The organism is Pseudomonas sp. No.117 (genome assembly GCF_054558395.1).
In genome coordinates this window covers 54,539-110,995 of sequence record NZ_BAAJNP010000009.1, presented here as the reverse complement: position 1 = coordinate 110,995, position 56,457 = coordinate 54,539, and the positions used below count along the sequence as shown (strand labels likewise).

Below are 56,457 nucleotides of genomic sequence, written 5' to 3'. Positions count from 1 at the left end.
GAAGTGCGCGGCGCCCTTGATGGCCAGGTTGTCGGACTCGGTGGCACCGGAGGTCCAGACGATCTCGCGTGGGTCGGCGTTGACCAGCTCGGCCACCTGACGACGGGCGTTTTCCACGGCTTCCTCGGCTTTCCAGCCGAACAGGTGGGAGCGCGATGCGGGGTTGCCAAAGTTGCCATCCACCAGCAGGCACTCGCTCATCTTCTGAGCGACGCGCGGATCGACGGGCGTGGTGGCGGAATAGTCTAGGTAGATCGGCAATTTCATCGGTTACTCCTAATCAGACGGGCGTCTCTGCTCAGTCGATGGTGGACGCTTCGATTTTTTCGACCGCCAGGGGCGATTGCTTGCTGGCACAGACCTTGTTGTCCTGACGCTTGGCAACCTGCTGGATCTCGTTGCGGGCGACCAGATCGGCCAGGGTGATGCCACTGAGAAAGGTATGGATCTGATCGCTCAGATCGCACCAGAGATGGTGGGTCAGGCAGGTATCACCCTGGTGACAGCCGCCGCTGCCCTGGCAACGGGTGGCGTCCACGGATTCGTTAACGGCATCTATCACCTGGGCCACATGGATACCACCCATGTCTCGCGCCAGCTGATAGCCGCCGCCGGGGCCGCGCACGCTGTTAACCAGCGAGCCACGACGCAGCCGGGCGAACAGCTGTTCCAGGTAGGACAGCGAGATGCCCTGCCGCTCGGAAATATCGGCCAGCGACACCGGGCCCCGCTGGGCATGCAGCGCCAGGTCGAGCATGGCGGTTACGGCATAGCGGCCTTTGGTGGTCAGTCTCATGACGAACTCGGGCGGGTTGCAGCGGATGACCCTGATTATCGGATTCCCGACAAAAAAGGTCAACTTTAAAACCGAGCAAATCACTCAGGCATTATCTATCGGGGGGATAGTCCGCGGATGGGATTCGCCGCGGGCGGCCTTCTGGGTTTCGGTGAGGATGCCGCGCAGGATGTTCATCTCCAGCTTGCTGATGCCGGCGCGGCCGTAGAGGCGGCGGAGGCGACTCATCAGATGGCGCGGCTTGGCCGGATCGAGGAAGCCGATTTCCACCAGGGTCTCCTCCAGGTGCTGGTAGTAGAGCTCCAGCTCCTCCACCGTCACCGGCTGGGTGTTGAGCATGGCGGTGGCCTCGACCTTGTTCATCTTGGTCGGCTGGTTCTGGGCGGCGAGCCAGGCCATGCGCACCTCGTACACCAGCACCTGGACCGCGGCGGCGAGGTTGAGCGAACCGAAGGCGGGATCCGAGGGGATGTGCACGTGGTAGTGGCAGCGCTGCAGCTCTTCGTTGGTGAGGCCGGCGTATTCGCGGCCGAACACCAGGGCCACTTCGCCGCCCTGCTCCACCTGGGCCAGCGAGGTGGTGGCGCACTCGCGCGGATCGAGCAGCGGCCAGGGGATGCGCCGGTCGCGGGCGCTGGTGCCCAGCACCAGGCTGCAGCCGGTCAGGGCTTCTTCCAGGGTATCGACGACGATGGCGGCCTCAAGCACGTCGTTGGCACCGGAGGCGCGAGCATTGGCCTCCCCGCTGGGGAAGTCCTCGGGCTCGACCAGGTAGAGGCGCGACAGGCCCATGTTCTTCATGGCCCGGGCGGCACCGCCGATGTTGCCGGGATGGCTGGTATTGACCAGAACGACGCGGATGTTATTCAGCACGTGGCTATCCTCGAGCGGACGCGGGAAATCGGCGCCGTATACTACGCCCACCCGCGCCCGCTTGCCACGAATACCCCTTCCAGCGCCGCGAAGTCTGCTATCATTGCCGGCTTTCCTTATACAACCCAGGTGATCTATCCATGCAGCCCATGCTGAACATCGCCCTGCGCGCGGCCCGCAGCGCCGGTGAACTGATTTTCCGTTCGATTGAGCGCCTGGACGTGATCGCCGTCGACGAGAAAGGCGCCAACGACTTCGTTTCCGAAGTGGATCGCGCCGCCGAGCAGACCATCCTCGCCACCCTGCGCAAGGCCTATCCGACCCACGGCTTCTATGGTGAGGAATCCGGGTACCTGGCCGGTGAAGGCGAAGGCGCCGATTACGTCTGGATCGTCGATCCGCTGGACGGCACCACCAACTTCGTCCGCGGAGTCCCGCACTTCTCCGTGAGCATCGCCTGCAAGTACAAGGGCCGCCTGGAGCACGCCGTGGTCCTGGACCCGGTGCGCCAGGAAGAATTCACCGCCAGCCGTGGCCGCGGTGCCGCCCTCAACGGCCGGCGCATCCGCGTCACCAATCGGCGCAGCCTGGAAGGCGCCCTGCTGGGTACCGGCTTCCCCTTCCGCGCCAACGATGTCGACCACCTGGACAACTACCTGGGCATGTTCCGCAGTCTGATCGGCCAGACCGCCGGCATCCGCCGCGCCGGCTCCGCCGCCCTGGATCTGGCCTATGTCGCCGCTGGTCGTTTCGACGCCTTCTGGGAAATGGGCCTGTCGGAGTGGGACATGGCCGCCGGCGCCCTGCTGGTGCAGGAAGCCGGTGGTCTGATCGGCGACTTCAACGGTGGCCACGACTTCCTTGAGAAGGGCCACATCGTCGCCGGCAACCCCAAGTGCTTCCGTGGCCTGCTGACCCAGATCCAGCCGCACCTGCCGGCCTCGCTCAAGCGCTGAGTCTGCCTGGCTTACGCAAAAGCCCCTGCCGGCCATGCCGACAGGGGCTTTTGCTTGCCTGCCGCAAAGAAATTCAGCGGCAGGTCGGCAGGGATCACTTGACCACTTTCAGACTCGGCCGCGCCGGTGCCGGCTTGGGCGCCTCGGGCTTGCTGCCACCGGTATCGGGACCCTGGTCATCCGGCGGGCTGGGCTCGCTGTCGAAGACCATGCCCTGCCCGTTCTCCCGGGCATAGATGGCGAGGATGGCGCCCACCGGGACATAGAGGTTGTAGGCCACGCCACCGAAGCGGCCGTTGAAGCTGACGGCTTCGTTGTCCATGTGCAGGTCGCGCACGGCGCTGGGCGAGGCGTTCAGCACGATCTGGCCATCGTTGGCATAGCCCGGCGGCACGCGCACCTCGGCATAGTCGGCATTGACCAGCAGGTGGGGCGTACAGTCGTTGTCCACGATCCACTCATAGAGTGCGCGGACCAGATAGGGGCGACTGGAATTCATGGGGTTCTCCTCTAGCGCATCTCACGCTCGGTGACCGAAAGACTGGATCGGAAACTGTCGCGCGCGAACATACGATCCATGTAGTCCTGCAGCGGCTTGGCCGCCCGGGGCAATTCGATGCCCAGGCGCGGCAGTCGCCACAGGAGGGGGAGCAGGCAACAGTCCACCAGGGAAAAGTCGTCGCTCAGGAAAAAGGCTTTCTCGGCGAAGATCGGCGCCACCCCGGTCAGGCTTTCCCGCAACTCCTTGCGCGCGGTGGCCAGGTCGGTACCGGGCGCCGCCTGCAGGATGGCGTCCGCCAGGGTGCACCAGTCACGCCCGATGCGGTGCATCAGCAGCCGTGACTGGCCACGGGTGACCGGATAGGCGGGCAACAACGGCGGGTGCGGATAACGCTCCTCCAGGTACTCCATGAGCACCTCGGTGCCATAGAGCACCAGGTCGCGATCCATCAGCGTCGGCACGGTGCCATAGGGATTGTGCTCGGCCAGCTGCCGGGGGCACTCGCCACGGCGCACGGCGACCAGCTCGCACTCGACGTTCTTTTCCGCCAGGATCAGACGGATCCGGTGGCTGTAGTGATCCTCGGGATCATGGAAACAGGTCAGGCGGGTTATGGCGCCCATGGGTCCCTCCCCCAGCGGGGGCGAAGCTGCAAAGGGGGGATTATCTCGCACCTTGCCGCTTTCGACCTAGTCTCATCGCTCATCGTCGGGCAATCGTCGCCAGAATTCACGCTTGAGCCAGCAGGCGAGCACGGCGAACAGGCCCAGGTAGCCCAGCACCCAGGGCGCGAGGCGGCGGGCCAGGCTGCGCTCGGGCGCAGCCGAGTAGCCCAGGTAGGCGACCAGGTCGTCGACGGTACGGGCGAATTGTTCGGGCGTCTGGGCACCACTGCCCGGCTCTAGCCGCAACACGCAGCGATCCGCGCCGCAGTCGCGCGACTGCCGACCGCGCAGGGCGGCGAGGACGTCCGGCATGCGGGTACCGGGTGCCGCGAGGTTGTCGACGCCCAGGGGACGACCCGGCGCCACATAGAATTCCTGCAGGAAGGCGCGCAGCCAGGCCTCGCCGCGTACCGCGGCGATGAGGCTGAGGTCGGGCGGCACGCTGCCGAAGGCACGCCGGGCGTCGTCGGGCTTGAGCAGACTGAGCATGGGCGCGTTGGCGGTACGACCAGGCGCCCAACTGGCGAGGTCCAGGTGCAGATCCCTGGCGACCCGTTCGAAGCGCTGGTACTCCTGGCCATGGCAGGCCAGGCAGTAGCGGCCGAAGGTGATGGCGCCCGCCCGCGGATCGCCCGGCTCGGCAGCGGCAGCCAGACCGGTGCCGAGCAGCAGCAGGCCCAGTAGCAGAGCGCGCCTCACGGCCCGGGCTCCGGCAGCGGCCGCGGCTGGCCCAGCCTGCTGTACCAGGGCATGCCCAGCAGGCTGGCGAAGTAGACGCCCGCGGCGAGCCGCGCCAGCCACAGGCGTGCGTCGGTGAGCGCCACCACCCCCAGCACCCCGAGGGCGGCGAAGGCCAGGCAAGCGGCATAGAGGCCGAGCCGTGCCGGCCAGGCCTTGTGACGTACCGAACGGGCGGCGCTGCGATCCAGCCAGGGCAGCACGAACAGCAGCGCCAGAGCCAGGGCCGCCAGCCCCAGGCCGCCCGCCTTGCTCGGCACCGCGCGCAACAGGGCATAGAAGGGCGCCAGGTACCAGGGCGGGGCGATGTGCGCGGGGGTGACCAGGGGGTTGGCGGCCTGCTGGTTGGCCGGCTCCAGCACCAGGCCGCCCAGGTCCGGCGCCAGCAGCACTACGGCGAGGAAGACCAGCAGGAAGATGGCCAGCCCGCAGAGGTCCTTGAGGGTCAGGTAGGGGTGGAAAGGCACCCCGGCGGCACCGCTGACATCGCGATCGTCGCCTTCGGGATTGTTCGAGCCGGTCTGGCGCAGGGCGACGACGTGCAAGGTCACCAGCAGCATAATCACCAGGGGCAAGCCCACCACGTGCAGGGCCTGGAAGCGGCGCAGGGTCGCATCGGACAGCACAACGCCACCGCGCAGCAGATCGGCCAGGATCGGGCCCACCACGGGCAGCGCCTCGACCGCGCTCAGGGATACCTGGGCGCCCCAGTAGGAGAGCTGGCCCCAGGGCAGCAGATAGCCGAAGAAGGCCTGGGCCAGCAGCAGCAGATAGAGCAGCACGCCAAAGCTCCAGACCAGCTCGCGCGGGGCCCGATAGGAGCCGTACAGCAGGCCGCGCAGCATGTGCAGATAGAGACAGACGAACAGCGCCGAGGCGCCCACGGCATGCAGGTAGCGGATCAGCCAGCCGAAGGGCACCTCGCGCATGAACAGCTGCACCGAGGCGAAGGCGCCCTTCACGCTGGGCTCGTAGCCCAGCAGCAGCCAAAGGCCGGACAGTACCTGCAGCGCCAGGATGAAGACCAGCAGCGAGCCGAACAGATAGAAGACGTTGAGGTTGCGTGGTACCCGGTACTCGCTGACGTGCCGCCGCCAGAAGGCGCGCAGTGGCAGCCGTCGTTCGAGCCAGTCGTGCCGGTCGTTCTTCATGCGACCCCCTCGCCATCGCTGCCGATGATCAGTAGGTTCTCGCCCTGAAAATGATGGGGCGGCACGGCAAGGTTGAGCGGTGCCGGCTGGTCGCGATAGACCCGTCCGGCGAGATCGAAGTGGGAGCCATGGCAGGGGCAAAGATAGCCCCTGTCCGCCGCGGCGGCCGTGGCCAGGGAGGGGATGCACCCCAGGTGGGTGCAGATGGCGGTGACCACGAAGAGGTCCGGCCGCCGCGAGCGCAACCGTGGATCGACATAGGGCGGCTGGCTGGACTCCCGGGAATCCGGATCGGCGAGTTCGGCGGCGTCGGCCAGCAGCCGGGCCTGGTCCGCCGCGCTGCGGCGCAGCACGCAGACCGGCTGGCCGCGCCACTGTACGGTGAGCTGCTCGCCTTCGCGCAAGGCGGAGATATCGACCTGCACCGGCTCCGCTGCGACTTCCGCCGAGCGACTGGGCCGCAGGGCACAGACGAAGGGCACGCTACCGGCCGCCAGGCCCAGACCGCCCACGGCGGAGGTGGTGGCGATCAGCAGGCGGCGGCGCTGGGCATCGGGCGCATCGTCGGTCACGTCAGGCTTCCCGGCTCCATTTCCAGCGTCACGCCGAAGCGCTCCCGCACCGAGGTGCGGATGCGTTCCGCCAGTGCCAGGACATCGCGACTGCGGGCGCCGCCGAAGTTGACCAGCACCAGCGCCTGGGCGGCATGCACCCCCACGGCGCCGTCTCGATGGCCGCGCCAACCGGCCTGGTCGATCAGCCAGCCAGCGGCCAGCTTGACCGAGCCATCGACCTGGGGATAGGTCGGCAGGGCCGGATAATCGTCCTTGAGTGCGGCAGCCGCGGCCGCCGTCACCACCGGATTCTTGAAGAAGCTGCCGGCGTTGCCCAGCACCGCCGGGTCGGGCAGTTTGCTGCGACGGATGGCGCAGATCGCCGCGCTGACCGCCCCGGGTGTCACCTGCTCGACGCCCGCCTCGGCCAGGGCCTGGCGTACCGGACCATAGTCCAGTACCAGTTGCGGCTGGCGACTGAGATGGAAGCGTACGCGCAGCACGATCCAGCGGCCGGCCTCGGCCTTGAAGCGGCTCTCGCGATAGGCGAAGGCGCAGTCCTCAGGCGCCAGCTCATGGATTTCGCCGCTGTGGCGGTCGAGCGCCGTGACCCGGGCGCACCTGTCCCTCACCTCGACGCCATAGGCACCGATGTTCTGGATCGGCGAGGCGCCCACGGTGCCCGGAATCAGGCTGAGATTTTCCAGGCCGTACCAGCCGTTGGCCAGGGTGGTCATGACGAAGGGATGCCAGGGTTCGCCGGCTTCGGCTTCCACCAGCAGGGCATCGCCCTCCTCCGCCAGCAGGCGGATGCCGCGCGAGGTCAGGCGCAGCACCAGGCCCTCGACCCGCTCGGGCAGGACCAGGTTGCTGCCACCACCGAGCACCCGCAGCGGTACGCCCAGGTCACGGGCCAGCGCCAGGGCCTCCCGGACCTCGGTATCGCTGGCGGCTTCCAGGTAGCGGTCGGCCTCGGCGACCAGGCCGAAGGTGTTGAGTCCCTGCAAGGGGACCCGTTGCTGGACGTCAGCGACCATGACGGGCAGCCACCTCGGCGACCAGGCCATCGCAGGCGCTTTCGAGCAGGTCGAGGACCCGTTCGAAGCCGGCTGCGCCGCCGTAATAGGGATCGGGCACCTCGTCCACCGCCAGGCCCTGGCGCGCCAGGAAGAGTTCGGGCACCGCGCCCTTGGCGTCCGCCGGCCGCAACTGCTCCAGCCAGGCGAGGTTGTCGTGGTCCATGGCCAGGATCAGGTCGAAGCGCTGGAAGTCTTCAACGGTGACCTGGCGGGCGCGCAGGCTGGTGAGGTCATAGCCGCGCCCGGCGGCGGCCTGGATGGCGCGGGTATCCGGCGCCTTGCCGACATGCCAATCGCCGGTGCCGGCCGAATCCAGCACTACCGCCGCGGCCAGGCCGGCGGCGTCCAGCTTGGCCCTGAGGATGCCTTCGGCGGTCGGTGAACGACAGATGTTGCCCATGCAGACGAAGAGGATGCGCAGGGTCATCTAGGCTCCCAGCAGGCGCCGCACGCGCTCGAGATCTTCCGCGGTATCCACCCCGGCCTGGGGCGCTTCCAGGGCATCGGCGACATGGATGCGGACGCCGTGCCAGAGCGCGCGCAACTGTTCCAGGGCTTCGGTCTCTTCCAGGGCACAGGGGCCCCAGCTGACGAAATCGGCGAGGAAGCCAGCGCGATAGGCGTAGATGCCAATGTGGCGACGATAGGGAAAGCCCGGGGGCAGCTGCGCGCGATCATTGGCGAAGGCGTTGCGCGCCCAGGGCAGCGGCGCGCGGCTGAAGGTCAGCGCCAGGCCGTTCACGTCGGTGCTCACCTTGACCACGTTGGGATTGAACAGGCTGTCGACCTCGTGGATGGGCTCGGCCAGGGTGGCCACGCCGGCCTCGGGGTGAGCGGCGAGATTGTTCGCCACCTGGTCGATCACCGCCGGCGGAATCAGCGGCTCGTCGCCCTGGACATTGACCACCCGGGCGTCGTCGGCCAGCCCCAGCAGCTCGGCCACCTCGGCCAGCCGATCGGTGCCCGAGGCATGATCGGCGCGGGTCAGCAGCACCTGGGCGCCGAAGCCTTCGCAGGCGCGCAGGATGTCGTCGTGGTCGGTCGCCACCACCACCCGCTCGGCGCCACTGCGCCGGGCCTGCTCCCAGACGTGCTGGATCATCGGCTTGCCGGCGATGTCGAGCAGCGGCTTGTTGGGCAGCCGGGTACTGGCGAGCCGGGCCGGGATGACGACGGTGAAGGCGGTGCTCATTTGTCCAGGCGCTCGTCCGTGGTGATGACGCGCGCCTCGCTTTCCAGCATCACCGGGATGCCGTCGCGGATCGGGAAGGCCAGGCCGGCGGCCTTGCTGATGAGCTCGGTCTTGTCGTCGCTCAGGATCAGCGGGCTCTTGGTCAGGGGGCAGGCGAGGATGTCGAGCAGCTTGAGGTCCATGGGCGATAGTTCCGTCAGAGAGAGTGTTCGGGCAGGAGGCGGTCGAGGCGCCCATCCAGCCAGGCGACGAAGGCGGCCGAGGGCTGGGCGTCCACCGCCAGGTACCACCAGTCGGCGGCGGCGAAGGGCCGGCACTTGACCGCGTCCTTCTCGGTCATCACCAGCGGCAGCTCGGGCGTGAAGGCCAGGTCCGCGGCGCTGTAGGCGGCATGATCGGCGAAGGCATGGGGCAACGGCTGCCAGTGTAGTCCTTCGAGGGTGGCGAAGAAACGCCCGGGGTTGCCGATGCCGGCCAGGGCATGCAGGCGCTGCCCGGGCGGGAAGAAATCCAGCGGGCGCCGCTCGCCGCTGCGCAAATTGACCAGGGCGCTGGGTTGCAGGACCAGGCCGTAGCCCGCGGCGGGATCTTGTACGGCACCGTTGTGGATCACGGCGTCCACCTCGGCCAGGCGCTCCAGGGGTTCACGCAGGGGCCCGGCCGGCAGGCAGCGACCGTTGCCGAAGCCCCGCGCGGCATCGACCATCACCAGCTCCAGGTCGCGCGCCAGGCGATAGTGCTGCAGGCCGTCGTCGCTGAGGATGACATCGAGCGCTTCCTCGGCGAGCAGCTGCTCGACGGCGCGACCCCGGTCGGGATCTATCACCAGGGGGATGCCGGTGCGCTGCACGATGAGCAGGGGCTCGTCCCCGGCACAGGCCGCGCTGTCGGTCGCCTGCACCCGCCAGGGCAGGCGTGGCGGCTGGGCGCCATAGCCGCGGCTGACCACGCCGACCCTGAGGCCACGGGTGCGCAGGTGGCCGATCAGCCAGAGGATTATGGGTGTCTTGCCGGTGCCGCCGACGGTGAGATTGCCCACCACGATGACCGGGACCGGCGCGCGATGGATGCTGCCCTGCCCGGCCAGGAAGCGTTGGCGCTTGCGCCGGGCGACCCGGCGATAGAGGGCTTCCAGCGGCGCCAGCAGGCCCAGGGCGGGATGGCCCTGGTACCAGGCGCGGACCAGGCGATCGCTCAGGCTCACGGGCGTTTCGCCTGGGCCTCGAGGGTGGTGATGCGCAGCTGGCTGAAGCCCAGCTTGCCGGCGGCGTCCATGGCCATGACCACCGACTGGTGGGTGGCGCGGCCATCGGCGGTGATCACCAGCGGCAGGCTATTGTCGCCGCCGGACTCGCGCTGCAGGGCAGTGGTCAGTCCGGTCAGGTCGTTGCGCGCCAGGGTCTGGCCGTTCAGCGCCATCTGGCCTTCAGCGGTGATGCTGATTTCTAGGGTTTTGCCCTGGTTGGCCGCGGCGGCGGCGCTGTCGGCCTCGGGCAGCTCGATCTTCAGCTGGCTGGGCCGGCTGAAGGTGGCGGTCACCACGAAGAACAGCAGCAGGACGAAGATGACGTCGATGAAGGACGCCAGGTTGATATAGACCTCTTCGCGAGCGGCGCCCCCGGCGCGGCGACGGAATTTCACGCGGCGGCTCCTTCGCGGACGTCCACCTCGCGATCACCATGGAGGATGTCGACCAGCTTGACCGCTTCCTGCTCCATGCCGACCACCAGCTCGTCCACCCGGCGCAGCAGGTAGCGATGGAAGAACACGGCGGGAATCGCTACCAGCAGGCCGGCGGCGGTGGTCACCAGGGCCTTGGAGATACCGCCGGCGAGGATGGGCGCATTGGCCATGCCGTCGCTCATGAAGGCACTGAAGATATCGATCATGCCGAACACCGTGCCGAGCAGCCCCATCAGCGGGGCCAGGGCGGCGATGCTGCCGAGGGTGTTGAGATAGCGTTCGAGATCGTGCACCACGCGGCTGCCGGCTTCCTCGATGGCCTCCTTCATGATGTCGCGGCCATGGCGGGAATTGGTCAGGCCCGCCGCGAGGATGTCGCCCAGCGGCGAGCCGGCGCGCAACTCACGCAAGCGTTCGGCGTTGAGCTGCTTGTCCTGGATCCAGCGCCAGACCTGGGCGAGCAGGTTGGGCGGCGCGACCCGGCTGCGCCTCAGGGTCCACAGCCGCTCGGCGATGATGGCCGTGGCCAGGATGGAACTGAGGATGATCGGCAGCATCATCCAGCCGCCCGCTTTGACCATTTCGAACACGAGACCGTTACCCCCGCCGCAAAATGCGGCCACTCTAGCACGAACGCCGGAGGGCCGGTCCAAGGGCTCATGAGCGAGAGCAGGCGAAAGCGCCGGGGAAGCGGATCGGGCCCGCGCGCGGGTTTACGCAGGGTCGATGGGCCGTCCGACCGGGCCGCCCAGCGACACAGGGGCGTTGCACCGCCGTCTGGCCGACGCGCAGCAGCCGTTGACCAGGCTCTCAGGGCGTCGCCGGGGGCGTCCGCCACCAGCGACGCTCCTGGCGCTGCCCACGCGGTGCCTGCCAACGCCCGAGGGTCCACGTCAGGGCGCCAAGCTCGGCGGTGTCATAGGGCAATACGCCGCGCTCGCGATAGCGTTCCAGGACCTGCGGATGAGGATGGCCGTAGCGGTTGTGGCGGCCGCGCGAGATCAACACGCCGCGGGGCGCCACGGCGGCGATGAAGGCCGCACTGGAGCCGCTGCGACTGCCATGGTGCGGGGCGCTGAGCCATTCCGCTGCAAGCGGCAGGCCGCTGGCCACCAGTTCGCCTTCGCGGCGCTCGTCGATGTCGCCGGTCAGCAACAGGCGCTCGCCGCTGGCCTCGACCCTCAGCACGCAGGAGGCGGCATTGGAGTCCGCGTTGGCGCGCCACCAGGTGGTGAAGCTGACCTCGTTCCAGATCCAGCTGGCGCCGTCCTCACAGTCCCGCGCCTGCAAGCGCGGCTCGAGACGCCCGGCCTCGCCGCTGAGCACCCGCCCCGGGGGCAAGCCCTGGGCCACGGCCGGCGCGCCGCCGGCGTGGTCGGCATCGGCATGGCTGAGCAGCAACACATCCAGACTGTCCAGGCCGGCGCCGCGCAGATTGGGCAAGACCACGCGGGCCCCGCTGTCGTAGCTGCCCAGCCGTGGCCCGGCGTCGTAGAGCAGGGCATGATCCCGGGTGCGCACCAGCACCGCCAGGCCCTGCCCCACGTCCAGCACGGTGATTCGCGCCTGGCCCGTCGCCGGTAGCGGGATTGGCGGAAACAGCGCCGGCAGCATGAGCAGCACGCCAAAGCCGCGCAGCGGCAAACCCGCCGGCAAGAGGGCGAGCAAGGCACCCAGGCCGGCCAGCCCGAGTGCCCAGGCGGGAGCGAGCGCCGGCTGCCAGGCCGTGGCCAGCTGCGCCAGCCACTCCAGCAGCCAGAGCAGGATGTGCAGGAGACCGCCTGCCAGCAGCAGCGCGGGATCGCCCAGTGGCGACCACACCACGGACAGCGCCGTCCCCACCAGCGCCAGGGGCACGATGAAGATATCCATCAGGGGTACAGCGACCACATTGGCCAGAGGGCCGCTCAGGCTGAGCGGCAGGCCCAGCGCCAGCAACAGCGGCGCCAGGCCCAGGGTCATGCACCCCTGGGCGCGTCCCAGGCTGATCCACCAGGGCAGGCGTCCCAGGCGCCCGGCGAAACTCCACAGCAACACCAGCACGGCGCCGAAGGACAGCCAGAAGCCCGACAGGAGCACCACCAGTGGATTGGCCGCCAGCACCAGCACCAGGGCTGCCAGGAGTGCGTCGCCGAGGCGTACCTGCTGGCGACCGAGTTGCCAGAGCAGCCCGAGGGTGACCATGACGCAGGCGCGTTGGACCGGCACCTCGAAGCCGGCCAGCAGGCCGTAGCCCAGGGCGGTGGCGATGGTCAGCACCGCCGCGGACAGCCGCCAGGGTAGGCGCCGCGGCCAGTAGCCACGGCGCGCCAGGCTGACCACCCCGGCATAGACACCGAGGGCGATCAGGCCGATGTGCTGACCGGAAATCACCATCAGGTGTACGGTGCCGGTGTCTTGGAACAGCTGCCATTGGGCATCGGTGATGCCCGAGGCATCACCTACCACCAGGGCCGCGAGCAAACCGCCCTGCCCGGCCGGATCGCGGGTGTGCAGGTATTGCCGAATGCCGTCGCGCCAGGTCGCCAGGCCACTGGCAGCGCTGAGTCGCTGGCCGTCCTTGACGCTGCCGGTGGCGCCGATGCCCTGGGCCAGCAGCCAGGCTTCGCGATCCTGCCCCAAGGCATTGCTCAAGCTGGCCGGACTGCGCAACTCCACGGCCAGTCGCCAGCGCTCGCCGGCCAGGGGCCGGGGTCCGCCGTGCCAGTTGAGGCGTATCCGCGCCGGTAGCCGCAGCTCACGACGGCTGCTCGGCTGGCTCAGCATGAAGCCGACCGAGTCGGCCTCCACCGCCGGCAGGCCACTGACCTGGCCTTCGATCCAGAGCACCCGCTGCTCGAGTGCCGGATCCAGGCGATCATCCAGGGCCCAGTGGGCATTGAGCACTGCCCAGGCCAGGCCGAGGCCGAAGGCGCCCAGGACCACCAGCCGCGTCCCCAGCAGCACGGTGGCTACCGCGACGAGGGCGGCCAGCGCGGGGAACGCGGGCAGAGCCGGCAAGGCGCGCAGGACCAGCACACCCAGGGCGAACGCGAGCAGAGCGGCGCGCATCAGGACTCCATCCGTGGAGAACCAGCAAGGCTTCAGATGCGCGGATTAGAGCAGTTCGGCGGCCGGAGGGCCAGGGGCGTACAGCCACCTGGCCCGGCGCGGTGATCAGTCGTAGCGCAGGGCTTCGGCCGGCGAGGTGCGCGAGGCGCGCCAGGCGGGATAGAGGGTGGCCAGGAAGCTCATGCTCAGGGCCGCCACGGCGATCAGCACCACGTCTTCCAGCTCCAGCCGCGACGGCAGGTTGCTGATGAAGTACATGTCGCCGCCGAACAGCTTGTGGCCGAGCAACCGCTCCAGTGCCGCGATCCACTGGCTGACGTTGAGCGCCGCTATGACGCCCAGGATGCCGCCGATGAGGGTGCCGACCAGACCGATCACCGTGCCCTGGACCATGAACACCGCCATGATCTGGCCGGGCGTGGCGCCCAGGGTACGCAGGATGGCGATGTCCGCCTTCTTGTCGGCCACCACCATGATCAGGGTGGCGATGATGTTGAAGGCGGCCACCGCCACGATCAGCAGCAGCAGCAGGCCGATCATGGTCTTTTCCATCTGCATGGCCTGGAACAGGCTGCCCTGGGTGCTGGTCCAGTCACGGGCCTGGTAGCCGTCGCCCAGGGCCTTGGCCACGTCACGGGAGATGCGCGGCGCCTGGAACAGGTCGTCCAGCGCCAGGCGGATGCTCTCCACCTGGCCCGGCTGCCAGCCCTTGAGCGGCGCGGCGTCGGCCACGTTGACCAGGGCCAGGGAGGCATCCAGCTCGGCCCCGACCTTGAAGGTGCCGACCACGGTGAAGCGGCGCAGGCGCGGGGTGATGCTGCCGGTGGCACCCACCTCGGGGATGATCACCGTGACCTGGCTGCCCACCTCGAGCTGGAAGCGCCGGGCGGCGATCTCACCCAGCACGATGCCGAATTCGCCGGGCTTGAGGGCGTCGAGGCTGCCCTGGGTCATCCGCTCGCCGACGATGGAGACGCGTTTCTCCTGGCTCGGATCTATGCCGTCCACCAGCAGCGGCTGCATGCGACCGCGCACCGAGAGCATGCCCTGCAGCTGGGTATAGGGCACCGCCGCCAGCACATGGGGCTGCTGTTCGGCCTTGGCCGCCAGCGGGCGCCAGTCGTCCAGCGGCTGAGCCGCGCTGATGAAGGCATGGGGCACCATGCCGAGGATGCGGCCGCGCATTTCTTCCTGGAAGCCGTTCATCACCGACAGCACCAGGATCATGGCCAGCACGCCCAGGGCCAGGCCGAACATGGAGACCAGCGAGAAGAAGGAGATGAAGGACCTGCGCCGCTTGGCGCGGGTGTATCTCAGGCCGATGAACAGCGAAAGCGGTCTGAACATGACGACCTCAGCCCTGCCGCGCCGGCGTGGCGTCGACCAGATGGCCTTCGTCCAGGCGCAGCATCCGGTCCATCTGGCCGGCCAGCGCCTGGTCGTGGGTCACCACCAGGAAGGCCGTGCGCAGCGAGGTGGACAGCTCCAGCATCAGGTCCTGGATGCCGTGGGCGGTGTGCTGGTCGAGATTGCCGGTGGGCTCGTCGAGCAATACCAGCTTGGGCTGGTTGACCAGGGCGCGGGCGATGGCCACGCGCTGGCGTTCACCACCGGACAGCTCGGCCGGCTTGTGCCCCAGGCGATGACCGAGGCCGACCCGCTCCAGCAGCTTGGCGGACCGTTCGCGGGCCTCGCCGATGGAGGCCTTGCCGATCAGCAGCGGCATGCAGACGTTTTCCAGGGCGCTGAATTCGGGCAGCAGGTGGTGGAACTGGTAGACGAAGCCCATGGCGCGGTTGCGCAACAGACCGCGGGCCTTCTCGTTCAGCGCCGACAGCTCCTCGCCGTCGAGCCAGACGCTGCCGCTGCTGGGGGTATCCAGGCCGCCGAGCAGGTTCAGCAGGGTGGTCTTGCCGGACCCCGAGCTGCCGACGATGGAGACGCGCTCGCCCGGCTGCAGGGTCAGCTGGACGTTGCTCAGCACCTCGACGGTCTGGGGGCCTTCCTCGTAGCGCTTGCCCAGGTCCTGGCAACGCAAAACGGCTCGATCATTCATAACGCAGGGCCTCGGCGGGTTGGGTACGGGCGGCGCTCCAGGAGGGATAGAGCGTGGCCAGGAAGCTCAGGGCGAAGGACGCGCCGCAGACCAGCAGGACGTCGTGCAGCTGCAGCTGCGCCGGCAGGTAGTCGATGAAATACACCTCGGCATTGAGGAACTGGTGGCCGGTCACCTGCTGCACCCAGGCCAGGGCAGCGCTGACGTTGAGCGCGGCGAGCACCCCCAGCACGCAGCCGATGGCGGTGCCGATGACGCCGATGAAGGTCCCCTGGACCATGAACACCGCCATGATCTGCCGCGGCGTGGCGCCCAGGGTACGCAGGATGGCGATGTCGGATTTCTTGTCGGTCACCACCATCACCAGGGTGGAGACGATGTTGAAGGCGGCCACGGCGACGATCAGCAGGAGCAGCAGGCCGATCATGGTCTTTTCCATGCCGATGGCCTGGTAGAGGTTGCCGTGGGTGCGAGTCCAGTCACGGGCGTACCAGTCGTTGCCGGGCAGTTGGCGGGCGATGTTCCAGGACACATCCGGCGCCTGGAACAGGTCGTGCAGCTTCAGGCGCACGCCCTGTACCGCTTCCGCCGGCCAGCGCTGCAGCCGCGCGGCGTCCTCGATGTCGATCAGGCCCACCGAGCCATCCAGCTCGCCGGCGCCGACGCTGAAGATGCCCACCACGGTGAATCTCTTCATGCGCGGGAACATGCCCGCCGGGGTCACGGCCACTTCGGGGGCGATGTAGGTGACCTTGTCGCCGACCTTGACGCCCAGTTTCTCGGCGGCCAGCGAGCCGATGATGATGCCGAACTCGCCCGGTTTGAGGTCGTCGAGCTTACCCTGGCGCATGAAGCTGGCGATGATCGAGACCTTGGGCTCCTCGGCCGGCGCTATGGCGTTGAGCAGCACCGTCTGCACCGCCTTGCCATTGGCCAGCATGCCCTGCAACTGGGTGAAGGGCGCCACCGCGGCCACCTGGCTGTTCTGCAGCGCCCGTTCGCGCACGCTGCGCCAGTCGAGCACGGGCTGGTAGGACTCCACCGTCGCGTGGGGAATCATGCCGAGGACGCGGTCGCGCATCTCGCGGTCGAAGCCGTTCATGACCGACAGCACCACGATCATGACGACGACGCCGAGGGCCAGGCCGATCATGGAGGTGAGCGAGATGAAGGAGACGAAATGATTGCGGCGCTTGGCGCGGACGTAACGCAGGCCAAGGTAGATCGGCAGGGGTCTGAACATAGGCTCGCTTGCACGGCGGAAAGACGTAGGCGCCCGGCGGGTTGGACGGCGACACCGTGCCGGCTCGCCGGCTACACTCGGGGCCATCACCCACGGAGCGGCCCGACATGACCACCCCAGACGCGCGTGAACGGCGGGAATACTATCGCATCACCGACCGTATCGCACTGCAAATCAGCCCTGCCGACGGGGTCCCCGGCGAGACCGCGCCGCTGTTCGCACTCCTGAGTGAACTGCATCAGCTGGAATTCGAATCCCGTCACCTGCTGCGCAACCTGGACGAGCGCGACCGCGCCGTCACCGCCTGCCTGCGGCTGGTGCACAAGCGCCTCGACCTGCTCGGCCAGGCCTTCACCTGGAACCTCCTGCACGACAGCGGCGCCACCCGCGACGTGGTGCTGTCCGAGGGCGGCCTGGCCTTCGTCGACGCCGAACCCTATGCCCTGGGCACCCGGCTCGACCTGCGCATGGCCCTGCCGCCCCAGGGCCTGGGCCTGCAGGTGCTGGCCGAGGTGACCGGTTGCCAGGCGGTAGCCGGCGGTTACGAAATCGGCACCAGCTTCATCGCGCTGGAAGACGCCCAGCGCCAGTTGCTGGCCCGCCATGTCCTGCGCCAGCAGGCCCGGGTCCGCCGCGCCGACCGCGGAGACGAGGCGTGAATCGCACCTGGCTGGCGCTCCTGCTGCTGGGCGCCGCCCTCCCCGGCGGCGCCGAGACCCTGCAGATTGCACTCGGCCAGCAGGGCGATCCCGGCACCCCTCTGCCGGCACGCGGTGACAGTCGTAGCCAGGTGCTGGAGCGCTTCGGCCTGCCCGACCAAGAGCACGCCCCCGTCGGCCGGCCGCCCATTCGCCGCTGGGACTATCGCGAGTTCAGTGTCTACTTCGAAAACGACCGGGTGCTGGATGCGGTCCGCGAACCGCGGCGCCCGGTCCCCTCACCCTAGCGCCAAGGAGCCTTCATGACCCTTATTTACGGACACCGCGGCGCCCGCGGCGAAGCCCCGGAAAACACCCTGGCCGGCTTCGAGCTGTGCCTGGAGCTGGGCGTCAGGCGCTGCGAGCTGGATCTGCACCTCTCCCGGGACGGCGAGCTGGTGGTGATCCATGATCCGACCCTGAAACGCACCACCGGCCGTGGCGGCAAGGTCAGCGAGAAGCTCGTCGCCGACCTGGTGGCCCTGGATGCCCGCCAGGGCGGACCGGTCTGGCAACGTCCCAGCCCCATCCCGACCCTGCGCGAGCTGTTCGAGCAATGCCACTTCGAGCACTGGCAACTGGAAGTGAAGAGCGCCTCGCGGGTGCGCGCGGCGCAGACCGTCAAGGCCATCGCTCAGCTGGTTGCGGAGTTCGGCCTGCAGGACAGGGTGACTGTGACCAGCTCCTCGCGCGAGGTCCTGCGCGCCCTGCAGCGCGATACGCCACACCTGGCGCGCGGCCTGGTGGCGGAATACGCCTGGCTGGATCCGCTCAAGGTCGCGGCCCACTACGGGTGCCACCTGCTGGCGCTGAACTGGACGCTGTGTACCCCGGAACGCCTGCTCAAGGCCCAGCGCCAGGGCCTGCATGTCTCGGTCTGGACGGTGAACGACGCCAGCCTGATGCGCCGCCTGGCTGATTTCGGTGCAGACAGCCTGATCACCGATTTTCCGAGCCTGGCGCGGCGAACGTTGGGGTAGCAGCTGGCGCGGGTCGAAGCCTGGGGCGTGTTGGGCTTCGCTGCGCTCAACCCAACCTACGAGCTGCCTGGGCTGACGGTGCTGCTCGACTAGCCCCCTCTCCCCATGGGAGAGGGTTGGGGTGAGGGTGCTCCCCGTAGCGAACTTGCAGTGGAAAAGGCGCCGCCGTTTTCCACGCTACGGTTCTGGATCGGCTCCCCTCGCGGCCATGGCGATCCGCCGATGCGGCCGCTCCGACGGTGACGTCCGTGCCGGTAGGAGCGGCCCATGGCCGCGATAGCCGGTAAGTTGAGCTTTCGTAGGTTGGGCTGAGGCAGCTCCACCGTCGAAGTCCAACAGCCCATCTCGAACGTGGCACTGTTGGGCTTCGCTACGCTCAGCCCAACCTACCTATCATCGCGGCCATGGCGGTCCGCCGACGCGGTCGCTCCTACGCAGTCTTGATCACAGATGATCGCGGCCATGGGCCGCTCCTACGGATCCTGTAGGAGCGGCCCATGGCCACGATGTGAGCCGACTCAGAACAACCGATTCAAGCCATCGAAGGCCGCCACCCGGTAGGCCTCGGCCATGGTCGGGTAGTTGAAGGTGGTATTGACGAAGTAGCGGATGCTGTTCGCCTCGCCCTGCTGGTTCATGATCGCCTGGCCGATGTGCAGGATCTCCGAGGCCTGGTCGCCGAAGCAGTGCACGCCGAGCACCTGCAGCGTCTCGCGGTGGAAGAGGATCTTCAGCATGCCCACCGGTTCGCCGGAGATCTGTGCCCGCGCCATGCTCTTGAAGAAGGCCTTGCCCACCTCGTAGGGCACCTTTTCCTGGGTCAGCTCGCGCTCGGTCTTGCCCAGCGAACTGATCTCCGGAATGGTGTAGATGCCGGTGGGAATGTCGTTGACCACCCGCCCGTTGTTGTCGTGCAGGATGTTATCCGAGGCCGAACGACCCTGGTCGTAGGCGGCGCTGGCCAGGCTCGGCCAGCCGATGACGTCGCCCGCAGCGTAGATGTTGCCCACCGAGGTCCGGTAGTTCTCGTCGACGCTGACCTGGCCACGGCTGTTCACCGAGATGCCCACGTTCGGCAGCCCCAGGTGATCGGTGTTGCCGGTGCGGCCGTTACACCAGAGCAGGGCATCGGCGCGCAGCTTCTTGCCGGACTTCAGGTGCAGCACCACCCCGTGTTCCTGGCCCTCGATACGCTCGTACTCTTCGTTGTGGCGAATGAGCACGTTGTTGTTCTGCAGGTGATAGCTCAGGGCATCGGAGATCTCGTCGTCGAGGAAGCTGAGCAACTGGTCGCGGTTGTCGATCAGGTCGACCAGTACGCCGAGTCCACTGAAGATCGATGCGTATTCGCTGCCGATCACCCCGGCGCCGTAGATGATCAGCCGGCGCGGGGTGTGGGTCAGCGACAGGATGGTGTCGCTGTCATAGATGCGCGGATGGCTGAAGTCCACGTCCATGGGGCGATAGGGCCGCGAGCCGGTGGCGATGATGACCTGCTTGGCCACCAGGCGCTCCAGGTCGCCGCGCAGGTTGACGATCTCGATGGTGTTCTCGTCAGCGAAGCTGGCGGTACCGAAGAACAGGTCGACACGGTTGCGCGCGTAGTAGCTGGTGCGCGAGGACACCTGGCGGGCGATCACCCGCTCGGCGCTGCGCAGCACATCGGGAAAGGAGAACCAGCGCGGCTCGCCGATGGAGCGGAACATCTCGTTGGTGTTGAACTGGATGATCTGCTTGACCGAATGGCGCAGCGCCTTGGACGGAATGGTGCCCAGGTGGGTGCAGTTGCCGCCGACCACCTGGCGATTGTCCACCACCGCCACCCGCCGACCATTCTTGGCGGCGTTCATCGCCGCGCCCTCGCCTGCCGGTCCCGAACCCAGTACCACCACATCGTAGCTATAGACCGCCATGCTTTCTCCTTAGAAGGTTAGCCGTCCGCAGGCGACGGCTGGAGCCGGGCAGCCTCGCGAGGCCGTCCGACGTGAGACGCAAGCCCAGGGCTGCGACCTCTTGTCACGGGTGGCTATTGTGGCGCAAAACCCATACAAAACGAAAACGGGAGCCGCCTGGGCTCCCGTTTTTTCTCGCAAGTCAGCCTTGCCTAGCGCGCAAGACTCAGGCCGGGAAGGCCGGCGGGTTGACGCCCGCGATTTCTTCCAGCACCCGTACGACCTGGCAGCTGTAGCCGAACTCGTTGTCGTACCAGACGTAGAGTACGACCCGGTTGTCGCTGACGATGGTGGCACCGGCATCGACCACGCCCGCATGGCGGGAGCCGACGAAGTCGCTGGACACCACTTCCGGCGAATTCACGAAGTCGATCTGCTTGTGCAGTGGCGAATGCAGCGCCATGGTGCGCAGATACTCGTTGATCTCGTCCTTGCTGGTGGCGTTCTCCAGGTTCAGGTTGAGGATCGCCATGGAGACGTTGGGCGTCGGCACGCGGATGGCGTTGCCGGTCAGCTTGCCGGCCAGTTCCGGCAGGGCCTTGGCCACGGCCTTGGCGGCGCCGGTCTCGGTGATCACCATGTTCAGCGCGGCGCTGCGGCCCCGGCGATCGCCCTTGTGGAAGTTGTCGATCAGGTTCTGGTCGTTGGTGTACGAGTGCACCGTCTCGACATGGCCGTTGACGATGCCGTACTTGTCGTTGACCGCCTTGAGGATCGGCACGATGGCGTTGGTGGTGCAGGACGCCGCGGTGACGATGGTGTCTTCGGCGGTGATGGTGTCATGGTTGATGCCATGCACGATGTTCTTCAGGCTGCCCTTGCCCGGTGCGGTCAGCACCACGCGGGAAACCCCCTTGCACTTGAGGTGCTGGCCCAGACCCTCGGCATCGCGCCACTTGCCGGTGTTGTCGACCACGATGGCATCCTGGATGCCGTACTGGGTGTAGTCGACGCTGGTGGGATCGTTGGAGTAGATCACCTTGATCAGGGTACCGTTGGCACACAGGGTGCTGTTGGCCTCGTCGACGGTGATGGTGCCGTCGAAGGAGCCGTGCACCGAATCGCGACGCAACAGGCTGGCACGCTTGACCAGGTCGTTATCGGCGCCCTTGCGGACGACGATGGCGCGCAGGCGCAGGCCGTCGCCGCTACCCTGGTGCTCGATGAGGATGCGGGCCAGCAGGCGACCGATGCGACCGAATCCGTACAGGACGACGTCGGTGCCCTTACGCTGCTCGACACCCTGCTTGCCGACCACGGCGGACAGCTCGCTGCGCAGGAAGTCCTTGAGGTCGCGACCGGCACCCTCGGCCTTGAACTTCAGGCTCAGGCGGGCCAGGTCGATGGAGGCGGCACCCAGTTCCAGCTCGCTCAGGGCCTTCACCAGCGGGAAGGTGTCCTGCACCGACAGCTCGACGTTGTCGATCTGGCGCGCGAAACGATGGGCCTTGAGGATGGAGATCACCGAACGGTTGACCAAACCGCGACCGTAAATCGAGGTCACAACATTGTTGTTCCGGTACAGCTGACCAATCAGGGGAATCATGGCCTCGGCGAGCGCTTCGCGATCGATCCATTCTTCAAGGCACTGCTCAGGCTTCTGACTCACGACAAATCCTTCCCTATGTAGGAGCTGAAAAAAGGAACTACATTATGACCGCGCAGCCTGTCCCAGGCAATCAACGCGCGTTGCTGCACTGACAGCGTGAATGCCCGGTCGTTACAATCCCAACCCTCCCGAAATCCACCGGAGTTCCGCCCGCGTGTCAGTTTTGCGTACCCCGTCAATTCCTGAAACCGCCGGCCGCCAGCAGTGGGGCAACCTGCCCGGCGCCGCGCTAGCCCTCGCCATCGCTGAAGCCGCCAAGGCCGCGACACGCCGCTTCACGCTGCTGATCACCCAGGACAGCCAGACCGCCGATCGCCTGGAGCAGGAACTGCGCTTCTTCGCCCCTGAACTTCCGGTGCTGAATTTCCCCGATTGGGAGACGCTGCCCTACGATGTCTTCTCGCCCCACCAGGACATCATCTCCCAGCGGGTGGCTACCCTTTATCGCTTGCCGGAGCTCTCCCACGGCATTTTGGTAGTCCCTCTGGCGACCGCCCTACACCGCCTGGCGCCCACGCGTTTCCTGCTCGGCAGCAGCCTGGTGCTGGACGTCGGCCAGCGGCTGGACGTGGAGGCTACCCGCGCGCGCCTGGAAGCGGCCGGCTATAGATATGTGGATACGGTGTACGAGCATGGTGAATTCGCCGTGCGCGGCGCCCTGATCGATCTCTTCCCCATGGGCAGCAGCCTGCCCTACCGAATCGACCTGTTCGACGACGAGATCGAGACGCTGCGCACCTTCGATCCGGAAACGCAGAGGTCCATCGACAAGGTCGCCAGCATTCGCCTGCTGCCGGCGCGGGAATTCCCGCTGCACAAGGAAGCCGTAACCGGCTTCCGCGCACGCTTCCGCGAGCGTTTCGACGTGGATTACCGGCGCTGCCCCATCTACCAGGATCTGGCCAGCGGCATCACCCCGGCGGGCATCGAGTACTACCTGCCGCTGTTCTTCGACGAGACCTCCACCCTCTTCGACTACCTGCCGGCCAACACCCAGGTGTTCTCCCTGCCGGGCATCGAGCAGGCGGCGGAGCAATTCTGGACCGACGTCCGTGCCCGCTACGAGGACCGCCGGGTCGATCCGGAGCGCCCGTTGCTGCCACCGGCCGAAGTCTTCCTACCGGTGGAAGACTGCTTCGCCCGGCTGAAGAACTGGCCACGGGTGGTCATCGGCGCGGAGGACCTGGAGTCCGGCGTGGGCCGCGAGCGCTTTGCCGCGCGGGCGCTGCCGGACCTGGCCATTGACGCCAAGGCCAGCCAGCCGCTGGCGGCGCTGGAGCACTTCATCACCGATTTCCCCGGTCGCGTGCTGTTCACCGCCGAGAGCGCGGGCCGCCGCGAGGTGCTGCTGGAATTGCTGGCGCGGCTGAATCTGCGCCCCGGCCAGGTCGACGGCTGGGCGGCCTTCCAGGCGAGCGCCGAGCGCATCGCCATCGCCCTGGCGCCGCTGGACGAAGGCCTGGTACTGGATGACGCCGGCGTCGCCCTGATCCCGGAGAATCCGCTGTTCGGCCAGCGCATCATGCAGCGCCGCCGGCGCGAGAAGGGCCGCGACGCCGGCGACAACGTCATCAAGAACCTCACCGAGCTGCGCGAAGGCGCGCCAGTGGTGCACATCGACCATGGCGTCGGCCGCTACATGGGCCTGATCACCCTGGAGCTGGACGACCAGCCCCAGGAATTCCTGCTGCTCGAATACGCCGACGACGCCAAGCTCTATGTACCGGTGGCCAGCCTGCACCTGATCGCCCGCTACTCGGGCACCGACGATGCCCTGGCGCCGCTGCACAGGCTGGGTTCGGAAGCCTGGCAGAAGGCCAAGCGCAAGGCCGCCGAGCAGGTCCGCGACGTCGCCGCCGAATTGCTCGACATCTATGCCCGCCGCGCCGCGCGCAAGGGCTATGCGTTCAAGGACCCGGCGGTCGACTACGCCACCTTCTCCGCCGGCTTCCCCTTCGAGGAAACCCCGGACCAGCAGGCCGCCATCGAGGCGGTACGCAAGGACATGCTGGCCGGCACGCCCATGGACCGCCTGGTCTGCGGCGACGTGGGCTTCGGCAAGACCGAAGTAGCCATGCGCGCGGCCTTCATCGCCGTGCACGGCGGACGCCAGGTGGCGGTGCTGGTGCCCACCACCCTGCTCGCCCAGCAGCACTACAACAGCTTCCGCGACCGTTTCGCCGACTGGCCGGTGCGCGTCGAGGTGATGAGCCGCTTCAAGTCGACCCAGGAGGTGGCGGCCGCGGCGCGCGAGCTGGCCGAAGGCAAGATCGACATCATCATCGGTACCCACAAGCTGTTGCAGGGCGATGTGAAGTTCAAGGACCTGGGCCTGGCCATCATCGACGAGGAACACCGTTTCGGGGTGCGCCAGAAGGAACAGCTCAAGTCGCTGCGCAGCGAGGTGGACATCCTCACCCTCACCGCCACGCCGATTCCGCGCACCCTGAACATGGCCGTGTCGGGCATGCGCGACCTGTCCATTATCGCCACGCCGCCGGCGCGGCGCCTGTCGGTGCGCACCTTCGTCATGGAGGAGCAGAACGCGGTGATCAAGGAAGCCCTGCTGCGCGAGCTTCTGCGCGGCGGTCAGGTGTACTTCCTGCACAACGAGGTCAAGACCATCGAGAAGCGCGCCCGCGAGCTGGCGGAGCTGGTGCCCGAGGCCCGCATCGGCATCGGCCACGGGCAGATGCGCGAGCGCGAACTCGAGCAGGTGATGAGCGACTTCTACCACAAGAGATTCAACGTACTGGTGGCCTCGACAATCATCGAGACCGGCATCGACGTGCCCAACGCCAACACCATTATCATCGAGCGTGCCGACAAGTTCGGCCTGGCCCAGCTGCACCAGTTGCGCGGCCGGGTCGGCCGTAGCCACCACCAGGCCTACGCCTACCTGCTCACCCCGCCGCGCAAGGGCATGACCCCGGACGCCGAGAAGCGCCTGGAAGCCATCGCCGGCGCCCAGGACCTGGGGGCCGGCTTCATCCTGGCCACCCACGACCTGGAGATCCGCGGTGCCGGCGAGTTGCTCGGCGAAGGCCAGAGCGGCCAGATCCAGGCAGTCGGCTTCACCCTCTACATGGAAATGCTCGAGCGCGCGGTCAAGGCCATCCGCAAGGGTGAGCAACCCAATCTGGAGCAGCCCCTGGGCGGTGGGCCGGACATCAATCTACGCGTCCCCGCGCTGATCCCGGAAGACTACCTGCCCGATGTCCATGCGCGACTGATCCTCTACAAGCGCATCGCCTCGGCGGCGGACGAGGAAGCCCTCAAGGAACTGCAGGTGGAAATGATCGACCGCTTCGGCCTGCTTCCGGAACCGACCAAAAACCTGGTGCGGCTGACGCTGCTGAAATTGCGTGCGGAAGGCCTGGGCATCGTCAAGGTGGATGCCGGTCCCCAGGGTGGGCGATTGGAATTCGCCGCCGATACCCAGGTAGACCCGCTGGTGCTGGTGAAGATGATCCAGGCGCAGCCGAAGAAATACCGGCTGGAAGGCGCGACCCTGTTCAAGTTCCAGGTGCCGATGGAACGCGCCGAGGAGCGCTTCAACGTACTGGAAGCCCTGTTCGATCGTCTGACGCCGGCCGCCAGTTGAAACCCACGTCGCTCCCGAGATTCCCTCGGGAGCGGCGCAGGAGCCGATCAGTCGGCTATCAACACCTCGGCCAGTACCTGGCGCACCTGGTCGATACCGCTGGCCAGGACGGCCTCGATCTCAGCCATGGTGATCTCCCGCTGCACCTTGCCAGCCGCCGGATTCACCACCAGCGCCAGGCAGGCATAAGGTAGGCCCAGCTCGCGAGCCAGGGCCGCTTCCGGCATCCCGGTCATGCCGACGATGTCGCAGCCATCGCGCTCCAGGCGAACGATCTCCCCGGCCGTCTCCAGCCGCGGCCCCTGGGTGGCGGCATAGACGCCATGGTCACTGTGCGGCAGCTGCAGCCTACGCAGCGCGCCGAGCAGCCGCTGACGCAGGGGCTCGTCGTAGGGAAAGCTGAAGTCGATATGGGTGACGTGCTCGAGGTCCGCGCCTTCGAAGAAGGTGTGGCCGCGCCCCCAGGTATAGTCCACCAGTTGATGGGGCACGCACAGGTGGCCGCTGCCCATGGCGGCGTGGATGCCACCCACGGCGTTCACCGCGAGGATGGCCTCGGCCCCGGCTTCCTTGAGCGCCCAGAGGTTGGCGCGGTAGTTCACCTGGTGCGGGGGGATGCGATGGGGATGCCCGTGGCGGGCCAGGAACAGCACCGGGCGACCGGCGTACTGGCCGCGCTGTATCGGCGCCGAGGGTTCGCCCCAGGGGGTGTCGAAGGTCTGGGCCTGGTCCAGCTCCAGACCGGCGAGCGCGGTGAGGCCGGTGCCGCCGATGATGGCGTAGGTGGTCATGGGAAGGTCCTCTAGATGAGTTCAGCCTGGCGTAACCGCTGCAGAGCCTGGCTCCACTGCGGCTGCTGCCGGTAATCGAGATCCACGTGGCGCCGGGCCCTCATGCTGGCCAGCAGTGGCGCGGGCGCGACGCCCAGCTGCTGCACCCGGCTCAGCGCCAGCTCGGCCGCGGCGCGGTCATTGCAGACCAGCCCCATGTCGCAGCCGGCGGTAAGCGCCGCCTCGACGCGCTGGCCGGCATCGCCGGCGACGTGGGCGCCGGCCATCGACAGGTCATCGCTGAAGATGACGCCCTGGTAACCCAGGTCGCCGCGCAGGATGTCCTGCAGCCAGCGCCGGGAGAACCCGGCCGGCTGGGGATCCACCGCCGGATAGATGACATGGGCGGGCATCACCGCGCCCAACTTCGGCAGCAGCGCCTGGAACGGCCGCAGGTCGGTACGCTGCAGGGTTTCCAGGTCGCGCTCATCGCTGGGAATGGCATAGTGGGAATCGGCTTCGGCCCAGCCGTGTCCAGGGAAGTGCTTGCCAGTGGCGGCCATGCCGGCCGCGTTCATGCCGGCGATGAAGGCGCCGCCCAGTTCGATCACCTGCTCGGCGCTGCCGAAGGAGCGCGCCCCTATGACCTGGCTGCGTTGATGGTCGACGTCGAGTACCGGGGCGAAGCTGAAGTCCAGTCCTACCGCCAGGATTTCGGTCGCCATTAACCAGCCACAGAGCCGAGCCAGCTCGACGCTGTCCGCGCGTCCGGCCAACTGGCCCATGGCCGGCAGGCGCACCACGTCGCGCCGCAGCCGCTGGACACGACCGCCCTCCTGGTCCACTGCCAGCAGCAGCTCCGGCCGCACCGCGCGAATCGCCCGACACAGCTCGCGGACCTGCCCCGGGGTTTCGATGTTGCGGGCGAACAGGATCAGTCCGCCCACCTCCGGCTGGCGCAGCAACTGCCGATCCTCGGCGGTGAGCCAGGTGCCAGCGATATCGACCATCAGGGAGCCTTGCATGGGTACCTCGTCCGAATGCTCCGGCGCACGGCGCCGTGAAAGGGACGCAAGCTTACCCCAGCCACCCTCGCCCCCGCAGCCTAGTAGGTCTCGGCCGCCTCGACGGGCGTCGACCGCCGTGGCCGATACTGCGCCCGGGCCAGCTCAGGCTCGTGCATCGCGGTGGGCGCGCGCATGCCGGTGGCGAGAAAGGGCACCATCAGCCGCAGCACCTGCTCGGTATGGGTATCGACGCCGAAGTCGTTCTCGCCGATGGCCCGCAACGCCTTGATGCCGGACATGCTGAACACCGCGGCGCCGAGCATGAAGTGGGCGCGCCAGAACAGCTCCAGCGGCGGGATCTCGGGTACCGCATGATTCATCAGCAACAGGAAACGCCGGAAGGCGCGGCCATAGTTCTGCTCGAGATACTTGCGCAGGTGGCCCTGGCTCTGGCTGAACGCTAGGCCCAGCAGCCGCATGAACACCGAGAGATCGTTGCCATGCCGCGGCTTGATGGCGATCGAATGATCGACCAGCAGATTCAGCAGCGTCTCCAGGCTCATCTGCTCGCCATTCTGCGGCTGCCACTGATCCAGATCTCGATCCAGATTGAAGAAGAAGGGATCGAGGAAGCGCGAGAACACCGCCTGGATCAACGCCTTCTTGGAGCCGAAGTGGTAATTGACCGCCGCCAGGTTCACCCCGGCCCGCGTGGTGATGAGCCGCAGCGAGGTTTCGGCGAACCCACGCTCGGCGAACAGCTGCTCGGCCGCATCCAGGATGCGCTCAACGGTATCCGACTGCGCCATGATCTGCCTCGGTAGATGAATTCCGTTTGAAACATATGTTTCAAACGCTATCGGAGTCAATGTCGGCCCGGTGCGAGACTCGCGGAAACCAGCGGCCTTCCCCACCCCTTGGCCGCCACTGGTGCGCAATCCAGCCTGTCGTCAGAAGCCTGGGCGACGGCCTTGCCTGCCACCCGAAGTTACTGTATATAATCACAGCATCATTAGACGACGCGACGTGCATCATGCTGAAACTGACACCGCGACAAGCCGAGATCCTGGCCTTCATCAAGCGTTGCCTAGAAGCCAATGGCTTTCCGCCCACCCGCGCGGAGATCGCGCAGGAGCTTGGTTTCAAATCGCCGAACGCGGCCGAGGAGCATTTGAAGGCCCTCGCGCGCAAGGGCGCCATCGAGATGACGCCGGGCGCTTCCCGGGGCATCCGCATTCCGGGGCTGGATACCTCGCGCAAGGCCGACGAAAGCCTGCCGGTCATCGGTCGGGTCGCTGCCGGTGCCCCCATCCTGGCGGAGCAGAACGTCGAGGAGAACTGCGCCATCAATCCGGCCTTCTTCCAGCCGCGTGCCGACTACCTGCTCAAGGTCAAGGGCATGAGCATGAAGGACGTCGGCATCCTAGATGGCGACCTTCTCGCCGTGCATGTGACCCGCGAGGTGCACAACGGCCAGATCGTCGTGGCCCGGGTGGGCGACGAGGTCACCGTGAAGAGATTCAAGCGCTCGGGCAACCAGGTCACCCTGCTGGCGGAAAATCCCGAGTTCTCCCCTATCGAAGTCGATCTTTCCACCCAGGAATTCGCCATCGAAGGGTTAAGCGTCGGCGTCATCCGCCGCTGACGTCCAGGGCTGGCCTCATCGCCAGCCCCTATTCAACTGCTTTTCGCCTTGCGCCGAAGTCTTGATCGGGGGTATCGGTTTGCGCTCCAGAAAGCGCTCAAGACCAGGCCGGAGAACATTGACGTCATGTAGTGGTGGTACATGACCTCAAGTGGATTTGATCAAGTCGCCTCGAGGAGGTCGCCATGCAATTTCCCCTGATGTTCGATGCACCGCGCTCGTCCGTTCAAGAGCGGGAGCTGGCCCCCCTGCTGCTGCAGGAGCTGACCGCCTTCCTGCCCAAGCCTGGCAAGCCGGTACGGGAACTGCCGGTTGCGCCGCTGCCGGACACCTTCAGCGAGATGTCCCTGCACGGTAGCCAGGAGCAATGCCTGCAACTGCTCGCGCCCATCCTGCGCCAACTCAGCGAGAAGGACGATGCGCGCTGGCTGACCCTGGTCACCCCGCCCTCCCTGCTGAGCAATGCCTGGCTGCGCAGTACCCACCTGAATCCCGAGCGGGTACTCCTGCTGCAAACGCCCAGCGCGGCCAAGACGCTGCAACTGGCCTGCGAGGTGCTGCGCAAGGGGCAGAGCCATACGGTGATCAGCTGGCTGCACGACCTGAGTGACGCGGGCAAGCAGCAACTGGCGCGCGCCGCGGCCCAGGGCAGCAGCCAGAGCCTGAACATCAGATTCGCGTGATGGAAGACGGGCGATACGAGGCGTAAGGACGGCATTCCAGAACAGAATGCCGGTATCTCAATGAGGGATCAGTGCAGGACGCGCGGTTGATCGTCGCGTTGCAGGCTATCGCCTTCGGCCAGTCGACCGGCCATCTGCACGCCCAGGTTGAACATGGCCTTGGCCACCTCTATCTGCTGTCCATGCAGGAAATCCTTGGCATCGCTGGAGAACTCCAGGGTAACGAGGGCTTCCTCGTCGTCCGCACGGCGCAACACGATGCGACCATCGGAGAGTTCAACGATTTCCAGGTAGGCAGTAGTCATTCAGTATCTCCACAGCTAAGCGGACAGTGTAACAGCGTGGGGTCTGAGAGGCTGACTTGCCTGAGCCTTTTTCGACGGTCTGCAAGGCCATCGTCCTGACGGCCGCCAAGGGTGGGATACCAGAACTGCCGGCCCTACCACTCGGTCATGGCGCCGCGAAACCGGAGCGCCGTCTGCTTGAGGCTTTGCCGCCAAGCTTCCACCTCGTCCAGTCCCAACTCCGGCTCGGCCGGCTCGAGACTGACCGCTTCGATCAACGGCAGCGTCGGATCCTGCTTGGGGCGACGGGGTGCCTGGGGCGGCTGCAGCAGGCGCTGGTACTCGGCGATCAGCCGCGCGAGCCAGGTTTCCGGATTACCGGCCAGCTCCGCCAGTTCACCCATCTCCGGACTGGGCGTCTCGTGCAGCGCCTCGGGGGCGAGCAAGACTGCCAGGGAGGTGGCCTCCATGGTGGGATGCCGGTAGAAACCCGCCACTTCCTGGCAGAGCCCCAGCAGGGCCCCGTGGAGGTGGAACAGGCTGGCTTCGCGTTCGGCCATGATACGCCCCTGGCTATGCGCCGAGGGCGCGGCCTGGGCCGAGCGCCAGCTGTCCAGCGCCAGGCCGGCGAAATAGAGCTTCTGGTTGGTCCGGGTGTAACGCTCGTTGGCCATGCCCTTCTCCTGCGACCGGCGCACCGGTCGGCTTCTCTCCGCCAGGGTCGACTATGCCCTAGCGCTTCTCTTCCACCTGCCACTTCTTGCCGTCATAGAAGGCCTTCCAGCCGGTGGGCTTGCCCTCGACCTCGGTCTGCACGTATTGCTCCTTGGTCTTGCGGCTGAAGCGGATCACCGCCGGACGCCCCTCGCCATCCTTCACCGGGGCACTGAGCAGATAATGGTACTTGGGATCGATCTCGTCGCGATGGGGCAGCAATTCGCTGACCAGCGGCGCGCGGGTCTCGCGATTCTTCGGGAAACCACTGGCGGCGAGGAACAGGCCCGAGGCACCGTCACGCAGCACATAGGTATCGTCGACCTTCTCGCAACGCAGCTCCGGCATGGGCACGGCATCCATCTTCGGCGGGGCCGGCTCGCCGTTCTTGAGCAACTTGCGGGTGTTCTTGCAGGCCGGGTTGGTACAGCCGAAGAACTTGCCGAAGCGGCCGGTCTTGAGTTGCATCTCGCTGCCGCACTTGTCGCATTCCAGCGACGGCCCCTCGTAGCCCTTGATGCGATAGCTACCCTCTTCGATCTCGTAGCCCGGGCAATCCGGGTTGTTGCCGCAGACGTGCAGCTTACGGTGCTCGTCGATCAGGTAGGCATCCATCGCGGTACTGCAGATGGGGCAACGGTGCTTACCGCGCAGGACCAGGGACTCGGACTCGCCCTCGTCGTCCTCGGCGATCTCGTCGCCCGGCACCAGGTTGATGGTGGCCTTGCAGCGCTCCTTGGGCGGCAGGGCATAGCCCGAGCAGCCGAGGAAGACCCCGGTGGAGGCGGTGCGGATCATCATCGGCCGGCCGCAGACCTGGCAGGGAATGTCGGTCAGGGTGGGCTGGTTGGCCCGCATGCCCTTCTCGCCGGCCTCGGCGGTTTCCAGCTTCTGCTTGAAGTCGCCATAGAATTCGTCGAGCAGGTTCTTCCAGTCCCGCTCGCCCTGGGCCACGTTGTCCAGGTTGCCTTCCATGTTGGCGGTGAAGCTGAAGTCCATCAGGTTGGCAAAGCTTTCGTTGAGGCGATCGGTGACGATGTCGCCCATCTTCTCGGCATAGAAACGGCGGTTGTGCACCGTCACGTAGCCACGATCCTGGATGGTGGAAATGATGGCAGCATAGGTGGAGGGCCGGCCGATGCCACGCTTCTCCAGCTCCTTGACCAGGCTGGCTTCGGAGAAGCGCGCCGGCGGCTTGGTGAAGTGCTGGCTCGGGTCGAGCTTGACCAGGCCGAGGTCCTCGCCCTGCTTCATCTCAGGCAGGACGTCGTCGTCGCCCGGCTTGCTCTGCTGCGGCAGCACGCGAGTGTAGCCATCGAACTTGAGGATGCGGCCGCGGGCACGCAGCTCGAAGTCCCCTGCCGCGGCGGTCACCGTGGTGGACAGGTACTCGGCCGGCGGCATCTGGCAGGCCAGGAACTGGCGCCAGATCAGTTCGTACAGGCGCTCGGCGTCCCGCTCCATGCCCGACAGGCTGTTGGGTTTGACGTTGACGTCGGACGGGCGGATAGCCTCGTGCGCTTCCTGAGCACCTTCGCGGCTGCCGTAGACATTGGCCTTTTCCGGCAGGTACTGCTTGCCGAATTCGCTCTCGATGTAGCCGCGGGCCATGGCGATGGCATCGCCCGACAGGTTGGTCGAGTCGGTACGCATATAGGTGATGTAGCCGGCCTCATAGAGACGCTGGGCCATCATCATGGTCTTCTTCACCCCGAAGCCCAGGCGATTGCTCGCCGCCTGCTGCAGGGTGGAGGTGATGAAAGGTGCCGAAGGCCGGCTGCTGGTCGGCTTGTCCTCGCGCTTGGTGATGCGATAGGCGGCCTTTTCCAACTTGGCCAGGGCGGCCTTGGCCTGGGCTTCGTTCAGCGGCTTGAAGGCTTCGCCCTTCTCGCGCACCACCTCGAAGCGTACCTGGGCCTTTTTCGGCGTGGCCAGGTCAGCGTGGATTTCCCAGTATTCTTCGGGGACGAAGGCGCGGATCTCGCGCTCGCGCTCCACCACCAGCTTGACCGCCACCGACTGCACCCGACCAGCGGACAGGCCACGGGCGATCTTCGACCACAGCAGCGGCGAGACCATGTAGCCGACCACGCGGTCGAGGAAGCGGCGCGCCTGCTGGGCGTTGACGCGGTTGATGTCCAGCTCGCCGGGCTGGGAGAAGGCCTCCTGGATGGCCTTCTTGGTGATCTCGTTGAAGACCACGCGCTTGTAGCGCGAGTCGTCGCCACCGATGGCTTCCCGCAGGTGCCAGGCGATGGCCTCCCCTTCGCGGTCCAAGTCGGTTGCGAGATAGACGGTGTCGGCGTCCTTGGCCAGGCGGCGCAGTTCCTCGATCACCTTTTCCTTGCCGGGCAGGATCTCGTAGTGCGCCTTCCAGCCGTGCTCGGGGTCGACCCCCATGCGCGTGAACAGCTGGCGCCGGGCCTTTTCCTTGGGTGACAGCGCGGGCGCCTCGGCGGCGGTCTTGCGCGTCTTGGCGGCGGGCTCCTTGGCGGTGCCGGCGCCGCTGGTGGGAAGGTCGCGGATGTGGCCGATGCTCGACTTCACCACGTACTGGTTGCCCAGATACTTGTTGATGGTCTTGGCCTTGGCCGGGGATTCCACGATGACCAGCGATTTACCCATGGGAAAGTCAGATTCCTGCTTGAAAGCGATGAGCGAGCGAAAGGCGAGCGCCGGGACGGCGGATGGAGGACCAGAACGTCTTCAGTCTGGTGCGCCGGGGGCGGTCGGCCAACGCGGCACCGCTATATATAGTGGCGATGTCGGCAAGGTCAAGGCTGGGGCGTGGCATCCAGACCCAAGGGATCGGCTTCGACGCTGATCAGCGCGAAGCGCGGCACCTGCTCGCCATCGACCTGGACGCTCTCGCGAAACATGCTCAGGGGCCGGGCCCAGAGTCCGTATTCGCCGTACAGCGCCTGATAGATGACCAGCTCTTCCTCGGTCTCCGAATGGCGGGCCACGCCCAGTACCTGATACTGCTGACCCTTGTAGTGGCGGTAGAGTCCCGTCTGCAATGCCATGTTCCACCTCGAAAAAAGAAAACCGGGGCGGCCCTGGGGGCGCCCCGGTCGGATGACGCGCGCCGCGGCTTAGCGCAGGCGTTCGAACACCGTGGTGATGCCCTGGCCGAGACCCACGCACATGGTGGCCAGGCCGAAGGTGCCGTCGTTCTGTTTCATGACATTTAACAGCGTGCCTGAAATCCGGGCGCCAGAGCAACCGAAGGGGTGACCCAGGGCGATGGCGCCGCCGTGCAGGTTGACCTTCTCGTCCATCTTGTCCAGGACCTTGAGGTCCTTGAGCACCGGCAGGGCCTGGGCCGCGAAGGCTTCGTTGAGCTCGATGAAGTCGATGTCGGCGATGGTCAGGCCAGCGCGCTTGAGCGCCTTCTGCGAGGCCGGCACCGGACCGTAGCCCATGATCGCCGGATCGACACCGGCCACCGCCATGGAGCGGATCCTGGCCAGCGGCTGCAGACCCAGGTCCTGGGCGCGCTGGGCCGACATGACCAGCATGCAGGAGGCGCCGTCGGTGATCTGGGAGGAAGTGCCGGCAGTCACGGTGCCGCCCTTGGGATTGAAGGCCGGCTTGAGCGCGGCCAGGCCCTCGACGGTGGTTTCCGGGCGAATGGTTTCGTCATGGCTGAAGACCTTGAGGAAACCGTTCTCGTCGTGACCTTCCAGGGGAATGATCTCGTCCTTGAACTTGCCTTCCTGGGTGGCCTTCCAGGCCAGCTGGTGCGAGCGATAGCCGAACTGGTCCTGCGCCTCGCGGGTGATGCCGTGCATCTTGCCCAGCATCTCGGCGGTCAGGCCCATCATGCCGGAGGCCTTGGCGGCGTGCAGCGACAGCTGGGGGTTGGGATCGACGCCGTGCATCATGCCGACGTGGCCCATGTGCTCCACCCCGCCGACGACGAAAACGTCGCCGTTACCGGTCTGGATCGCCTGGGCGGCGGTGTGCAGGGCGCTCATGGAAGAGCCACACAGGCGGCTCACCGTCTGGGCACCACTGGTGTGGGGGATGCGCGTCAGCAGCGAGGCCATGCGGGCGATGTTCCAGCCCTGCTCCAGGGTCTGGTTGACGCAGCCCCAGATCACGTCTTCCACCTCGGCCGGATTGACCTGGGGATTGCGGTCGAGGACCGCGTCGATCAGCCGCGCGGAGAGGGTCTCGGCGCGGGTGTTGCGGTGCATGCCGCCCTTGGAACGACCCATGGGCGTACGGGCGAAGTCGACGATGACGACGTCTCTCGGATTAAGGCTCATCTTGTTCTGGCTCCTGGCTCAACCGAAGAAGCGTTGGCCGGCGGCGGCCATTTCGCGGAGTTTGGGGGTCGGGTGGTACAGCGGCCCGAGATCGGCGTACATATCGGCCATGGCGACGAATTCGGCCACACCTAGGCTGTCGATGTAGCGCAGCGCACCCCCACGGAAGGGTGGGAAGCCGATGCCATAGATCAGGCCCATGTCGGCCTCGGCGGCGCTGTCGACGATACCGTCTTCCAGGCAGCGCACGGCTTCCAGGCACAGCGGCACCATCATCCGCTCGACGATCTCTTCATCGGTGAATTCACGCTGCTCGTAGGTGACCGGTGCCAGCACCTCGGCCACGGCCGGGTCGGCGACCTTCTTCGGCTTGCCCTTCTTGTCGGTCTCGTAGACGTAGAAGCCCTTGCCGTTCTTCTGGCCGAAGCGCTGGGCTTCGTAGAGGGCATCCACCGCGGTCTTGCGGCTTTCCTTCATGCGCTCGGGGAAACCCTCGGCCATGACGTCGCGGGCGTGGTGGGCGGTGTCCATGCCGACCACGTCCATCAGGTAGGCCGGGCCCATGGGCCAGCCGAATTTCTCCATCAGCCGGTCGACGCGCTGGAAGTCGGCGCCCTGGGCCAGCAGCGCGGCGAAGCCGCCGAAGTACGGGAAGAGGATGCGATTGACCAGGAAGCCGGGGCAGTCGTTGACCACGATGGGGTTCTTGCCCATCTGGCGGGCGTAGGCCACTGTGGTGGCGATGGCCTTCTCGCTGGTCTTCTCGCCGCGAATCACTTCCACCAGGGGCATCATGTGCACCGGGTTGAAGAAGTGCATGCCGCAGAAGTTTTCCGGGCGCTTGAGCGCCTGGGCCAGCAGGCTGATGGAGATGGTGGAGGTATTGGAGGTGAGGATGGCGTCCTCGCGCACCTGGCCTTCGACTTCGGCCAGCACGGCCTGCTTGACCTTGGGATTCTCCACCACGGCCTCGACCACCAGGTCGACGCTCTTGAAGTCGCCATAGGACAGCGTCGGGCGGATGCGATTGAGCGCCTCGGCCATCTTCGCCGGCTCCAGGCGGCCCTTCTCGACGCGCTTGTTGAGCAGCTTACTGGCTTCGCTCAGGCCCAGTTCCAGGGCTTCGTCGCGGATATCCTTCATCAGGATCGGGGTGCCCTTGAGCGCGGACTGGTAGGCGATGCCGCCACCCATGATGCCGGCGCCCAGGACGCTCGTGAGCTTGACCGGCGCGGCCAGCTTCTCCAGCCCCTTGGCCTTGCGCTTGAGCGCCTGATCGTTGAGGAACAGGCCGACCAGGCTGGCGGAGACCGAGGTCTGGGCCATCTTGGCGAAGCCGGCGCCCTCGACCTCCAGGGCCTTGTCGCGGCCGTAGTTGGCGGACTTCTGGATGGCCTTGATGGCTTCCAGCGGTGCCGGATAGTGCGGGCCGGCCTGGCTTGCGACGAAGCCCTTGGCCGATTCGAAGGCCATCATGGCTTCGATGGCGTTGAGCTGCAGCTTCTCGAGCTTGGGCTTGCGCTTGGCCTTGTAGTCCAGCTCGCCGGCAGCGGCGCGGCGGACCAGGTCCAGGGCCGCGTCGAACAGGTGATCGGGGGCGACCACGGCATCGGCCACGCCAACCTTGAGGGCGGTGGCGGCGTCGTTTTCCTTGCCGGAGGCGATCCACTCGATGGCGTTGTCGCTGCCGATCAGGCGCGGCAGGCGGACGGTACCGCCCCAGCCCGGATAGATGCCCAGCTTGACTTCCGGCAGGCCGATGCGCGCGGCGGTGCTCAGCACCCGGTAGTCGGCGGCCAGGGTCATCTCGCAGCCGCCACCCAGGGCGATGCCACCCACGGCGGCCACGGTGGGCACTGGCAGGTCTTCGAAGTCGTTGAAGATGCGGTTGATCTCGGCGATGCCGGCCTGCAGCTCTTCGGTAGGCCGGCCGAACATCTCGACGAATTCGGTGATGTCGGCGCCGACGATGAAGACGTCCTTGCCGCTGGTGACGATGACGCCACGCAGGCCGGCGTGAGCTTTCAGGGCATCCACGGCCTGGCGGAACTCGCGCAGGGTGATGGCGCTGAACTTGTTGACCGATTCGCCTTGGAGGTCGAAGCGAAGTTCGGCGATGCCGTCCTCCACGTCGCGCACCGAAAGGGCTTTGCCTTCGAAAATCATCAGCGGGTCTCCCTTGAGTCCTGGTCGCGAAGCGGGCGGCGGCTTGAGTGGAAGCCGAGGATCGCCAGCCCCGATATTGTTCTGTGGAGGGCACCGGCCGGGCCGGGGCGAAAATTCATACAACCGTTTGAACAGCTCGCACAACCTTCTGGCAAAAGCGGGCGCTTGTCAATTGGGACGCAGGGGGAAAGCGCGACCGGGGGTTCCAACGGCCGGCGCTTGAGCTTGTCGCGCTTCTGTGCAAGATAGCCGTGGAGCTATCCCCGACTCCTGGAGTCGAAACTACAAGTGGGCGATTTTCTGGCCGAACAACCACCATGCGAATGCCGGTGCCGTTCGACCAGAGCCTCAAGCCTGCGAATCGAGCGCCAGCCACGGTACGGCCTGGCGCCCCATCATGAAGGAGAGATGTGTATGGCCTACCAACACATATTGGTCGCCGTCGACCTGACCGAAGATTGCCAGCCGGTGATCCGCCGTGCGGTTGCCCTGGGTCAGTGCTGTGGCAGCAAGGTGTCGCTGGTGCACGTGGTCGAGCCCATGGCCATGGCCTTTGGCGGTGACGTGCCCATGGACCTGTCGTCGCTGCAGCAGCAGCAGATCGAGCAGGCCCGCGAGCGACTGGACGGTTTCACCACCCAGTATGCGGAGCTGGCCGGCAACTGCGTGCTGGCCTACGGCCAACCACGCCAGGAAATCCACCGCATGGCCAAGGAACAGGGTTGCGACCTCATCGTGGTCGGCAGCCATGGTCGTCACGGCTTGGCGCTGCTGCTGGGCTCGACGTCCAACGACCTGCTGCACGGCGCGCCCTGCGATACCCTGGCGGTAGCCCTGAAGAAAGACAAGGCCTAAGAGCCTGTTCAAAGTCTGCTGCGCGTCGGCCAAACGGCGTTGAAAATGGCCTGGGTCGCCAGCCCGGTCGGAATGCTCATTTACCATTCGTAAACCCGAGCACGGGTCCGATCAGCTTCCTCAGCCATTTTCGCCTTGTTTGGCTCTAGCTCGCGAGACTTTGAACGGGCTCCAAGCCCGCGGCCGGGCTGGATTACTCCAGTTCGGCCCAGCGCTCGATGAGGCGATCCAGCTCAGCCTGCAGCGCGTCCATACGCGCAAGCTTGGCCTGGGTGACCTCACTTGGCAGCTGGTAGAAGCCTGGATCGGCAATGGCGGTCTGCAAGGCTTCCAGCTCGATTTCCGCGGTTTCGATGGCGGCCGGCATGGCATCAAGCTCACGCTGCTCCTTGTAGCTGAGCTTGCGCTTGGCCGGTGCCGCGGCCACGGGCGCCGCGACGGTGGCGGGTTCGACCTTGGCGGCCGGCGCTGCCGGCTTGTCCTCGCGGGTCTGCACGCCCAGCAGGCGCGGCGAGCCGCCCTGGCGCAGCCAGTCCTGGTAGCCACCGACATACTCCTGCACCCGCCCTTCCCCTTCGAACACCAGGGTGCTGGTCACCACGTTGTCGAGGAACGCCCGGTCGTGGCTGACCATCAGCACGGTGCCCTCGAAACTCAGCAGCACCTCTTCCAGCAGCTCCAGGGTCTCGACGTCGAGGTCGTTGGTGGGTTCGTCCAGCACCAGCAGGTTGGCCGGCTTGCTGAACAGCTTGGCCAGCAGCAGCCGCGCCCGCTCGCCGCCGGACAGCGCCTTGACCGGGGTACGGGCACGCTGGGGGCTGAACAGGAAGTCGCCCAGGTAGCTCAGCACATGGCGATCCTGGCCGTTGATGGTGATGAATTCACGACCCTCGGCGAGGTTGTCGATCACCGTCTTCTCCGGTTCCAGTTGCAGGCGCAGCTGGTCGAAGTAGGCGATCTCCAGCTTGGTGCCGTACTGGATCGTGCCAGCGGTGGGCTGCAGGTCACCCAGCAGCAACTTGAGCAGGGTGGTCTTGCCCGAGCCGTTGGGGCCGAGCAGGCCGATGCGATCGCCGCGCTGGATCAGCAGGGTCAGGTCGCGGATCAGCGGCTCACCGCCGGGATGGGCATAGCTCATGTGCTCGGCGAGGATGACCTGCTTGCCGGACTTGTCGGCGGTTTCCAGCAGGAGGTTGGCCTTGCCCTGGCGTTCGCGCCGCTCGCTGCGCTCGTTGCGCATGGCCTTCAGCGCCCGGACCCGACCCTCGTTGCGGGTGCGCCGGGCCTTGATGCCCTGGCGGATCCATACCTCTTCCTGGGCCAGGCGCTTGTCGAACAGGGCATTGGCGGTCTCTTCCGCCGCCAGTTGCTGCTCCTTGTGCACCAGGAAACTGGCGTAGTCGCCCTGCCAGTCGATCAGATGGCCGCGGTCCAGTTCGAGGATGCGGGTGGCCAGGGCCTGGAGGAAGGCGCGGTCATGGGTGATGAACAGCACGGCGCCGGGATAGCCGCGCAGGGCGTCTTCCAACCAGGCGATGGCGCCGATGTCCAGGTGGTTGGTGGGCTCGTCGAGCAGCAGCAGATCGGGCTCGGCCACCAGCGCCTGGGCCAGCAGCACCCGCCGGCGCCAGCCGCCGGACAGTTCGGCCAGGGTCTTCTCGGCCGGCAGCTGCAGCCGGCTCAGGGTGCTTTCCACCAGTTGCTGCAGGCGCCAGCCATCGCGGGCCTCCAGCTCCTGCTGGACGTGCATGAGGCGGTTCATGTCCAGTTCGCCGCTGGTGGCCTGGGTCAGGTGGTGGTACTCGGCGAGCAACTCGCCGACGCCGGCCAGGCCCGCGGCCACCACGTCGAACACCGAGCGGTCGTCGGCGCGCGGCAATTCCTGCGGCAGTTCGCCGATCTTCAGCGCCGGGGCGCGCCAGACCTCGCCGTCGTCGGCCTGCTGCTCGCCCTTGACGATGCGCAGCAGGCTGGATTTGCCGGTGCCGTTGCGGCCGATGATGCATACCCGCTCGCCCCGTTCGATCTGCCAGGACACCCCGTCCAGCAAGGGGGTGACGCCAAAGGCCAGGGATACGTTGGTGAACTTGAGCAGCGCCATGGGTTTCTCCGCGAAAAATGGCGCCCAGTCTAACAGAGACGGCCACCTGGCCGGCGCTCGCCGCCAGCCGGCGAAACGCCCATGCCGCCCGACGGCAGGCCATGGCCGATGCTTTCGCCACCTGGCGCCGGCACGTAAGCTAGACTGCCCCGTGACGGTCGGCCGCTTGCCCTGGGCAGCGCGCGCCGCCCCCTCCGCATCCAGCTTTTACGGAATTCCCATGCGCGGTCGCCTGTTCGTCATCCTGCCCCTGCTCCTCGCTCCCCTGATCGGCTCCACCACCTCGCAGGCCGCTCCCCTGGAGCAGCAGCGGCAACTCTACGACCAGGCCAAGGCGGCGCTGGACAAGGGTGACGCCAGCGTCTACCTGGCCAATCGCGGCGAATTGCGCACCTATCCGCTGGAGCCCTACCTGGCCTACGACGAGCTGATCAAGCGCGTCCCCGGCGCCAGCGATGCCGAGATCGAGACCTTTCTCGCCGAGCACGGCGACCTGCCGCAATCCAACTGGCTGCGCCTGCGCTGGCTGCGCAGCCTGGCCGATCGCGGCGACTGGAATCGCTTCGAGAAATACTATTCGCCCGACTTCAACTTCACCGAGCTGGACTGCCTGCACGGCCAGTACCTGATCGCCCAGGGCAATGCCAGCGAGGGCTTCAAGCTGGCGGAGAAATACTGGCTGGCGGGCAAGCCCCAGCCGACCACCTGCGACGGTCTGTTCCAGGCCTGGGCGGCACGCGGGCAACTCACCGAGGAGCGGGTCTGGGAACGCGCCAAGACCGCCGCCGACAAGGGCGAGTACGGCCTGGTACGGTCGCTGTCCGCCCAGCTGCCGACCCTGTCCGGCCAGGCCCAGCGCCTGATCGAGGTGGCGCAGAAGCCGCAGCAGATCGCCAATGTGCAGGCCTTCGCGCCGGCCAGCGAGAGCCTCGCCGACGTGGTCGGCCTGGGGCTGCGCAAGCTGGCGCGGCAGGACCCGGAACAGGCCATGGGCCTGCTCGAGGTCTACAGCCAGCGCATGCCCTTCACCCGCGACGAGAAGGTGGCCATCGCCCGCCAGATCGGCCTGACCCTGGCCAAGAACTTCGATACGCGCGCCCTGCCGCTGATGGAGCGCTACGATCCCGAGCTGCGTGACGACGACGTCAGCGAATGGCGCGCGCGGCTGTTGCTGCGCCTGGGTCGCTGGAGCGATGCCCATGCGCTGATCGAGCGCTTTCCGCCGAGCCTGGCCAAGGCTAATCGCTGGGAATACTGGCGCGCCCGCACCCTGGAGCTGATGCAGCCGCAGAGCCCCTCGGTGTTGCGCGAATACGCCGAGGTCAGTCGCGAGCGCGACTACTATGGCTTCCTCGCCGCCGATCGCAGCAAGGCGCCCTACCAGCTCAACAACAAGCCGCTGGTGCTCAGCGACGCCCTCAAGCGCAAGGTACGCAACACCCCCGGCGTGCAGCGCGCCCTGGAATTCATCGCCCGCGGCGAGCCGATCAATGCGCGCCGCGAGTGGTTCTACGTTAGTCGCCATTTCAACCGCGACGAACTGGTCGCCCAGGCGCGCCTGGCCTACGACATGCAGTGGTACTTCCCGGCCATCCGCACCATCAGCCTGGCCAAGTACTGGGACGACCTGGACGTGCGCTTCCCCATCGCCTACCGCGAGAGCTTCGTGCGCGAAGCCCAGACCCGCGGCCTGCACAGCAGCTGGGTGTTCGCCATCACCCGCCAGGAAAGCGGCTTCATGGCCGATGCCCGCTCCGGCGTGGGTGCCATGGGGCTGATGCAGCTGATGCCGGCCACCGCCAGCCATACCGCCAGTAAGTTCGCCATTCCCCTTGCCTCGCCGCAGCAGGCGCTGACGCCGGAGAAGAACATCGAGCTGGGTACCGCCTACCTGTCCATGGTCCATGCCCAGTTCAACGGCAACCGGGTGCTGGCCTCGGCGGCCTACAACGCCGGACCCGGCCGGGTGAAGCGCTGGCTGACCGGCGCGCGCCACCTGGCCTTCGATGTCTGGGTGGAGACCATTCCCTTCGACGAGACGCGGCAATACGTACAGAACGTGCTGGCCTACGCGGTGATCTACGGCCAGAAGCTCAATGCGCCGCAACCCCTGGTGGACTGGAACGAGCGTTTCTTCGACGAGACCTGAGCGTCCTCTCCTGGCGCCGGAGCCCTTCGCCGTGGAGGCGACGGGCCTGGCGGGCCCGCTGCGCAAGGCGCGGGCCAGGGCTTGCGCCCTCGCCCACTGGCGCGCGCCGACCGGGCCGCCGCGTCATCCCGCCACCCCGCAGCCTGACGCCCAAGCTGCGGAAAACCGCGCGAGCCCCTATACTGCAGCCCCTTTTTTTCCGCTATTGAACCGGAGAAACCCATGCTCAAGCGTTCGCTGGCCCTGGCAGCAGGCCTGGCCCTGTCCCTGACGTCCCTGCTTTCCCATGCCGCCGCCGAATTGCGCGTGTCGGCCATTCCCGACGAGGCGCCCACCGAGCTGATCCGTAAGTTCAAGCCGCTGGGTGAATACCTGGAGCAGCGCCTGGGCATGCCGGTCAAGTTCATTCCGGTGTCCGACTATGCCGGCGTGGTGGAAGCCATGGCCTCGGATCGCCTGGACCTGGCCTGGTTCGGCGGCTTCACCTTCGTCCAGGCGCAGCGCAAGGCGCCGATGACGCCCCTGGTGCAGCGCGCGGAAGATCAGCAGTTCACCAGCAAGTTCATCACCGCCGACCCGGCTGTGAAGACCCTGCAGGACCTCAAGGGCAAGACCTTCGCCTTCGGCTCGGTCTCCTCCACCTCAGGCAGCCTGATGCCACGCTATTTCATGCAGCAGGAAGGCATCGTGCCCGAGCAGTTCTTCTCGCGGGTGGCCTACTCCGGCGCCCACGATGCCACCGTCGCCTGGGTCGCGGCGGGCAAGGCCGACGCCGGCGTGCTCAACGCCTCGGTGTGGCAGAAGCTGGTCGACGCCGGCAAGGTCGACACCAGCAAGGTGCGGGTCATCTCCACCACCCCGGCTTTCTACGACTACAACTGGACGGTACGCGGCGACCTGGATCCGCAACTGGCGGCCAAGATCAAGCAGGCCTTCCTCGATCTCGACCCGGCCAAGCCGGCGGACAAGGCCATCCTCGATCTGCAGGCGGCCAGCCGCTTCGTGCCGACCTCGCCGGACAACTACAAGAGCATCGAGGCTTCCGCCCTGGCGGCCGGCCTGCTCAAGTGAGTCTCGCCCTCAGGGGCGTGACGCTGGTCCACGCCGACGGCTCGCCCGCCCTGGCCGATCTCGACCTCAGCCTGGAACAGGGTGAGCAGGTCGCCCTGATCGGCCCCTCCGGTGCCGGCAAGACCAGCCTGCTGCGCCTGCTGGCCACCGGGCTGCGGCCGGCCGCGGGCCAGCTGCAGGTGCTCGGCGAGGATCCCTGGGCGCTGGGCAACGGCGCGCGGCGTCTGTTGCGCGCCCGCATCGGTCTCATCCACCAGGCCCCGCCCCTGCCGGCACGCCAGAGGGTCATCACCGCGGTGCTCGCGGGACGGCTCGGCCAGTGGTCGCTGGCGCGCAGCCTGGTCAGCCTGGTGCATCCGCTGGATCGTGCCGGCGCTGCCGCGGCCCTGGCGCCACTGGACCTGGCTGATCGCCTCTATGCTTCCTGCGATCAGCTCTCCGGTGGCCAGTTGCAGCGCGTCGGCATCGCCCGGGCGCTCTACCAGCAGCCGCAACTGCTGCTCGCCGACGAACCCGTCTCGGCCATGGACCCGGTGCTGGCCGCCCATACCCTGGAGGTACTGAGCGACGCCGCGACCCGCCAGGGCACCACCCTGGTCACCAGCCTGCACAACGTCGAACTGGCGTTGCAGCGCTTTCCCCGCATCCTCGGCCTGCGCGCCGGCCGCCTGCTGTGGGACAAGCCTGCCAGCACCGTGAGTGCCGCCGATCTGGCCGAGCTCTATGCCAACCAGGGGCTGAGCACCGCCCTGCCGCCCGCGACGCCCGCCGCCGCCGAAGCCCCCCTCGATCTGCCGCGATGCTGAATCCGCCCTATCGGGACCCTGCCGCCTGGCCCCGGCTGCTGCTGACCCTGCTGGCCCTGCTGCTGGCCTGGCCGACCCTGCGCCTGGCGGAGTTCGATCTCTTCGGCCTCTTCAGCGGCGACAACGCTCGCACCATGGGCCATTTTCTCGCCGGCTTCTGGCCGCCGGCCCACGACGCCGACTTTCTCGCGGTGCTGGGTCGCGCCACCCTGGAGACCCTGGCCATCGCCACCCTGGGGATGGCCCTGGCCGCACTCATCGCGCTGCCCGCCGCCCTGCTCGCCACCCGCGTCCTGTCGATTTCCGCCCTGCCCCGGGCCGGGCGACCGGGAGCGCTGCCACAGCTGCTGCGCGGCCTGATCCGCGGCGTGCTGATCGTCCTGCGCAGCGTGCCGGAGATCGTCTGGGCGCTGCTGTTCGTCCGCGCCGTGGGCCTGGGCCCCACCGCCGGGGTGCTGGCCATCGCCATCACCTATGGCGGCATGCTCGGCAAGGTCTATGCGGAGATCTTCGAGTCGGTCGATCCGCGTCCGGCACGCGCCCTTCTGCTACAGGGCGCCGGGCGGCTGCCGGCGTTCGTCTACGGCGTGTTGCCCAATGCCGCCGGCGAGATGATTTCCTACAGCGTCTATCGCTGGGAGTGCGCCATCCGCGCCTCGGTGGTGATGGGCTTCGTCGGCGCGGGCGGTCTTGGCCAGCAGGTTGACCTGTCGCTGCGCATGTTCGCCGGCGGCGAGGTGGCCAGCCTGCTGCTGACCTTCCTGGTACTGGTGCTGCTGGCCGATGTGCTGAGTCGCCTGCTGCGCCAGGTGGAACGCGGTCAGGGCCGTGGCCGCGGCCCCTTGACGGTGCTGGCGATGGGGATCGCCCTGCTGGCCTCCGCCAGCTACCTGGGCACGGCCTTCGGCAACTTGCTGAGCGCGCGCGCCCTGGGCCAGATGGGCGGCTTTCTCGCCGACTTCCTCAAACCCGATTTCTCGCTCGGCCAGTTGACCGCCGTGGCCCGCGGCGCGGTGGAAACCCTGGCCATGTCGGCCCTGGGCACCCTGCTCGCCGGGCTGCTCGGACTGTCGCTGGCCCTGCCGGCAGCCGGTCGCCTCGGCCTCGCCGCCCTGGCCCTGGCCCGACTGCTGCTCAATGCCCTGCGCGCCGTGCCCGAACTGGTCTGGGCGGCGCTGATGGTGCTGGCGGCGGGTCTCGGCCCCAATGCCGGGACCCTGGCCCTGGCGCTGCACACCGCCGGGGTCCTGGGTCGGCTGTTCGCCGAAGCCTTGGAGAACACGCCCAAGGCACCCGCCGAGGCCATTCGCCTGGCCGGGGGCGGACCTCTGGCGGCCTTTCTCTACGGTACTCTGCCGGCGGTCTGGCCACAGTTGCTGGCCTACCTGCTCTATCGCTGGGAAAACAACATCCGCATGGCCAGCATCCTCGGTTTCGTCGGTGCGGGAGGCCTGGGGCAGCAGCTGTATTTCAGTCTCAGCCTGTTCCAGCAGGCCCAGGCCGCCACCGTGATCCTCGGCATGCTGGTGCTGGTGCTGGGCGTGGACCTGTTGAGCAACTGGGCCCGGCAGCGCTGGGTCGTTCGCTAGCGCCTATTCAAAGGCTGCTGCGCGTCGGCCAAACGGTGTTGAAAAGATCCTGGGCGGCCCCGTCGGAATGCTCCTTTACCACTCGTAAGCTCGAGCGCGAGCCCGGTCGAGCGCGAGTCCGATCCGCTTCCTCGGGTCTTTTCGCAGGACCGTCCAGGTCTTGTTTGGCTCTAGCTCGCGAGCCCTTGAACAGGCTCTTAGCGAATCTCTGGCAGCAACAGCTCCGGCAGTTGCGCCAGGAAGGCCGCTTCGTCGTCGAGCTGGCGCAGGTCCAGCCAGAGGGCGTCGGCGTCGATCCGGCCCACCACCGGGATGGGCAGCTGGCGCAGCCCTTCTTCCAGCTGCCGCAGGGCACGCCCGCGCAGGCGCTTGCTGACCTGGGGGCGACAGCACAGCGCCGCGCCGGGCAGCCGCGCCACCGGCTGGGCGCCGCTGCCGATCATGCCCAGCGCCGGCTCCACACTGACCGCATAGGTATCGCCCAGGACCGCGGCGAAGGTCGGCAGCAGGCGCTCGGCCTGGGCGGTAATGTCCGTGGCCGGGCGCGACAGCAGGCGCAGGCTGGGCAGCCGCTCGGCCAGCCGATCCGGATCGCGATAGAGCGCCAGGGTCGCCTCCAGGGCGGCCAGGGTCAGCTTGTCCACCCGCAGGGCGCGCTTGAGCGGATTCTTCTTGATGCGCTCGATGAGGTCGCGACGGCCAACGATGAGGCCGCACTGGGGGCCGCCGAGCAGCTTGTCGCCACTGAAGGTGACCAGGTCGGCGCCGTCGCGCAGGGCCTGCTGCACCGTCGGCTCGGCGGGCAGTCCCCAGCGGGTCAGGTCCACCAGGGTGCCGCTGCCCAGGTCTTCCAGCAGGGGGACATTATGGGCGCGGGCGATGGCGGCCAGCTCCGCCGTGGCCACGCTGGCGGTAAAGCCCTGGACGCTGTAGTTGCTGGTGTGGACCCGCATCAGCAGCGCGGTGCGCGGGCCGATGGCGGCCTCGTAATCACGGGCGTGGGTACGGTTGGTGGTGCCCACCTCCACCAGCTTGACCCCGGCGCGGGCCATGATGTCGGGGATGCGGAAGGCGCCGCCGATCTCGATCAGCTCGCCGCGGGACAGCACCCCCTCCTTGCGCGCGCCAATGGCATGCAGCGCCAATAGCACGGCGGCGGCATTGTTGTTGACCACGGTCACCGCCTCGGCGCCGGTGAGTTCGCGCACCAGCTCGGCCACCAGGTCGTCCCGGTCGCCGCGCTTGCCGGTGGCCAGGTCGAACTCCAGATTCATCGGCTGGCGCGCCGCTTCGCTTACCGCGGCAATGGCCTCTTCCGCCAGCAGCGCCCGCCCCAGGTTGGTGTGCAACACCGTGCCGGTCAGGTTGAACACCCGCCGCACCCGCGGCCGGCTGCTCAGGGCCAGGCGTTCGCCCAGGCGGCCGGCCAGCACGCCCTCCTCCACCTCCACGGCGGTGAGGGTGCCGGCGCGCAGCGCCTCGCGCAGATCGTCCAGCAGCGAGCGGTAGCCACCGAGCACCTGCTCACGGCCATGGCGCTCCTCCAGCGGACGCGAAGCGGGATGGCGCAGCAGGCGGTCGATGGACGGCAGGCGAATGGCGGTCATGGAAGCCCCTTGGGTCGAGTCGATCCCCAGTGTAGCCCGAACCCGCGGCGGGTCGCCCAGGCTTCCCGTCGCCCACCCGGCGTGGCTGGAGCGGCCCGACGCCAGACCGCCAGCGTCTGGAAATGACCCTCGGGTTCCCGGTTTGCCGCGCGCCAAAGGCCGTCCTAGGATGAGTTTTCGAGCCTTTTCCCTGCTTCGGCAGCGGAAGGTTTGGCGACGACCAGGCCCACCGCCAACGACAACAACAAAGGTGCCGTCATGTCCACGAAGACCTCCCCCTGGGCCAGCGATGGCCTCCTCGATAGCAGCGACCTCGTCAGCCTCGGTAACTTCACCTACCTGCAGGCGTTGAAGAGCGCCGCGGCCACACCGGTGCACCAGAGCGCCGCGGCCGCTACGCCGACGGTGAGCGAATTCCTCAACGGCGCCATCAGCGAGTACGTGCTGGGCGGCACCCCGGACGGCATGCGGCCCTTCCTGGTCGATGGCCACGCGCTGACCTTGCACAACTCGCTCAACGGCGCGGTCGCTCATACCTGGGTCACCGCCGAGAACCAGATCCTCATCACCTACGCCGGCACAACTAGAGGCGAGAATCTGCTGATCGATCCCCTGGCCACCGCGGGCGGCCTGCTCAGCGACCTGCAGATCCTCGGCCAGCAGGTCTCCAGCGCGCAGCGGCAATCGCTGGACTTCGCCCACCAGGTCATAGAAGCGGCGGCCAAGCAGGGCTATGGCACCCAGGACATCTTCGTCACCGGCCATTCCCTCGGCGGCATCTCGGCGGAATACGTCGCCCAGCAGACCGGCCTCGGCGGCATCAGCTTCGAGGCCTCGGGCATTCCCCGGGATGCCCAGGCGGCGGGCCAGGGTGACAACTTCGTCAATGTGGTCACCCTCGGTGATCCGGTGGCCAACTACAGCTCCGACATCCGCGGCGAGCAGCCTTTCGCCCCCACCTTCGTCAGCCAAGCCGAGGGCGGTGGCAGCCTGCCGCACTATGGCTCGCTGTTCTTGATCGGTGCCCAGTCCGACCAGCACGACCTGACCCAGGCCGCGGCCAAGGTCGGCCATCTGTTCAGCGGCGACAACGGCGGTCAGGTCAATCCCCTGGATGCCGCGCTGCATCCGGTCAGCGTGACAGCCGGCTTGGCCGAGGCGGTGCGACTGGTCGCCGAATTCCACCTGCCGGCCGCCGAATACACCAACCTGGGGGTGACGCCCACCGGTGGCTTCCTCGACACCCTGCCTGCCCATATCGGTACGGCCCATGGACCGGTGCTGATGGTCGGCAACTACAGCGTCGCTGAACTGCAGGCGTTTGCCGAGACCCACGCCACCTTCGGCTAGCTGCCAGGAAACTTACCGCCTGCCGTCTGGGTCTGCCTCCCTATCGCCCGGGGCCCTCAGGCCCCGCTGACCGTATCGAGGAGAGAGCCATGACCGACCAGGGTCCCCAGCGCATGACTGACGAAGAAGCCCAGGAATTCGCCACCGAGGTGTTCAACCTCGCCCGTACCGGCAATGCCGAGGTGCTGGGCCTGGTGCTGGACAAGGGGCTGACGCCCAACCTACGCAACCACAAGGGCGACAGCCTGTTGATGCTGGCCAGCTATCACGGTCATCTGGAGGCCAGTCGGGTGCTGCTGGAGCACCAGGCCGATCCGAACCTGGCCAACGACATGGGGCAATCGCCGCTAGCCGGGGCGGCCTTCAAGAACAACCTGGCCATGGCCGAATTGCTGCTGGACCAGGGCGCCGCCGTGGAAGGCGCCATGCCCGATGGCAAGACCGCGCTGATGATGGCGGCCATGTTCAATCATGTGCAGATGGTGGAACTGCTGGTGGCCCGGGGCGCCGATCCCCAGGCCCGTGATGCCGCCGGCAACACGGCGTTGAGCGTGGCCCGCGCCATGGGCGCCCAGGATACGCCCGCCGTGCTGGAGCGCCTGGGCGGTGCCTGATCAGCGCTTCTGGTAGCGATAGAATAGGTTGGGCTCGCTGACCATATAGAGGTTGCCCGCCGTATCAAGGGTGACCCCTTCGGGCTGGCGGATACGTCGCGCCAGGCCGCCAAAGGGCGCCGCCAGGGAGCGGGTATCCAGGGTCCGGCCCTGGTCATCGAGTTCGATCAGTACCCGCGATTCATCGCTGAGCAGCAGCAGGTGTCCCGTACGGCGGTCGACATGGATGGCGGAAAGATCGCCCGTACTGGGCGCCTGGTCCAGCCAGGACTGGCGGTCGATAATGCGCAGGGCGAAGTCGCCATCGAAGCTCTTGAGCAGGCCGCGGATTTCATAGAGCTTGCGCGGCGAGTGCTCCTTGACCACGAACAGACGGTCCCGGGTGGCATCATAGTCCAGCCCCTCGAAGCCCTGGTTGGCGCGGGGGAAGAGATCCAGGGTGAGACTGCGATAGTCGCTGCGCCGCAGCACGTCGTCGCCCTCGGGGATGTTTACCAGGGTCAGGGCGTTTGCGCCCTCTTCCGCCAGCAGTAGGCGATCCTCGCCGAGGTAGGTCACGCCCTCGACGTCGTCGAAGCCTTCCAGGCGATGCCGCTCCAGCAGATCGCCATCACGACTCAGGGCCAGCAGCTCCGGCGGATTGTTGACTACCGCCCAGAGGCGGTCGCGCACCGGGTCGTAGCTCAGATCGGAGAGATTCTCGGTAACACCGGCCACCGGCTTGGCTTCCACCACCACCCGATAGCGGCCGAGCTCCAGTGACGTCCGGGGCTCGCTCTGCCATTGCTGGCCGATCCAGAACAGCAGCTGGCTATCCAGATGGCTGCTGCGCAGGCCCTGGGTGAGCCCCAGCGCCAGCAGCAGGGCCAGCCCCAGCAGCCAGCCGCTCCGTCCGATCCTGATCCGTCGTACCCACGCCGTCATCGCCTGTGCCCCGTCACCGTTGTACGGAGCGGAGTATCCAGGGCTGTCTTTATAGTTGTATGACAGCCGCTGAGGGCGTATCTGATTGGGACGACGCCTAGCGACGGGGCTGAACGGGATTACCCTCCCAGCGCGACCGCCATGGCAGGGTTTCGCCCTTCATCACCAGGGACAGCGGCCCCAGCTCCACGTCGTCGCCGACGCGGGCGCCATAGAGCACCACGCTGCGCGGGCCCAAATTGACCCCAGCGCCCAGGTCCACCTCGCCGACCTTCATCACCCGGTCTTCGAACAAATGGGTCTGGGGCCCGGCCAGGGCATTGAGTTCGCCGTGGTCGCCGAGGCGCACGCAGTCGAATTCGGTGAGGTCGGTGGTATCCAGGTAGGTGCCGCGGCCCAAGCGCGCGCCGAGCAGGCGCAAGGCCAGCGGTAGCCAGGGCGTACCACGCAGGGTAGCGAGCAGGTTGGGCACCGCCAGGGTTTCGTAGAGGCTGGTGATGGCCTCGCTGCGCCAGACGAAGAAGGTCCACATGGGCGCCGAGCGCGGGCGATAGCGCCCTACCACCAGCCACTTGAGCGCCAGCACCACCGCGAAGCTGGCCAGGGCGAAGACGCTGCCGGCCAGCAGGGTCTCGCCCAGCAGGCTCAGCCAGGCCCCCTGCTGCCACAGCGGTACCAGGGCTTCGGCGATGGCACAGCCGGCGGCCACGGTGAAACCGGTGGGCAGCACGATGCGCAGCGCCTCGATCAGGCCACGGACCAGGCGGCGCCAGGGCGCCGGGCGGAAGGTCAGGCTTTCCGGGTAGCCGGTAAGGGTTTCCCGGGCCGGCAGCCGCACCGCCGGCGAGCCGAGCCAGGTCTCGCCCTGGCGCAGCGGCACGCCCTCGTCGAGCCGTCCCAGCACGCCGACCAGGGCATCCTCGGGGATATGGCAGCCATCGGCCACGTAGGCGCCGTTGCCGACGAAGCTGCGGCGGGCGATGGAGGTACGCTTGAGGGTGATCCAGCCCTGGGCGATCTGCTCGTCACCCAGCATCACGGCGTCGGCGATGAAGGTCTCGTCGCCGAGGTCCAGCAGCGAGGACACCGGGCCCTGGGCGGTGGAGATCTCCGCATCGCGTCCCACGCGGGCACCCAGCAGGCGATACCAGAGCGACGAATAGACCGTCGCATAGAGCCCCTGCAGGCTTTGCAGCGCCGACTCCTGGATCAGGTTGGCCAGCCATTTGCGCCAGTAGAAGAGGCTGTCGACCGACCATTGGCCCTCGTCCAGGCGCGGCAGGATCAGCCGCCGCGCCAGGGCGCAGCCGAGCAGGGTCAGGGCGACGCTGACCACGCCCAGCGGCAGGGCCAGCACACCGTACTGCAGGGCGTCGAGCACCAGCGAGGAGGTATGCCACCAGGGCAGGCCACCGAGGCTTTCCAGTTCGTCGATCAGCAGCGCCAGGGGGAACAGCGGCATGAAGAACAGCACGGACACCGCCAGGCCGCTCACGGCATAGAGTCCGTTCAGCAGCGTACGCTTGGCCCCGGAGCTGGGCGCCGGCGGCGCGAAGCGGGCCGCCACGGCGCCCTGGTCGTGGGCCGGGGCGCCGCCCCAGTTGCGCGCCGCCGGCACCCGCTGCCCGGCGCGGAGCGCGGACTGGGCCTGCAGCCGACCGCTGTCACCCATGGCGGTATCGCCTTCGAGCACGGCGTAGGAACCGACCTGCACCTCCCGGCCCAGCGTCACGGCGCCGAGCAGCAGTTCGCCACGCAGCACCCGGGCGTTCTCGAAGTTGACGCCGTTGCCGAGGCTGGCCCCCTCGCCCAGGGTGAGCAACTCGGGCACGCGCAGGGTATAGGTGCCGACGAAGGCCCGGTCACCGACCCGGGCGCCCAGCAACCGCAGCCAGCCACGCGCCAGTGGCGAGCCGCTGAGCAGGTAGGCCGGTGCCAGGGACAGGAAGCGCTCGCCGAGCCACCAGCGGTAGTAGGTCAGGCCCCACAACGGATAGCGGCCGGCCTCCAGGCGGCCGGTCAGGCGCTTGCCGACCAGGGCCACGGCGAACTCCAGGCCGATGGCCAGGACGAACAGACTCAGGGCGGTCAGCATGGCCAGGGGCAGCGTCGTACCGGCATGGACCAGCAGCGGGAAGGCCAGGAAGGGGGCCAGCCAGCGCCCCAGGCGCAGGGTCAGGAGCGGTGGCAAGGCCACCGCCTGGGCCAGGCCGCAACGCCAGCGCCGCCAGCGGCTGGGCGGTGCCCAGGCCTCGGTGGCGGTGGCCTGGCCGGCCGCGGCGGCGTCGGCCTCCAGGGCCTCGGCGATGGCGCCCAGGGTCCGGCCGGCATAGACCGCCTTGACCGTGGCGCTGGTATAGCGTGGGTCCTGGCGCAGCCGCGAAACCAGGCGGGCGGCGAACAGCGAATGGCCACCCAGGTCATCGAAGAAATCCAGCTCGGCCTGCAGGACCTGGCCGGGGAACAGCTCGGCGGTTGCCGCCAGCACCGCGCCCAGCGCGCCACTGGCCGCAGCGACCGGGGCCACGGCGGCGATGGCCAGCGGGCGGGCGCGCAGTTGCTTGCGGTCGATCTTGCCGGAATTGAGCCGCGGCATCTCGCTGAGCCACTCGAAGCGGCTCGGTATCATGTACAGCGGCAGGCAGCCGGCCAGTTCGGTACGCAAGAGATCGCTGCGCGGCAGCGGTCCGCCATCGCCGACCATGAAGGCCACCAGTTGCTCCACGCCACCCTCTTCGCGCAGCACCACGGCCACGGTCCCGACCCCGGGCTGGCGGGCCAGGGTGGCTTCGATCTCGCCCAGCTCGACGCGATAGCCGCGGATCTTCACCTGGTCGTCGACACGGCCCAGGCAATGCACCTGGCCATGGGCATCGACCCGCGCCAGGTCACCGGTGCGATAGAGCTTGAGGTCGTGACTGCCGCTGCTCCAGGGATTGGCCAGGAATTTCTCGGCGGTCAGCTCCGGGCGCCCCAGGTAGCCGTCGGCAACACCCGGACCGGTGATGCAGAGTTCGCCCACCTGGTCGCGCGGCAGCAGCGCCAACGGCTGGCTGGCATCGGCAGGTACCACCAGCAGGCTGTAGTTGGGGAGCGGCCGGCCGATGGTCACCGGCTCGCCCGGCTGCAATTGCGCCAGGCTCGCCGAGACGGTGGCTTCGCTCGGCCCATAGGTGTTGAACAGCCGTCGCTGCGGCCGGCTCCAGCGCGCCACCAGCGGCTCCGGGCACATCTCGCCGCCGAGGTTGATCAGGCGCAGGCTGGGCACGTCTTCCGGCAGCAGCGCCAGCAGGGTCGGCACCACGTGCAGCACGCTGATGCGATTGGCGGTCAGGGCCCGGGCCAGGGCCTCGGGGTCGGCGGTGATTTCCCGCGGGGCCAGCCAGAGGGTGGCGCCCACCAGGTAGCTGATCCAGATCTCTTCGAAGGACATGTCGAAGGCCACCGAGAAGCCCTGGTAGACCCGGTCGCCCGCCTCGATGCCGAGCAGCGCATTCTCGCTGCGCAGGAAGTGGCAGATGCTGTCCTGGCGGATACCGATGCCCTTGGGCTTGCCGGTGGAGCCGGAGGTGTAGATCAGGTAGGCGAGGTTATCCGGCGACACCTGGCCGCGGCGGCGCAGGGTCTCGCCGGTCGCCAGGGGAGCGCCCAGCCCGTCGGGCGTCCAGCACTGCAGGCCCGGGCGCGCCAGCAGGTCGGCGAAGAGCGCCCCGGTGATCACGCCCACCGCCCGAGCATCTTCCAGGCAGAGCGCCACGCGCTCGGCCGGGGTCTCGGCATCGCAAGGCAGCCAGGCGGCGCCGGTCTTGGCGATGGCCAATTGCATCACCAGCAGCTCGATCCCGCGCGGCAGCCAGAGGCCGACCACCCGACCGGGGCCGGCACCGGCCGCCAGCAGCCGCGAGGCGGCACGATCGGCCCAGGCGTCCAGCTCGCCGTAGCTCAGGCTGCGCTCGCCTTCGAGCAGCGCCGGCCGCTCCGGCGCCCGCGCCGCGGTGGCCTCGAACAGGTCGGCGAGGACTTCATCGCGGCAGAGGTCGGGACGGGCAGCGCCTTCGACCAGACTGAGGGAGAGTTCGGCAAGTGCTTCCATGGGGACAGCCTCTGGTTGTTTAGCGCAGTTTGTATCTCCCGGGTTACGCGCTCCTTAAGGGGGCATTAGGGTTTGCTTAAGGCTGGCCGGACGTGGCGCCGCAGGTACTAAAACCCTTCTGGAATGCGGACTCCAGGGGTTTACCACTGATCGACGATGGACGGCGGCCTGCTGGCGAGGCCCCAAAAAAAACGCCTCCCGAAGGAGGCGTTTTCAATTAGCGCGGGACAATCAACGCAGATCGAAGCGATCCAGCTCCATCACCTTGGTCCAGACCTTGACGAAGTCCTTGACGAACTTCTCCTGGGCATCGGCACTGCCATAGACCTCGCTCAGGGCGCGCAGCTGGGCGTGGGAGCCGAACACCAGGTCGACCCGGGTGCCGGTCCACTTCAGGGCACCGGTCTTGCGATCGCGCCCTTCGAAGGTGGCCTTGTCCGGACCGGTGGCCTTCCACTCGGTCGCCATGTCCAGCAGGTTGACGAAGAAGTCGTTGGTCAGGGTCTGCGGCCGCTGGGTGAAGACGCCGTGCTTGGCGCCGCCCACGTTGATGTCCAGCACGCGCAGGCCGCCCAGCAGCACCGTCAGCTCCGGCGCGGTCAGGTTCAGCAGGTGTGCCTTGTCCACCAGCAGGAACTCGGACTTCACCTTGAACTCGCCGCCCAGGTAGTTGCGGAAGCCGTCGGCCCAGGGCTCCAGATGCCCGAAGGAGTGGACGTCGGTCTGCTCCTGGGAGGCGTCCACGCGACCCGGGGTGAAGGGAACGGTGATCGAGTGGCCGGCGGCCTGAGCAGCCTTTTCCACCCCGACGCTACCAGCCAGCACGATCAGGTCGGCGATGGAGACCTTTTTGCCCGCGCCTTGGAAATCGCGCTGGATACCTTCCAGCACACCCAGCACCTTGGCCAGTTGCGCCGGCTGGTTCACTTCCCAGTCCTTCTGCGGCGCCAGGCGCAGGCGGCCGCCATTGGCCCCGCCGCGCTTGTCGGAACCGCGGAAGCTAGAGGCGGCCGCCCAGGCGGTACCGACCAGTTCGGACACGCTCAGGCCGGAAGCGGCCAGCTTATCCTTGAGCGCCTTGACCTCGGCGTCGCCCAGGGGCGCACCTTCGGCCTTCGGCAGCGGGTCCTGCCACAGCAGTTCCTCGGCCGGGGTTTCCGGGCCCAGGTAGCGGGCCAGCGGGCCCATGTCTCTGTGGGTCAGCTTGAACCAGGCGCGGGCGAAGGCATCGGCCAGCTGGTCCGGGTTCTCCAGGAAGCGCCGGGAAATCTTCTCGTAGGCCGGATCGAAGCGCAGTGCCAGGTCCGAGGTGAGCATGGTCGGCTGGTGGCGCTTGCTCGGGTCATGGGCATCGGGCACGGCGCCGGCACCGGCACCGTCCTTCGGCCGCCACTGGTGGGCACCGGCCGGGCTCTTGAACAGTTCCCACTCGAACTTGAACATGTTCTCGAAGTATTCGTTGCTCCAGCGGGTGGGCGTGGAGGTCCAGGTCACTTCGAGGCCGCTGGTGATGGTGTCGGCGCCCTTGCCGGTGCCATAGCTGTTCTGCCAGCCGAAGCCCTGCTGTTCGAGGTCGGCGGCCTCAGGTTCGGCGCCCACGCTGGTCGCCGGACCGGCGCCGTGGGTCTTGCCGAAGGCGTGGCCGCCGGCGATCAGGGCGACGGTTTCCTCGTCGTTCATGGCCATGCGGCCGAAGGTTTCGCGGATGTCGTGGGCCGAGGCCACCGGATCGGGGTTGCCGTTGGGACCTTCGGGGTTCACGTAGATCAGGCCCATCTGCACCGCGCCCAGCGGATTCTCCAGCACGCGGCCGGGGCCCTCGTTGCGGCTCTGTTCGACCGGATGCTGTTCGGGCTGCGCGGTCAGCACGCCATCGCCGGGCTGCTCCATCTTCTTGTGCTCGCCGTAGCGGACGTCGCCGCCCAGCCAGACGGTTTCCGAGCCCCAGAATACCGCGTCATCGGGCTCCCAGACGTCCTGGCGGCCACCGGAGAAACCGAAGGTCTTGAAGCCCATGGATTCCAGGGCGACGTTACCGGTGAGGACGATGAGGTCGGCCCAGGAGATCTTGCGGCCATACTTCTGCTTGATCGGCCAGATGAGCCGGCGCGCCTTGTCCAGGCTGACGTTGTCCGGCCAGCTGTTGAGCGGGGCGAAACGCTGCTGACCCTGCCCTGCACCGCCGCGGCCATCACCGACGCGATAGGTGCCGGCGCTGTGCCAGGCCATGCGCACGAACAGCGGGCCATAGTGGCCGAAGTCGGCGGGCCACCACTCCTGGGAGTCGGTCATCACGGCGCGCAGGTCGGCCTTCACCGCTTCCAGGTCGAGGCTCTTGAATTCCTTGGCGTAGTCGAATTCCTCGCCCATGGG

Annotated in this window: 49 protein-coding genes and 1 pseudogene (2 of these 50 only partly in view); 15 read left to right on the top strand and 35 right to left on the bottom strand. The window is 67.4% G+C overall.

The features are described from left to right. The 3 genes from ACYJP6_RS21485 to trmJ all read right to left on the bottom strand — a co-directional run. Positions 1-267, bottom strand: the start of a protein-coding gene (locus ACYJP6_RS21485; protein ID WP_459477677.1) for an IscS subfamily cysteine desulfurase. The gene continues 948 nt to the left of window position 1, outside the view; the window shows 267 of its 1,215 coding nt (coding positions 1-267); its start codon is at positions 265-267; its stop codon lies beyond the left edge, outside the window. A 31-nt stretch (positions 268-298) separates the two neighbouring features. Further along, positions 299-796, bottom strand: coding sequence for a Fe-S cluster assembly transcriptional regulator IscR (gene iscR / locus ACYJP6_RS21480; RefSeq protein WP_058759986.1), 498 nt, complete (start codon positions 794-796; stop codon positions 299-301). Positions 797-880: 84 nt separating this feature from the next. After that, positions 881-1,669 (bottom strand): tRNA (cytosine(32)/uridine(32)-2'-O)-methyltransferase TrmJ, encoded by a 789-nt coding sequence (gene trmJ, locus ACYJP6_RS21475; RefSeq protein ID WP_459477675.1) that lies wholly within the window; start codon positions 1,667-1,669, stop codon positions 881-883. 140 nt (positions 1,670-1,809) lie between these two features. On the opposite strand from trmJ, the gene suhB reads away from it, so the two are divergent. Then, on the top strand, positions 1,810-2,625 hold the full coding sequence (gene suhB / locus ACYJP6_RS21470; RefSeq protein WP_145009481.1) for a type III secretion system regulator SuhB: 816 nt from the start codon (positions 1,810-1,812) through the stop codon (positions 2,623-2,625). A 94-nt stretch (positions 2,626-2,719) separates the two neighbouring features. On the opposite strand, the gene ACYJP6_RS21465 is transcribed toward suhB, so the two are convergent. The 16 genes from ACYJP6_RS21465 to ACYJP6_RS21390 all read right to left on the bottom strand — a co-directional run bounded on the left by ACYJP6_RS21465 (position 2,720) and on the right by ACYJP6_RS21390 (position 16,539). After that, positions 2,720-3,124, bottom strand: coding sequence for a ClpXP protease specificity-enhancing factor (locus ACYJP6_RS21465; protein WP_145009484.1), 405 nt, complete (start codon positions 3,122-3,124; stop codon positions 2,720-2,722). Positions 3,125-3,135: 11 nt separating this feature from the next. Continuing rightward, positions 3,136-3,750 (bottom strand): glutathione S-transferase N-terminal domain-containing protein, encoded by a 615-nt coding sequence (locus ACYJP6_RS21460; RefSeq protein ID WP_459477672.1) that lies wholly within the window; start codon positions 3,748-3,750, stop codon positions 3,136-3,138. A 72-nt stretch (positions 3,751-3,822) separates the two neighbouring features. Next, the gene (locus ACYJP6_RS21455; protein ID WP_459477670.1) at positions 3,823-4,491 is read right to left on the bottom strand and encodes a cytochrome c1; all 669 of its coding nucleotides are present in this window, start codon (positions 4,489-4,491) and stop codon (positions 3,823-3,825) included. Continuing rightward, positions 4,488-5,681, bottom strand: a complete 1,194-nt coding sequence (locus ACYJP6_RS21450) for a cytochrome b (RefSeq protein ID WP_459477668.1) — start codon at positions 5,679-5,681, stop codon at positions 4,488-4,490. The genes ACYJP6_RS21455 and ACYJP6_RS21450 overlap by 4 nt, the downstream gene beginning before the upstream one ends. Then, entirely contained in the window at positions 5,678-6,253 is a 576-nt protein-coding gene (gene petA, locus ACYJP6_RS21445; RefSeq protein ID WP_459477666.1) for a ubiquinol-cytochrome c reductase iron-sulfur subunit, read from the bottom strand. Before petA ends, ACYJP6_RS21450 begins: the two co-directional genes overlap by 4 nt. Next, entirely contained in the window at positions 6,250-7,272 is a 1,023-nt protein-coding gene (murB, locus tag ACYJP6_RS21440; RefSeq protein WP_459477664.1) for a UDP-N-acetylmuramate dehydrogenase, read from the bottom strand. Before murB ends, petA begins: the two co-directional genes overlap by 4 nt. Continuing rightward, on the bottom strand, positions 7,262-7,735 hold the full coding sequence (locus ACYJP6_RS21435) for a low molecular weight protein-tyrosine-phosphatase (protein ID WP_459478060.1): 474 nt from the start codon (positions 7,733-7,735) through the stop codon (positions 7,262-7,264). The genes murB and ACYJP6_RS21435 overlap by 11 nt, the downstream gene beginning before the upstream one ends. Before the next feature lie 6 nt (positions 7,736-7,741). Beyond that, positions 7,742-8,506 carry a 3-deoxy-manno-octulosonate cytidylyltransferase gene (gene kdsB, locus ACYJP6_RS21430; RefSeq protein ID WP_459477662.1) on the bottom strand — a complete coding sequence of 255 codons (765 nt, stop codon included), beginning with the start codon at positions 8,504-8,506 and terminating at the stop codon, positions 7,742-7,744. Next, the gene (locus tag ACYJP6_RS21425) at positions 8,503-8,688 is read right to left on the bottom strand and encodes a Trm112 family protein (RefSeq protein ID WP_059232294.1); all 186 of its coding nucleotides are present in this window, start codon (positions 8,686-8,688) and stop codon (positions 8,503-8,505) included. The genes kdsB and ACYJP6_RS21425 overlap by 4 nt, the downstream gene beginning before the upstream one ends. A gap of 14 nt (positions 8,689-8,702) precedes the next feature. Further along, positions 8,703-9,710: a tetraacyldisaccharide 4'-kinase gene (gene lpxK / locus ACYJP6_RS21420; RefSeq protein WP_459477660.1), complete on the bottom strand. Its 1,008-nt coding sequence runs from the start codon at positions 9,708-9,710 to the stop codon at positions 8,703-8,705. Next, positions 9,707-10,147: an ExbD/TolR family protein gene (locus ACYJP6_RS21415; RefSeq protein WP_459477658.1), complete on the bottom strand. Its 441-nt coding sequence runs from the start codon at positions 10,145-10,147 to the stop codon at positions 9,707-9,709. Before ACYJP6_RS21415 ends, lpxK begins: the two co-directional genes overlap by 4 nt. Then, entirely contained in the window at positions 10,144-10,779 is a 636-nt protein-coding gene (locus tag ACYJP6_RS21410; protein ID WP_459477656.1) for a MotA/TolQ/ExbB proton channel family protein, read from the bottom strand. Before ACYJP6_RS21410 ends, ACYJP6_RS21415 begins: the two co-directional genes overlap by 4 nt. 220 nt (positions 10,780-10,999) lie before the next feature. Continuing rightward, a complete protein-coding gene (locus tag ACYJP6_RS21405; protein WP_459477654.1) occupies positions 11,000-13,240 on the bottom strand; it encodes a DNA internalization-related competence protein ComEC/Rec2 in 2,241 nt (746 codons plus the stop codon). 105 nt (positions 13,241-13,345) lie between these two features. Further along, on the bottom strand, positions 13,346-14,587 hold the full coding sequence (locus ACYJP6_RS21400; protein WP_459477652.1) for a lipoprotein-releasing ABC transporter permease subunit: 1,242 nt from the start codon (positions 14,585-14,587) through the stop codon (positions 13,346-13,348). A gap of 7 nt (positions 14,588-14,594) precedes the next feature. Continuing rightward, positions 14,595-15,296 (bottom strand): lipoprotein-releasing ABC transporter ATP-binding protein LolD, encoded by a 702-nt coding sequence (gene lolD / locus ACYJP6_RS21395; protein WP_459477650.1) that lies wholly within the window; start codon positions 15,294-15,296, stop codon positions 14,595-14,597. Continuing rightward, positions 15,289-16,539, bottom strand: coding sequence for a lipoprotein-releasing ABC transporter permease subunit (locus ACYJP6_RS21390; RefSeq protein ID WP_459477648.1), 1,251 nt, complete (start codon positions 16,537-16,539; stop codon positions 15,289-15,291). Before ACYJP6_RS21390 ends, lolD begins: the two co-directional genes overlap by 8 nt. 107 nt (positions 16,540-16,646) lie before the next feature. On the opposite strand from ACYJP6_RS21390, the gene ACYJP6_RS21385 reads away from it, so the two are divergent. Genes ACYJP6_RS21385 through ACYJP6_RS21375 form a run of 3 tightly spaced genes read left to right on the top strand, consistent with a single transcriptional unit; the run spans position 16,647 to position 18,217 of the window. Next, positions 16,647-17,198 carry a PilZ domain-containing protein gene (locus tag ACYJP6_RS21385; RefSeq protein ID WP_459477646.1) on the top strand — a complete coding sequence of 184 codons (552 nt, stop codon included), beginning with the start codon at positions 16,647-16,649 and terminating at the stop codon, positions 17,196-17,198. Continuing rightward, on the top strand, positions 17,195-17,485 hold the full coding sequence (locus tag ACYJP6_RS21380; RefSeq protein WP_459477644.1) for a phosphodiesterase: 291 nt from the start codon (positions 17,195-17,197) through the stop codon (positions 17,483-17,485). The genes ACYJP6_RS21385 and ACYJP6_RS21380 overlap by 4 nt, the downstream gene beginning before the upstream one ends. 15 nt (positions 17,486-17,500) lie before the next feature. Further along, positions 17,501-18,217 carry a glycerophosphodiester phosphodiesterase gene (locus tag ACYJP6_RS21375; RefSeq protein ID WP_459477642.1) on the top strand — a complete coding sequence of 239 codons (717 nt, stop codon included), beginning with the start codon at positions 17,501-17,503 and terminating at the stop codon, positions 18,215-18,217. 518 nt (positions 18,218-18,735) lie between these two features. Here the strand turns inward: ACYJP6_RS21375 and sthA are convergent. Together sthA and ACYJP6_RS21365 are read right to left on the bottom strand one after the other, a co-directional pair. Continuing rightward, entirely contained in the window at positions 18,736-20,130 is a 1,395-nt protein-coding gene (gene sthA, locus ACYJP6_RS21370) for a Si-specific NAD(P)(+) transhydrogenase (protein WP_145009533.1), read from the bottom strand. Positions 20,131-20,335: 205 nt separating this feature from the next. Further along, positions 20,336-21,778: a glyceraldehyde-3-phosphate dehydrogenase gene (locus tag ACYJP6_RS21365; RefSeq protein ID WP_459477640.1), complete on the bottom strand. Its 1,443-nt coding sequence runs from the start codon at positions 21,776-21,778 to the stop codon at positions 20,336-20,338. Positions 21,779-21,932: 154 nt separating this feature from the next. On the opposite strand from ACYJP6_RS21365, the gene mfd reads away from it, so the two are divergent. Beyond that, on the top strand, positions 21,933-25,382 hold the full coding sequence (mfd, locus tag ACYJP6_RS21360) for a transcription-repair coupling factor (protein ID WP_459477638.1): 3,450 nt from the start codon (positions 21,933-21,935) through the stop codon (positions 25,380-25,382). A 47-nt stretch (positions 25,383-25,429) separates the two neighbouring features. On the opposite strand, the gene ACYJP6_RS21355 is transcribed toward mfd, so the two are convergent. The 3 genes from ACYJP6_RS21355 to ACYJP6_RS21345 form a co-directional block, all read right to left on the bottom strand. Then, complete coding sequence (locus ACYJP6_RS21355) at positions 25,430-26,173, bottom strand: S-methyl-5'-thioinosine phosphorylase (protein WP_459477636.1); 744 nt, start codon at positions 26,171-26,173, stop codon at positions 25,430-25,432. A gap of 11 nt (positions 26,174-26,184) precedes the next feature. After that, positions 26,185-27,177 carry a beta-N-acetylhexosaminidase gene (gene nagZ / locus ACYJP6_RS21350; RefSeq protein WP_459477635.1) on the bottom strand — a complete coding sequence of 331 codons (993 nt, stop codon included), beginning with the start codon at positions 27,175-27,177 and terminating at the stop codon, positions 26,185-26,187. Between the two features lie 80 nt (positions 27,178-27,257). Continuing rightward, positions 27,258-27,968: a TetR/AcrR family transcriptional regulator gene (locus tag ACYJP6_RS21345; RefSeq protein WP_459477633.1), complete on the bottom strand. Its 711-nt coding sequence runs from the start codon at positions 27,966-27,968 to the stop codon at positions 27,258-27,260. Positions 27,969-28,192: 224 nt separating this feature from the next. Here ACYJP6_RS21345 and lexA point away from each other — a divergent pair, with 224 nt between their 5' ends. Together lexA and sulA are read left to right on the top strand one after the other, a co-directional pair. Continuing rightward, positions 28,193-28,804, top strand: a complete 612-nt coding sequence (gene lexA / locus ACYJP6_RS21340) for a transcriptional repressor LexA (RefSeq protein ID WP_459477631.1) — start codon at positions 28,193-28,195, stop codon at positions 28,802-28,804. A gap of 185 nt (positions 28,805-28,989) precedes the next feature. After that, on the top strand, positions 28,990-29,487 hold the full coding sequence (gene sulA, locus ACYJP6_RS21335; RefSeq protein WP_459477629.1) for an SOS-induced cell division inhibitor SulA: 498 nt from the start codon (positions 28,990-28,992) through the stop codon (positions 29,485-29,487). 68 nt (positions 29,488-29,555) lie between these two features. On the opposite strand, the gene ACYJP6_RS21330 is transcribed toward sulA, so the two are convergent. The 6 genes from ACYJP6_RS21330 to fadB all read right to left on the bottom strand — a co-directional run bounded on the left by ACYJP6_RS21330 (position 29,556) and on the right by fadB (position 36,925). Beyond that, entirely contained in the window at positions 29,556-29,792 is a 237-nt protein-coding gene (locus ACYJP6_RS21330) for a hypothetical protein (RefSeq protein WP_007162387.1), read from the bottom strand. Positions 29,793-29,926: 134 nt separating this feature from the next. Continuing rightward, positions 29,927-30,445: a DUF6586 family protein gene (locus ACYJP6_RS21325; protein WP_459477627.1), complete on the bottom strand. Its 519-nt coding sequence runs from the start codon at positions 30,443-30,445 to the stop codon at positions 29,927-29,929. Positions 30,446-30,503: 58 nt separating this feature from the next. Beyond that, entirely contained in the window at positions 30,504-33,110 is a 2,607-nt protein-coding gene (gene topA, locus ACYJP6_RS21320; RefSeq protein ID WP_459477625.1) for a type I DNA topoisomerase, read from the bottom strand. A gap of 149 nt (positions 33,111-33,259) precedes the next feature. After that, positions 33,260-33,511: a DUF1653 domain-containing protein gene (locus ACYJP6_RS21315; protein WP_459477623.1), complete on the bottom strand. Its 252-nt coding sequence runs from the start codon at positions 33,509-33,511 to the stop codon at positions 33,260-33,262. Positions 33,512-33,580: 69 nt separating this feature from the next. Continuing rightward, positions 33,581-34,759 (bottom strand): acetyl-CoA C-acyltransferase FadA, encoded by a 1,179-nt coding sequence (fadA, locus tag ACYJP6_RS21310; protein ID WP_459477621.1) that lies wholly within the window; start codon positions 34,757-34,759, stop codon positions 33,581-33,583. Between the two features lie 18 nt (positions 34,760-34,777). Then, positions 34,778-36,925: a fatty acid oxidation complex subunit alpha FadB gene (gene fadB, locus ACYJP6_RS21305; protein WP_459477619.1), complete on the bottom strand. Its 2,148-nt coding sequence runs from the start codon at positions 36,923-36,925 to the stop codon at positions 34,778-34,780. Positions 36,926-37,339: 414 nt separating this feature from the next. Here fadB and ACYJP6_RS21300 point away from each other — a divergent pair, with 414 nt between their 5' ends. Next, entirely contained in the window at positions 37,340-37,780 is a 441-nt protein-coding gene (locus tag ACYJP6_RS21300; RefSeq protein ID WP_007162381.1) for a universal stress protein, read from the top strand. 193 nt (positions 37,781-37,973) lie between these two features. Here ACYJP6_RS21300 and ACYJP6_RS21295 read toward each other — a convergent pair whose 3' ends face one another. Continuing rightward, the gene (locus ACYJP6_RS21295) at positions 37,974-39,881 is read right to left on the bottom strand and encodes an ATP-binding cassette domain-containing protein (protein ID WP_459477616.1); all 1,908 of its coding nucleotides are present in this window, start codon (positions 39,879-39,881) and stop codon (positions 37,974-37,976) included. 220 nt (positions 39,882-40,101) lie between these two features. Here ACYJP6_RS21295 and ACYJP6_RS21290 point away from each other — a divergent pair, with 220 nt between their 5' ends. The 5 genes and pseudogenes from ACYJP6_RS21290 to phnE all read left to right on the top strand — a co-directional run bounded on the left by ACYJP6_RS21290 (position 40,102) and on the right by phnE (position 45,496). Then, positions 40,102-42,030 (top strand): transglycosylase SLT domain-containing protein, encoded by a 1,929-nt coding sequence (locus ACYJP6_RS21290; protein ID WP_459477615.1) that lies wholly within the window; start codon positions 40,102-40,104, stop codon positions 42,028-42,030. Positions 42,031-42,252: 222 nt separating this feature from the next. Next, positions 42,253-43,101, top strand: coding sequence for a putative selenate ABC transporter substrate-binding protein (locus tag ACYJP6_RS21285; protein WP_459477613.1), 849 nt, complete (start codon positions 42,253-42,255; stop codon positions 43,099-43,101). Next, on the top strand, positions 43,098-43,907 hold the full coding sequence (locus tag ACYJP6_RS21280) for a phosphonate ABC transporter ATP-binding protein (RefSeq protein WP_459477611.1): 810 nt from the start codon (positions 43,098-43,100) through the stop codon (positions 43,905-43,907). The genes ACYJP6_RS21285 and ACYJP6_RS21280 overlap by 4 nt, the downstream gene beginning before the upstream one ends. Beyond that, positions 43,901-44,713, top strand: a pseudogene (locus ACYJP6_RS21275) (PhnE/PtxC family ABC transporter permease); the annotation flags it as partial. The gene ACYJP6_RS21280 and the pseudogene ACYJP6_RS21275, both read left to right, overlap by 7 nt. Before the next feature lie 51 nt (positions 44,714-44,764). Further along, entirely contained in the window at positions 44,765-45,496 is a 732-nt protein-coding gene (gene phnE / locus ACYJP6_RS21270) for a phosphonate ABC transporter, permease protein PhnE (protein ID WP_459478058.1), read from the top strand. Between the two features lie 197 nt (positions 45,497-45,693). On the opposite strand, the gene selA is transcribed toward phnE, so the two are convergent. Then, positions 45,694-47,103: an L-seryl-tRNA(Sec) selenium transferase gene (gene selA / locus ACYJP6_RS21265; protein WP_459477609.1), complete on the bottom strand. Its 1,410-nt coding sequence runs from the start codon at positions 47,101-47,103 to the stop codon at positions 45,694-45,696. A gap of 258 nt (positions 47,104-47,361) precedes the next feature. On the opposite strand from selA, the gene ACYJP6_RS21260 reads away from it, so the two are divergent. Further along, positions 47,362-48,453 (top strand): hypothetical protein, encoded by a 1,092-nt coding sequence (locus ACYJP6_RS21260; protein WP_459477607.1) that lies wholly within the window; start codon positions 47,362-47,364, stop codon positions 48,451-48,453. Positions 48,454-48,542: 89 nt separating this feature from the next. Continuing rightward, the gene (locus ACYJP6_RS21255; RefSeq protein WP_459477605.1) at positions 48,543-49,067 is read left to right on the top strand and encodes an ankyrin repeat domain-containing protein; all 525 of its coding nucleotides are present in this window, start codon (positions 48,543-48,545) and stop codon (positions 49,065-49,067) included. Here ACYJP6_RS21255 and ACYJP6_RS21250 read toward each other — a convergent pair whose 3' ends face one another. The 3 genes from ACYJP6_RS21250 to katG all read right to left on the bottom strand — a co-directional run. Further along, positions 49,068-49,991, bottom strand: a complete 924-nt coding sequence (locus ACYJP6_RS21250; RefSeq protein ID WP_459477603.1) for an SdiA-regulated domain-containing protein — start codon at positions 49,989-49,991, stop codon at positions 49,068-49,070. It abuts the gene before it with no gap. Positions 49,992-50,088: 97 nt separating this feature from the next. Continuing rightward, the gene (locus tag ACYJP6_RS21245) at positions 50,089-54,084 is read right to left on the bottom strand and encodes a Pls/PosA family non-ribosomal peptide synthetase (protein ID WP_459477601.1); all 3,996 of its coding nucleotides are present in this window, start codon (positions 54,082-54,084) and stop codon (positions 50,089-50,091) included. 231 nt (positions 54,085-54,315) lie between these two features. Further along, a protein-coding gene (gene katG, locus ACYJP6_RS21240; RefSeq protein ID WP_459477599.1) for a catalase/peroxidase HPI crosses the window boundary here: on the bottom strand, positions 54,316-56,457 show its 3' portion. The gene runs 120 nt beyond the window's last position; 2,142 of the gene's 2,262 nt are visible here — the last part of the coding sequence; the start codon falls outside the window, past its right edge; the stop codon is at positions 54,316-54,318.

Excerpts from the sequence above, each read along its gene's own strand:
- iscR (WP_058759986.1), bottom strand. The coding sequence starts at position 796 with ATGAGACTGACCACCAAAGGCCGCTATGCCGTAACCGCCATGCTCGAC.
- suhB (WP_145009481.1), top strand. The coding sequence starts at position 1,810 with ATGCAGCCCATGCTGAACATCGCCCTGCGCGCGGCCCGCAGCGCCGGT.
- ACYJP6_RS21465 (WP_145009484.1), bottom strand. The coding sequence starts at position 3,124 with ATGAATTCCAGTCGCCCCTATCTGGTCCGCGCACTCTATGAGTGGATC.
- ACYJP6_RS21460 (WP_459477672.1), bottom strand. The coding sequence starts at position 3,750 with ATGGGCGCCATAACCCGCCTGACCTGTTTCCATGATCCCGAGGATCAC.
- ACYJP6_RS21450 (WP_459477668.1), bottom strand. The coding sequence starts at position 5,681 with ATGAAGAACGACCGGCACGACTGGCTCGAACGACGGCTGCCACTGCGC.
- murB (WP_459477664.1), bottom strand. The coding sequence starts at position 7,272 with ATGGTCGCTGACGTCCAGCAACGGGTCCCCTTGCAGGGACTCAACACC.
- kdsB (WP_459477662.1), bottom strand. The coding sequence starts at position 8,506 with ATGAGCACCGCCTTCACCGTCGTCATCCCGGCCCGGCTCGCCAGTACC.
- ACYJP6_RS21425 (WP_059232294.1), bottom strand. The coding sequence starts at position 8,688 with ATGGACCTCAAGCTGCTCGACATCCTCGCCTGCCCCCTGACCAAGAGC.
- ACYJP6_RS21405 (WP_459477654.1), bottom strand. The coding sequence starts at position 13,240 with ATGCGCGCCGCTCTGCTCGCGTTCGCCCTGGGTGTGCTGGTCCTGCGC.
- ACYJP6_RS21400 (WP_459477652.1), bottom strand. The coding sequence starts at position 14,587 with ATGTTCAGACCGCTTTCGCTGTTCATCGGCCTGAGATACACCCGCGCC.
- lolD (WP_459477650.1), bottom strand. The coding sequence starts at position 15,296 with ATGAATGATCGAGCCGTTTTGCGTTGCCAGGACCTGGGCAAGCGCTAC.
- ACYJP6_RS21390 (WP_459477648.1), bottom strand. The coding sequence starts at position 16,539 with ATGTTCAGACCCCTGCCGATCTACCTTGGCCTGCGTTACGTCCGCGCC.
- ACYJP6_RS21385 (WP_459477646.1), top strand. The coding sequence starts at position 16,647 with ATGACCACCCCAGACGCGCGTGAACGGCGGGAATACTATCGCATCACC.
- ACYJP6_RS21375 (WP_459477642.1), top strand. The coding sequence starts at position 17,501 with ATGACCCTTATTTACGGACACCGCGGCGCCCGCGGCGAAGCCCCGGAA.
- sthA (WP_145009533.1), bottom strand. The coding sequence starts at position 20,130 with ATGGCGGTCTATAGCTACGATGTGGTGGTACTGGGTTCGGGACCGGCA.
- ACYJP6_RS21355 (WP_459477636.1), bottom strand. The coding sequence starts at position 26,173 with ATGACCACCTACGCCATCATCGGCGGCACCGGCCTCACCGCGCTCGCC.
- nagZ (WP_459477635.1), bottom strand. The coding sequence starts at position 27,177 with ATGCAAGGCTCCCTGATGGTCGATATCGCTGGCACCTGGCTCACCGCC.
- ACYJP6_RS21345 (WP_459477633.1), bottom strand. The coding sequence starts at position 27,968 with ATGGCGCAGTCGGATACCGTTGAGCGCATCCTGGATGCGGCCGAGCAG.
- lexA (WP_459477631.1), top strand. The coding sequence starts at position 28,193 with ATGCTGAAACTGACACCGCGACAAGCCGAGATCCTGGCCTTCATCAAG.
- sulA (WP_459477629.1), top strand. The coding sequence starts at position 28,990 with ATGCAATTTCCCCTGATGTTCGATGCACCGCGCTCGTCCGTTCAAGAG.
- ACYJP6_RS21330 (WP_007162387.1), bottom strand. The coding sequence starts at position 29,792 with ATGACTACTGCCTACCTGGAAATCGTTGAACTCTCCGATGGTCGCATC.
- ACYJP6_RS21325 (WP_459477627.1), bottom strand. The coding sequence starts at position 30,445 with ATGGCCAACGAGCGTTACACCCGGACCAACCAGAAGCTCTATTTCGCC.
- topA (WP_459477625.1), bottom strand. The coding sequence starts at position 33,110 with ATGGGTAAATCGCTGGTCATCGTGGAATCCCCGGCCAAGGCCAAGACC.
- ACYJP6_RS21315 (WP_459477623.1), bottom strand. The coding sequence starts at position 33,511 with ATGGCATTGCAGACGGGACTCTACCGCCACTACAAGGGTCAGCAGTAT.
- fadA (WP_459477621.1), bottom strand. The coding sequence starts at position 34,759 with ATGAGCCTTAATCCGAGAGACGTCGTCATCGTCGACTTCGCCCGTACG.
- fadB (WP_459477619.1), bottom strand. The coding sequence starts at position 36,925 with ATGATTTTCGAAGGCAAAGCCCTTTCGGTGCGCGACGTGGAGGACGGC.
- ACYJP6_RS21300 (WP_007162381.1), top strand. The coding sequence starts at position 37,340 with ATGGCCTACCAACACATATTGGTCGCCGTCGACCTGACCGAAGATTGC.
- ACYJP6_RS21295 (WP_459477616.1), bottom strand. The coding sequence starts at position 39,881 with ATGGCGCTGCTCAAGTTCACCAACGTATCCCTGGCCTTTGGCGTCACC.
- ACYJP6_RS21290 (WP_459477615.1), top strand. The coding sequence starts at position 40,102 with ATGCGCGGTCGCCTGTTCGTCATCCTGCCCCTGCTCCTCGCTCCCCTG.
- ACYJP6_RS21285 (WP_459477613.1), top strand. The coding sequence starts at position 42,253 with ATGCTCAAGCGTTCGCTGGCCCTGGCAGCAGGCCTGGCCCTGTCCCTG.
- phnE (WP_459478058.1), top strand. The coding sequence starts at position 44,765 with ATGGGGATCGCCCTGCTGGCCTCCGCCAGCTACCTGGGCACGGCCTTC.
- selA (WP_459477609.1), bottom strand. The coding sequence starts at position 47,103 with ATGACCGCCATTCGCCTGCCGTCCATCGACCGCCTGCTGCGCCATCCC.
- ACYJP6_RS21260 (WP_459477607.1), top strand. The coding sequence starts at position 47,362 with ATGTCCACGAAGACCTCCCCCTGGGCCAGCGATGGCCTCCTCGATAGC.
- ACYJP6_RS21255 (WP_459477605.1), top strand. The coding sequence starts at position 48,543 with ATGACCGACCAGGGTCCCCAGCGCATGACTGACGAAGAAGCCCAGGAA.
- ACYJP6_RS21250 (WP_459477603.1), bottom strand. The coding sequence starts at position 49,991 with ATGACGGCGTGGGTACGACGGATCAGGATCGGACGGAGCGGCTGGCTG.
- ACYJP6_RS21245 (WP_459477601.1), bottom strand. The coding sequence starts at position 54,084 with ATGGAAGCACTTGCCGAACTCTCCCTCAGTCTGGTCGAAGGCGCTGCC.